Source organism: Kocuria sp., from assembly GCF_030530945.1.
Classification (GTDB): domain Bacteria; phylum Actinomycetota; class Actinomycetes; order Actinomycetales; family Micrococcaceae; genus Kocuria.
In genome coordinates this window covers 1-57,671 of record NZ_JAUMTZ010000002.1, presented here as the reverse complement: position 1 = coordinate 57,671, position 57,671 = coordinate 1, and the positions used below count along the sequence as shown (strand labels likewise).

Genomic DNA, 57,671 nt, shown 5'->3' with positions numbered 1-57,671 from the left:
CCCGCACCCGCGGGCCCGTCGACCGCAAGGAGAACCCATGTCCCAGCGCACCCTCGTCCTCGTCAAGCCGGACGGCGTCCAGCGCGGGCTCACCGGGCAGATCCTGGCCCGGATCGAGGCCAAGGGCTACACCCTGTCCCAGCTCAAGCTCGTGACCCCCACGCGTGAGGTGCTGGAGCAGCACTACGCCGAGCACCAGGGCAAGCCGTTCTTCGAGCCGCTCGTGGAGTTCATGCTCTCCGGCCCCGTGGTGGCCGCCGTGGTCGAGGGGGACCGGGTGATCGAGGGCTTCCGCAGCCTCGCCGGCGCCACCGAGCCCACCACGGCCGCCCCGGGCACCATCCGCGGGGACCTGGGCCGCGACTGGGGCGAGAAGGTGCAGAAGAACCTCGTGCACGGCTCCGACTCCCCGGAGTCCGCCGAGCGCGAGATCGGCATCTGGTTCGCCTGAGCCTCGGCAGCACGAGAACGGGGCGGCACCTCCCAGGAGGTGCCGCCCCGTCCTCGTTCCCCCGGCGGGGGAGGGCTCAGCCGAAGATGACCGTGGCGAAGCGCACGGCGATCACACCGAAGACGACCACCAGCACGCCGACCGCCAGCAGCCACGCCCACGCGGAGGTCCCGGCCTCCGGCGCGGGGTGGGAGCCCATCACGCCCGCGCGGCGCATGCGCGCGGTGGTGTGGGCCAGCAGCAGGGTCTGGACGCACCACACCACCATGCAGTACAGGCACAGGGCGTTGATGTGGAAGGTGGTCTGCCACCACAGCCACAGGGTGAACACGGAGCCCGCGGCGATCCCGAGCCACAGCAGCCACCAGAACCACCGGGCGTAGCGGGCGCCGGCGAGCACGCCCACGGCCACCGCGACCACCACGGCGTAGGCCACCAGGCCGATGAACGGGTTGGGGAAGCCGAAGAGCTCGGCCTGCGGGGTGCGCATCACCGTGCCGCAGGACAGCCACGCGTTGAGGTCGCAGCTGGAGCGGTGGTTCGCGTCCCGGAAGATGGCCAGGCGCTCCGCCACGAGGACGGCGGCCGCGATGAAGCCGACCACGGACAGGACCACCGCGAGGACGGCCCAGGAGCGGTCTGTGCGCGTCACGGGCGCGGGCACCTGGTCCGGGGTGCGCTGGGTGCTGGCGGGGGGTGTGCTGGATGCTGAACTCACGCGCCCGATCGTAGACCACCCCCCTGCCGGTTCTCCGTGACGGCCCCCACCGGTCTGACCCGCCGTCCCCCGCCGCGTCGCCCTGACGACCCCCGTCCGTTCCGCGGGCGCCCCCGCGTGTTCCGGGCTCGTCCCTGCCACGGGCTGTGGGCTGCACCACCCCGGATGTGCCGTGACAGGGAACGACTGTGAGATACTGGCAAGCGGTCGGCCCTCAGCCGCACGTGAGGACACCGGCCCGGCAGGAGCACCGACGACCATCGGCGCGGACCCGCGGCTCTCACAGGATCGAGCGCGTCCGCACCGGTGCAAGTTCGCGGTCCACGGATCCAGCGACTCGGGCATCCGCCGGCTCGCGGACGGCGCGCGTCACATGCCGCGCCCGCGGGTACGACCTCGACTTCCGGCGGCCGCGTGGATTCCACCGGCTCGACCGACCGAGCACACCTCGGGCCCGCGTGCGGGCGGTGTCCCGGGCAGGAGCACAGCTGCACATGGAACCTGAACAGGACAACACCACCCCGGACACCGCATCCTCGGAACCGGGGGCCCCGGAGGAGACGCCCGCGGAGCTCGTCGAGACCGCGGTGACCGAGATCGACGGCACGCGCCAGGCCATCGAGACCGCCGCCGAGGCGAAGGACATGCCGGACCCCGCCGAGACCCGCGCCACTGCCGCGGCCGCCGCCCCGCAGGACACCACCGCCGGGGAGGATGATGCGCCCGGAGCCGACCCGACCTCGCCGGATGCCGCTCCGGCGGAGCAGCCCGCGGCCGGGGATCCCGCCCGGGACGGGGCGGAGACCACCGACGCGGAGGACTCCGAGGAGCCCCCCACGCAGGAGGACTTCGGAGCGTTCGGACCGGGCGCGTCGCTGATGTTCCACGCCCCGGACCCGGAGGAGATCCGCCGCGCCGCGGAGGCGCAGGCCGCCCGGCTGCGCGAGGCCGCACAGGAGCGCGGGGTCCACGAGGACGAGGACGAGGCGGGCGTGTCCAGCAGGCGGCGCCGGCGGCGTCGTCGGGGTGACGAGGACATGGAGCTCGTGGACGACGCCGACGGCTCGGTCACCCGGGTGCGCGCCCCCCGCGGCTCCGAGGGCACCGGCAGCGACGAGGTCACGGGCGTGAAGGGCTCCACCCGCCTGGAGGCCAAGCGCCAGCGCCGGCGGGAGTCCCGCCAGTCCGGGCGCCGCCGCCACGTGATCACCGAGGCCGAGTTCCTGGCCCGCCGCGAGTCCGTGGAGCGCAAGATGCTGGTCCGCCAGAAGGAGGACCGCATCCAGATCGGCGTGCTGGAGGACGGGATCCTCGCGGAGCACTTCGTCTCCCACACCACCCAGGACTCGCTGATCGGCAACGTGTACGTGGGCAAGGTGCAGAACGTGCTGCCCTCCATGGAGGCCGCGTTCGTGGACATCGGGCGCGGGCGCAACGCCGTGCTCTACGCCGGCGAGGTGGACTGGGACGCCGCGGAGCTCGGCAACAAGCCCCGCAAGATCGAGAACGCCCTGCGCTCCGGCGACACCGTGCTCGTGCAGGTCACCAAGGACCCCGTGGGGCACAAGGGCGCCCGGCTCACCAGCCAGGTCTCCCTGCCCGGGCGCTACCTGGTCTACGTCCCCGGCGGGTCCATGACCGGGATCTCCCGCAAGCTCCCGGACGTGGAGCGCCAGCGGCTGAAGAAGATCCTCAAGGACCGCCTGCCCGAGGGCGCCGGCGTGATCGTGCGCACCGCCGCGGAGGGCGCCTCCGAGACCGAGCTCACCAACGACATCAACCGGCTGCGCTCGCAGTGGGAGCAGATCCAGGAGAAGGCGGGCTCCACCAAGACGCTCGCCCCGGAAATGCTCTACGCCGAGCCGGACCTCACCATCAAGACCGTGCGGGACGTCTTCAACGAGGACTTCACCGCCATGGTGGTCCAGGGCGAGCAGGCCTGGGACAACATCGAGGCGTACGTGACGTACGTGGCCCCGGACCTGCTGGACCGGCTGCAGCGCTGGACCGAGGACGAGGACCTCTTCGAGCACATGCGCGTGGAGGAGCAGATCCAGAAGGCCCTGGAGCGCAAGGTGTTCCTGCCCTCCGGCGGCTCCCTGGTGATCGACCGCACCGAGGCCATGACCGTGGTGGACGTGAACACCGGCAAGTTCACGGGCTCGGGCGGGAACCTGGAGGAGACGGTCACCAAGAACAACCTCGAGGCCGCCGAGGAGATCGTGCGCCAGCTGCGGCTGCGCGACATCGGCGGGATCATCGTGGTGGACTTCATCGACATGGTCCTGGAGTCCAACCGGGACCTCGTGCTGCGCCGGCTCGTGGAGTGCCTGGGCCGGGACCGCACCAAGCACCAGGTCGCGGAGGTCACCTCCCTGGGGCTCGTGCAGATGACCCGCAAGCGCATGGGCACCGGGCTGCTCGAGGTCTTCTCGGAGCCGTGCGAGGAGTGCGCGGGCCGCGGCGTGGTGGTCCACGACCACCCGCTCAAGGGACGCACAGCGCCCCAGAGCACGGACCACCGCGGCGGCAACCGCCACGAGCGCAAGCGGTCGCGGAGCAAGCAGAGCACCCCGTCCCAGGACCGCCCCACCTCCAACGGGCGCTCCCAGGGCTCGGAGGACCACCAGGCGCGCAGCGAGGCCACCCGCACGGCGTTCGCGAACATCGCCGCGGCCTCCTCCCACGAGGACGACGACGCCGCGCAGCACGGTTCCGGGGACGGAGCCGGCAGCGGCAGTGGGGACTCCGCACGCCAGGACGGCTCGGAGCAGCACTCCGGCGGCCGTCAGGGCGGCGAGCACACCGGTGACGGCGAGTCCGAGGGCGGCCGCCGCCGCAAGAAGCGCCGCGGCAAGCGCAGCCGTGGCCGGGCGCAGAACGGCGAGGACAACGGCTCGCAGGACGGCAGCGGCTCCGAGAACAGCTCGGGGCGCGAAGCGGGGGAGAGCGACTCCTCCAGCCTGACCATCCACGGCGAGGTCATCGAGCTGCCGCAGGGCCAGAGCGCGGACGCCGCTCCCGAGCAGGCGGCGGACGCGGCCCGTGAGACCGCCGAGGAGTCCCTGACCCTCGACTCGCTCACCGCCGCGTTCTCGGGCGAGGACCGTTCGGGGCGCGCCGAGGAGCAGGGCTCCGAGGGCGGCTCCGGGCAGCGCTCCTCCCGGCAGCGCGGGCGCGGGCGGGGTCGTGGCCGGTCCCAGGGGGACGCCGCGGCGTCGTCGAGCGCCAGGGAAGCGACCGGGGCGGACGCGGAGCAGCCCCGGACCACGGGCGTGGTCGGTGCCCCCGGCGCCGGTACCCGGGCCGAGGAGCCCGCGGCGGCTCCGACCGAGCGTGCCTCCGCGGAGCAGCCTGCGCAGCAGGCTCCCGCACGACGCCGCCGCGGCTCCCGCCGGGCGGTGGCTCCCGCGGCTGCTCCGGGCACCGCGAGCGTGGAGACCCGTGAGTACACCGCCTCCGAGCAGGGTGCGAGCAGGTTCACCGCCGCGGCCGCGGAGGTGGCCGTCGCCCCCTCGGACGGGCAGCCCACGGTGGTGGGTGTAGGCGTGAAGGCCCAGGACATCACCATGACGCCCAAGCAGGGCTGAGTCCCGCGCGGCGCACCGGCACCCGGTACGCCGCGCGGTGGGGCATGCCACAGGAGCGTCCGGACACGTCCGGGCGCTCCTGTGGCATGATCGGGACCACGCACACGGGGTGCCGCGCAGCGGCTGAGAACACACCCGTCGAACCTGATCTAGCTCGCACTAGCGAAGGGAATGTCGTGAGCCCCACGCCTTCTGCCACCGCACCCCGCGTCCTGTCCATCGCCGGGACGGACCCCACCGGCGGCGCCGGCCACGCCGCAGACCTGAAGTCGATCGCCGCGATGGGCGGCTACGGGCTCAGCGTGATCACCGCGGTGGTGGCCCAGAACACCCGGGGCGTCACGGACGTCCACACCCCGCCGGTCGCCGTGCTGCAGGCCCAGCTGGACGCCGTGGCGCAGGACGTGGAACTGGACGCGGTGAAAGTGGGGATGCTCGGGTCCGTGCCCGTGATCGAGACCGTGGGGCGGTGGCTGGCGGCCGGCCGCGCGCCCGTGGTGGTGATCGACCCCGTGATGGTGGCCACCGCCGGTGGACGCCTGCTGGAGCCGGACGCGGAGGACGCGCTGCGCCGGGTCCTGCACCACGCGGACCTGATCACCCCCAACCTCCCGGAGCTCGCGGTGCTGGCTGGTGAGTCCGTGGCCGAGAGCTGGGAGGAGGCGCTGGCCCAGGGCCGCGCCGTGGCCGAGGCCTTCGGCACGCGCGTGCTCGTCAAGGGCGGGCACCTGGCCGGGGACAGCACCCCGGACGCCCTCGTGGTCCCCGGCCACCCCGAGCCGGTGGCGCGGTACGGAGGAGGGCGCGTGGCCACCCGCAACACCCACGGCACGGGCTGCTCGCTCTCCTCGGCGGTGGCCACCGTGGTGGCGCGCACGGGGGACTGGGCCGGGGGAGTCAGCACCGCACGGGCATGGCTGCGCGGTGCCCTGCGCGCGGCGGACTCCCTGCACGTGGGCCACGGCAACGGACCGGTCCACCACATGCACCACGTCCAGGACCTGGTGACGGATCCCGCCTTCATGGCCCGGGCGTGCGCGGAGGACGACGCCGCGGGTCCCGCCTCCGGAGACCTCCGCGCAGGGAACGCCGCCGGGCGCTTCACCGACGAGCTGTGGAGCGGCTGCGCGGGGATCCGCGCGGAGATCGCGGCACTGCCGTTCGTCACGGGACTGGGGGACGGCACCCTGGAGCGCCACGCCTTCGAGTGGTACCTGGACCAGGACCTGCAGTACCTGGAGGCGTACTCCCGGGCCCTCGCCCTGCTCGCCGCCTCCGCCCCGGGGGAGGAGGCCCGCGAGTTCTTCGCCACCGCGGCCGGCGCCGTGGTCACGGGGGAGTCGGTCCTGCACCGGGCCCGGCTCGGGGGGCGGGCCCCCCAGCCGCCGTCCGCCACCACGAGCGCCTACAGCGACTTCCTGCTGGCCCGCACCGGCCAGGACGGCTTCGCGGTGGGTGCCGCGGCGGTGCTGCCGTGCTACTGGCTCTACGCCCACGTGGGTGCGGAGCTCACGCGGCGCGCCCGGGCCGCCGGGCTCGCGGAGCACCCGTACGCGGACTGGCTGCAGACGTACGCGGACCCCGGTTTCCAGGCGGCCACGGACACCGTGCGCGAGGCGGTGGACCGGGCAGCCGCCGCCTCGGACCCGGCCACCCGCGAGGCCATGCGCAGGGCCTTCCTGCGGGCCTGCCGCCTGGAGCTCGCGTTCTTCGCCCAGACCGCCGACGACGCCGCACGGCTCCCCTGACTGGCGCGGCTTCCGGGGATCGGGTAGTCTGGGCTGTCGGTGCCAGCCACCGGTGTGCGTCATTCCCGTGACATGCACCCGGAAGCGGCACGCTCGGGTGAATCTCCTGTTTCGACGCGACAACCACGCGGTCGGTCGTGAACCACCGCGGTGTGATGCCTCGACATTCGCTGTCCTCCAGGAGCCATCCGGCCATTCACGCAGTCCATAGATGTCGAGAGAAGTGAGTTCCCAAGTGGTGTACGCGATTGTCCGCGCAGGCGGCCGCCAGGAGAAGGTTTCCGTCGGAGACCTCGTGACCCTCGACCGTGTCGCCGGCGAGTCAGGCAGCACCATCGAGCTTCCTGCGCTGCTGCTGGTCGACGGGGACAAGGTCACCTCCGACTCCAAGACCCTGGCGAACGTCAAGGTCAGCGCCGAGATCGTCGAGGACCTGCGCGGTCCCAAGATCTCGATCATGAAGTACAAGAACAAGACCGGCTACAAGAAGCGTCAGGGTTTCCGCGCCGAGCTGACCACGGTCAAGATCACCGGCATCGACGCCTGATCACCGGTCCCCCGTACATTTCCAACGAAGGTAGGCACACACCATGGCACACAAGAAGGGTGCGAGCTCCACTCGCAACGGCCGTGACTCCAACGCCCAGTACCTGGGCGTGAAGCGCTTCGGCGGCCAGTCCGTCAACGCCGGCGAGATCATCGTCCGCCAGCGCGGGACCCACTTCCACCCCGGCCTGAACATGGGCCGCGGCAAGGACGACACCCTGTTCGCCCTGGCCGCCGGTGTGGTCGAGTTCGGCACCCGTCGCGGGCGCCGCGTGGTCAACATCCAGACCGCCGAGTAGTCGATTGTCCGGACCCTCGGGTCCACCCGTCGCCGCGGTTCCCGCGGCGACGACCACTGGAGGGTGGGCGCATCACGCGCTCACCCTCTAGTCTTTTGTGCAGCACACCGGTCCACCCGCGCGGGTGACCCAGACGGCGAGGAGCCCCGTGGCCAGTTTTGTTGATCGAGTCATCGTGCACGCCACCGGCGGCAACGGCGGCCACGGCTGCGTGTCCGTCAAGCGCGAGAAGTTCAAGCCCCTGGGCGGCCCGGACGGCGGCAACGGCGGGGACGGCGGGTCCGTGATCCTGCGCGTGGACGGGCAGTCCACCACGCTGCTGGGCTTCCACCACGCACCCCACCAGAAGGCTCCCAACGGCGAGCCCGGCAAGGGGGACATGCGCCACGGCTTCAAGGGCCAGGACCTCGTGCTGTCCGTGCCGGACGGCACCGTGGTCAAGGACCGCGAGGGCAACGTGCTCGCGGACCTGCTGGGGGAGGGCAGCGAGTACGTGCTCGCCGCTGGGGGCCAGGGTGGCCGCGGCAACGCCGCCCTCGCGTCCCCCAAGCGCAAGGCACCGGGCTTCGCCCTGCTGGGGATCCCCGGCGAGGAGCAGGAGGTGGAGCTCGAGCTGAAGTCCATCGCGGACGTCGCCCTGGTGGGTTTCCCCTCCGCCGGCAAATCCAGCCTGATCGCCGCCATGAGCGCGGCCCGCCCGAAGATCGCGGACTACCCGTTCACCACGCTCGTGCCGAACCTCGGGGTGGTCCAGGCGGGGGACACCCGCTTCACGGTCGCGGACGTCCCCGGCCTGATCCCGGGCGCCTCCGAGGGCAAGGGCCTGGGGCTGGAGTTCCTGCGCCACGTGGAGCGCTGCGCGGCGCTGGTGCACGTGATCGACTGCGCCACCCTGGAGCCCGGGCGGGACCCCCTCACGGACCTGGACGCCCTCGAGGCCGAGCTCGCGCACTACGCCGAGGCCATCCGCGACGACGACCCCACCACCGTTCCGCTCACGGACCGGCCCCGGCTCGTGGTGCTCAACAAGGTGGACGTCCCGGACGCCCGCGAGCTCGCGGACTTCGTCCGTGCTGAACTGGAGCGGCGCGGCTACCCCGTGTTCGAGGTCTCCACCGCGTCCCACGAGGGGCTGCGGGAGCTGGGCTTCGCCATGGCGAGCCTGGTCTCCGAGGCCCGGGAGCAGGAGGAGGCCCGCGAGGAGCGGCAGCGCACGGTGCCGGTCCTCCACCCGGAGCCCGCGCGGCGTCGTCGTGGGCGGGACCGCCACGAGTTCGTGATCACGCGCGAGGACCGTGCGGAGGAGCCCCTGTACCACGTTCGCGGTGAGAAGCCCGAGCGCTGGGTGCTGCAGACCGACTTCAACAACGACGAGGCCGTGGGCTACCTCGCGGACCGCTTCGCGAAGCTCGGCATCGAGGACGAGCTGTTCCGGATCGGTGCCAAGCCGGGCAACGCGGTGCTGATCGGCCCGGAGGAGAACGGCGTGGTCTTCGACTGGGAGCCCACCATGGTCAGCGGCGCGGAGCTGCTGGGCGGGCCCCGCGGCTCGGACCTGCGCCTGGAGGAGACCGCGCGCCCCACCCGCCGTGAGAAGCGGGAGCAGTTCTACGACCGCATGGACGCGAAGTCCGAGGCCCGCGCGGAGCTGGAGCAGGAGCGCCGCGCCGGGATCTGGACGGAGTCCGTGGACGAGGCCCGGAACCGCCGCACCGCCGCACCCAAGGGGACGGGCGAGCAATGAGTGGGGCCTCCGGGCACGGGACGACCGGGCGCCACGGGAAGACCGCCGCCGAGACGATCGACGTCTCGGCGGTGGAGCGGCAGGCCTCCAAGTCCGCGATCCAGCTCAGCACGGAGAGCCGCGGGAAGAACCGCCGCTCGGCCATCGGCAGCCGCGAGGAGCTGCCCAGGGCCCGCCGCGTGGTGGTGAAGGTGGGTTCCTCCTCCCTGACCTCCATCGAGAACTCGATCGACGAGGGCGCGCTGCGCTCCATCGTGGACGCGCTCGGGCGGGTCACGGCGCAGGGCGTGGAGGTGGTGTTCGTCTCCTCGGGGGCGATCACCGCCGGGCTGCGGCCGCTGGGGCTCTCCCGGCGGCCCAAGGACCTCGCCACCAAGCAGGCCGCGGCCTCCGTGGGCCAGGGTCTGCTGATCTCCCGCTACACGGAGCACTTCGCGCGCCACGGCGTGACCGTGGGCCAGGTGCTCGTCACCGCGGAAGACCTCATGCGCCGGAAGCAGTACCAGAACGCGCACCGGCAGATCGAGCGGCTGCTGGACCTGGGGATCCTGCCCATCGTCAACGAGAACGACGCCGTGGCCACCCACGAGATCAAGTTCGGTGACAACGACCGCATCGCCGCACTCGTGGCCCACCTGATCAAGGCGGACGCCCTGCTGCTGCTCTCGGACGTGGATGCGCTCTACACCCGGCCCCCCAAGGACGGCGGAGAGCGGATCGCCACCGTCTCGGACCCCGTCACGGACCTCGAGGGTGTGGAGATCGGCACGGTCGGCCGCGTGGGCGTGGGTTCCGGCGGCATGGTGACCAAGGTGCAGGCGGCGCGCATCGCGGCGTCGTCCGGGATCCCGGCGCTGGTGACCTCCGCCGCGAACATCGAGCGGGCCCTGGCCGGCGAGGACGTGGGGACCTGGTTCGCCACCACCGGCGGACGGCGCAACGTGCGGCTGCTGTGGCTCGCGCACCTCGCGGACATCAAGGGCACCCTCACCCTGGACGACGGCGCCGTGGCGGCCGTGCGTGGCCGCCGCTCCCTGCTCGCCGCGGGCGTCACCGCGGTGGCGGGCACGTTCAGTGCGGGAGACCCGGTGTCCATGGTGGATGCTCACGGCGAGGAGGTGGGCCACGGGCTGGTCAACTACGGCTCGGACGAGATCCCCGGCATGCTGGGCAAGCGCACCTACGAGCTGGGCGAGGAGCTCGGCGAGGACTACGCGCGCGAGCTCGTGCACGTGGACAACCTGGTGAACCTGCGCCCGCGCTCCGCCCGCACCAGGCTCTCCACCTAGCACCGCCGAGCGCACCACGCGCGTCACACCGCACCCGAGACACCGACACCGCACCGCAGGAGGAACAGTGGCCGAGAGCACGTCCGTACTGACCGCCCAGGAGACGTTCGGGGACGACCCCGTGACCGGGGTGGGCCTGATGGCCGACGACGCGCGGATCGCCGCGCGTGCCCTGGCCCGGGCCCCGCGTGCCCGGAAGGACCGCGCCCTGCACCTGATGGCTGATCGCATCGAGTCCCTCCGGGACGTCGTGCTGGAGGCCAACGCCCGTGACCTGGAGCGGGGCCGGGAGGCCGGCACCTCCGCCGCGCTGCTGGACCGTCTCCGGCTCGACGCCGCGCGGATCACCGGGCTCGCGGACGCGCTGCGCGAGCTGGCCGCGCTGCCGGACCCCGTGGGCTCCGTGGTGCGCGGGCAGACCCTCGCCAACGGGCTGCGGATGCGCCAGGTGCGCGTGCCCATGGGGGTGGTGGGCGTGATCTACGAGGCCCGCCCGAACGTGACGGTGGACATCGCCGGGATCGCCGTGAAGTCCGGCAACGCCGTGCTGCTGCGCGGCGGCTCCGCGGCCTTCGACACCAACCGGGCGCTCGTGGGGATCCTGCGGGACGCCCTGGCGGACGCCAAGCTGCCCGTGGACTGCGTGCAGACCGTGGACGACTACGGCCGTGAGGGCGCCAACGCGCTGATGGGTGCCCGCGGGAAGGTGGACGTGCTGATCCCGCGCGGCGGCCGCGGCCTCATCCAGTCGGTGGTCACGAACGCCACGGTGCCGGTCATCGAGACCGGCGAGGGCAACGTGCACGTGTTCGTGGACGCCTCCGCGCCCGCGGAGATGGCCGCCCGGCTCAGCGTGAACTCCAAGACGCACCGCACCTCTACGTGCAACTCCGCGGAGACCCTGCTGCTGCACAGCGGTGCCGAGGAGACCTCCCGGGAGGTGCTCGCCGCGCTCGACAAGGCCGGGGTCACGCTGCACGTGGACGACCGCGCGGCCGCGCTGCTGCCCCCGGGGTCGGACCACCTCAAGGCCACGGACGAGGACTGGGCCACCGAGTACCTGGACATGGACATGGCCGTGAAGGTCGTGGACTCGCTGGACGAGGCCATGGAGCACATCCGGCGCTACTCCACCGGGCACACCGAGGCGATCATCACCAACGACCTCGCGAACGCGGAGCGCTTCACCGCGGAGGTGGACTCCGCGGCCGTGATGGTCAACGCCTCCACCCGCTTCACGGACGGCGGCCAGCTGGGCCTGGGTGCGGAGATCGGGATCTCAACGCAGAAGATGCACGCCCGCGGGCCCATGGGCCTGGAGGAGCTGACCACCACCAAGTGGCTCGTCCAGGGTGACGGGCACGTCCGCGCCTGAGACGTACCATGGAACGGACGCCGCCCGCCCACGGCGCGCGTCGTATCAACCGACCGGCCCCGCCGGCCCGAGAAGGGAACCGCATGAGCTCGCTGTACCTGTTGTCCCACGCCACCGTCCTGGCCGCCGAGGAGGGGCACTCCGTCAACGAGGGGCTGCACGCCCTGGCCCCGGTCCTCGGCGCCCTCGCGTTCGTGCTGTTCGTCCTGGCCCTGCTCACGGCGTTCTCCTTCTCGCCCCGGGGCAAGTCCCCGGAGGTGGGCCAGTACCAGGACCCCGCCCAGCTGCCCGCGGACGAGCAGGCCATGCTGGACGGCGTGCACGCCGCCCCGCGCCACTGAACCCGGCCACCGGCGGAGTGGAGTCCACGAGCACCGCGGCGGACGGCGCCGCCACGGAGCTGAACATCCCACCGCGCACCCCCGGCCGCACCCGGCTGGGGGTGATGGGCGGGACCTTCGACCCGATCCACCACGGGCACCTCGTGGCGGCATCGGAGGTCGCCGCCGTGTTCGACCTGGACGAGGTGGTCTTCGTGCCCACGGGCGAGCCGTGGCAGAAGGCGGACCAGGAGGTCTCGGACGCCGAGCACCGGTACCTGATGACCGTGGTGGCCACCGCCTCCAACCCCCGCTTCACGGTGTCCCGCGTGGACGTGGACCGCAAGGGCCCCACGTACACCATCGACACCCTGCGGGACCTGCACACGCAGCGTCCCGAGGCCGAGCTGTTCTTCATCACCGGCGCGGACGCCATGGCGGAGATCCTCACGTGGCGCGGCGCCGAGGAGCTGTGGCGCCTGGCCCGCTTCGTGGGGGTCACCCGGCCCGGCCACGTGCTCTCCGCCCCGGTGGGCTCGGAGAGCGTCTCGCTGCTCAACGTCCCCGCCATGGCCATCTCCTCCACGGACTGCCGTGCGCGCGTGGCCGCGGGCAAGCCCGTGTGGTACCTCGTGCCGGACGGCGTGGTGCAGTACATCAACAAGTACGGCCTCTACCGCGGCAGCGCCTGCGTGGAGCCGCCCGGTCACCTGGCCCCGCCGTCCTGCGCGGGCCGGACGCCCGCAGCAGAGCCGTCCGCGTCCGCGGACACCCCCGAGGACCCCCGCTCGGACCCAAGGAGCACCGCGTGAGCACACCCCCCGAGAACACCCCCGGCCGGGACGCCCCCGGGCCCTGGAGCACCCACCCCGCCACGGGGGAGAACGAGCGGCTCGCACCGCCGGCACCCATGATCGAGCTGGACACGCCCCAGCAGTCGGAGCCCGTCAAGCCCCTCGGGCCGCGCCGGCTCGCGCGGCTGCAGCGGGAGATGGCCGAGCACACGCAGCGGATCCAGGAGTCCGAGAGCCGCTCCGGCAGGGGAGAGGTGGACCAGGCCCTGCTCGCCACCCAGCACCGCCTCGCGGAGCTCGCCGTGCGGGCCGCCGCGGCCAACGAGCAGGACCGCCAGGACGCCGAGCGCGCCGTCGCCGCCCAGCCTGCGCCTTCCGGTCCTGCCGCGGACGACGCCGCCGGGCCCGCCTCCGCCGAGCGGGTCACCGTGACCCTGCCCCCCGCCAAGCACACCGCCGCCGGGGGTCTCGACCTGCCGGTGAGCGGCGCGGACCCGGCGTCCCTGCCGGCCTCGGCGGTCCACTACGGCCCCGTGACCGAGACCAGCATGATCCCCATCCAGGCCCCCCAGCGGACGCAGGACGCGGCGGAGACCGGCCCCGAGCTCCCGGTCGACGCGGCCGCGGACTCCAATGCCGCGGTCGACACGCCAGGCGATTCCGCGACCGAGTTCTCCACCCCCGCCGGGCGGAGCACCCCCACCGAACGGCCCGCGACCCCGTCCGAGCTCCCCGCCGAGCCGGTGCGCGCCGTGGACGCCGAGGGGCTCCGCCTGCTCGAGCCCAAGGCCTACACGCGGGCGGGCGCGCCCACGCGCATCGTGCTCGCGGTGCTGCTCGCCGCGGTCGTGGCACTGGCCGTGGCCCTGATCGTCTTCATCCTCTAGACACCCACCCCGTGAAAGGACAGCCCACCTCCGTGACTGCCACCACCGAATCCATCCAGCTCGTGCGCGCCGCGGCGCTCGCCGCCGACCAGAAGAAGGCCGAGAACGTCGTGGCGTTCGACGTCAGCGACAGCCTGGCCATCACGGACGTCTTCATGGTGACCTCCGCGCCCAACGAGCGCCAGGTCGCCGCCGTGGTGGACGCCGTGGAGGAGGCGCTGATCGAGCGCTTCGACCGCCGCCCCCTGCGCCGCGAGGGCAAGGGCGAGGGCCGCTGGGTGCTGCTCGACTACGGCGACGCCGTGGTCCACGTGCTCCACGACGAGGACCGTGCGTTCTACGCCCTCGAGCGGCTCTGGGGGGACTCGCCCGCGATCGACGTGCAGCTGCCCGCACCCGCCGCAGCGGTGCCCGGTGGACAGTCGGACGACGCAGCCCCGCGCGCCGTCTGAGAGCCGCCCCTTCCGGGATTTGCGCCCGCTCGATCATCCTGACTAGGATGATCGAGTCGTTCCGGGGAACTGGAAGCGCAAAGCCATACAACGGTGGTCCGGGTGCAGATCCGGATGAACGGGACGTGGCGGGCGTGGTAAAGTTTCGGAAGTCGCACGGGGCTATGGCGCAGCTGGTAGCGCACCTGCATGGCATGCAGGGGGTCAGGGGTTCGAGTCCCCTTAGCTCCACAGAACAGAAAGATCCCTCCACCGTCTCACGGTGGGGGGATTTTTCTGTATTCCCTCCGATTCCCTCCCGGGGGTGGAGGCGGTTCTCGGTAGGGTGGGCCCCGACCGTGACACGCGGCTCCACCCCGTCCGCGGGTGATGCGCCGCGTGACCGCCGACAGGAGGGGCCGAATGACCGGGCAATCCCCAGTCGCCGCACGTGGTCCGGGCGGATCCGGGTCGTCCACCCCGCGTGAGACCGCCTCGAACCGGCGGGAGTGGGAGCGGATGCGCAACCACACCCGGGTGGCCACGATGTGGGGGATCCTGTTCCGGGTGTTCGCCGTGGCCCTGGCGCTCGGGGTGCTCGTGCCGTTCGTCGACCGTTTCCTGGGCTCCGCGGTGACCGCCTACCCGGACCTGGACACCGGCGCCGTGGCCTCGATCCTCAGCATCATCTCCGGTGCCATGGTCACCCTGGCCGGTCTGGTGTTCACCGCGCTGACCACGGCCATGAGCCTGGGCATCACGGCCATGTCCGTGCGGATCGTGCCCGTGTTCCAGGGCGACCGTGTCATTCAGTGGGGACTGGGGGCGTTCACGGGCACCTTCGTCTACTCCCTGCTGGTGGCCCTGAGCATCGCGGTGCGCGACGACGCCTACCGACCCTGGGTGGGCACCGTCCTGGCGGTTGCGGCGACCCTCGCCAGCGGCACCATGTTCATCGCGGTGACCGTGCGGATCACCCAGCAGCTGAACCCGGGGATGCTGCTGCGCCGGCTCGCCCACGACGGCTGCAACGCCACGCGCTACGACCCGGCCCGGTTCCACACCCACGCGGACGTGGTGGAGACGCGCGCGGTCCCGGAGGGCCACGAGGTCCGGCGGCGCGGGGAGCGCCGGCCCGGGGGTAGGACGAACGGCGACTGCGTCCTCGCCGTGAACACCCCACGGCTGCTGGACTGCGAGGACGCGTGGGGCATGCGCGTCGAACTGGTGCCGGAGGTGGGTTCCCCCGTGCCTCCCGGCGGTCTGCTGTTCCGCACCAGCGCCCCCACGTCCCCCGAGCAGCACCGGCAGCTCGAGCGCGCCGTGGCGTTCGGGGACATCCTCTCGCCGGACAACGGACCCTTTGGTGCCATCCGCGCGATGGTGGACACGGCGCTGAAGGCACTGTCCCCGGCGGTCAACGACCCCACGCGCGCGGTGCAGGCGCTGGACCAGATCGAGGAGGTCCTGGTGCGGCTGTCCCCGCGGCTCAGCGAGCGGCGTCGTGACGTGGCGCGGCACCCGGAAGCCGTGCTGCTGCGACGCTGGGGGCACACGTGGGAGGACCACGTGGCCGCAGCCACGGATGAGATCCGGCAGTTCGCCACCACCTCCGTGCAGGTCCAGCGCAGGCTCCGCGCCCTGTTCACCACGCTGCTCACGCTCACTCCGCCGCAGCAGCACCCGCCGCTGCGCGAGCGCCTGGACGCGCTCGACCGCGGCATCGACGGCTGGTGGGAGGACCCGCTGGACCGCCGACTGGCGGCGGGCACGGACGCCCAGGGCCTGGGGGACATGGCACCACGCGGGGACACCGGGGGTGGTGAAGTCTGAGGCGTGGAAATGACCGCCGGGCGGCACGCATCGTGGCATTTCCACACCTCAGACGTCATGCCTGCCCGGACGAGCCACGGGGTGAGGCGTGTGCAGGACCCGAGAACCGCTCGTTAGCATGGACTGCGGAGATCCAGGATCTCCGCCCCCACCCCCGACCCCCGGAAGCAGCCGATGAGACGACTGGTCATTGCCCCCCACATGGACGACGAGAGCATGGGGTGCGGAGGACTGCTGGCCAAGTTCCCCGAGGAGTGCACCGTGGCGGTGCTCGCGGACGGGGACGCCACGCGGCGTCGTGAGTTCGCCCGCGCCATGGAGGTGCTGGGCGTGACCGCGGTCCGCGAGCTGCGGCTGCCGGACGGCACAGTGGGGGCGGACATGCCCGGGCTCGTGCGCCTGCTGGACGGGCTGTGCGACGAGCTGGAGCCGGAGGAGCTGTACCTGCCGTTCCCCTCCCTGCACCAGGACCACATCGCGGCGTACGAGGCCGGGATGCGCAGCGCGCGGCTGTCCATGTCCCCGGGGCACTGGGCGGCGCCGTCCGTGTTCGTGTACGACGTGGCCCTCTACCCCACGGACCTGCGCTGGAACACGTTCGAGCCGCTGACCGCCGAGCAGGCCGACCGCAAGGCCCGCGCCTGCCTGTGCTACGAGTCCGAGACCCCGGGGGAGAACCACCCCATCACCGCGATCAAGGACCTGGCCGCGGGTCTGGGACGGGTGCGCGGCGTGGCCTACGCCGAGCAGTACGCCCTCGTGCGGCACGTGCGCCCGTGAGGGTCACGATCCACCAGCCGGACCTGCTGCCGTACTCCGGGTTCTGGTACAAGATGGCGGTCTCGGACGCGTTCATCGTGTCCCGGCACGACCAGTTCCAGAAGCACGGCTACCAGCGCCGGGTGATGATGCGCGGCTCCTGGGCCTCCCACCGGCTGGAGGGCAAGCCGTCCCTGGTGCCCATCACGGACGTGCGGGTGCGCCAGGGGTGGCAGGAGAACCTGAGCAACGTCATCACCGGACGCTACCGCGGGGCCCCGCAGTGGCGCCGCCGCGGCCCGGAGCTCGTGGAGCGGATCCGCGCCTGCTCGGGCACCGCCCTGGACGAGGTCAACCTGCAGCTCGTGGAGATCGTCCGGGACGCCCTGGGCATCACGACGCCGCTGCTGTTCACGGATCCCCCCGCTCACCACGCCACGGACCGGTTGATCGAGCAGGTGAAGGCCGTGGGCGGCGACGAGTACTACGCCGGTTCCGGGGGCCGGGCCTACATGGTGGAGAACCCCGAGGAGTACTTCGCCGCGCACGGGCTGAAGCTCACCTGGTCCGACCACGTGCACGTGACCGGGGACTCCGTGGTGAGCCTGCTCATGGACCTGGAGGACCCCATGGCGGCGATCATGAACCACCGCTGAGAGGTAGTGCGCGCGGAGCTCAGCCGGGGAAGAGATCCTGCCAGGCGGCGTCGTCGTGCGGTTCCAGACCGGCGGCCTGCAGCATGCGGTGCGCCACGAGGTCCCAGGTGAACAGCCGGGCGCGCTCGCGCCCCGCCTCGCCCATGCGCCGTGCGGTTCCCGGGTCCGACATGCGCTCCATCGCGGCCACGAGCTCCGGGGCGTCCCCCGGGGTCACCGTGAGCCCCGCGGGGCCGATCATGTCCCCGGCCCCGCCGCGTGCGGAGCCGATGCTCGGAACCCCCGCGGCGGCGGCCTCCACGTGGACGATGCCCGCCGGCTCGAACGTGGTGGGCACCACGAGGCACGTGGCGCGCCCGTAGAGACTCGCGAGCAGGGCGCGCTGCCGTGGGTCCGAGGTGCGCAGGAAGCCGTGTCCGGTGACGCCCGGCTCTGCCACACGGGGGTGGTTGCCCACGAGGTCCAGCGTGGCCTCAGGGACCCGTTCGCGCAGCTCGCGGAACGCCGCCAGAAGGACGGGACCGTTCTTGTCCTCCCACGCCTTGCCCACGAACAGGAAGCGCGGGACGCTCCAGTCCCTGCCGTCCCCGGGGGCGGGCGGGGGCAGGGGAGCCGGCCGTGCGGCGTCGTCGTCCGGGGGTGCATCCACGGGGGAGGCGCCGGGGAGGTGGTTGGCGCCGAGCCCCACGGGGAAGACCTTCTGCGGGGCGATCCCGAAGTCCCCGACCACGGAGGCCGCGGCCCACGGGGTGGCTGTGCAGCACGCCACGGCCTCGCGGAAGGCCCGCTGCTGGGCGCGCAGGCGCATGCGGTGGGTGGCGGCACCCGTGCGGGCCCACTCCAGCTCGCCGGCGTCGACGGCCTGCCGGACCGTGAGGTCCTCGAACGTGATGACGCGGGGGTGGCGCACCTCGAAGGACGTGCCCATGCGCACCACGGCGTCCAGGTGTCCGGCGCCGGCGAGCTCGCGGCGCATCCGCAGCGAGCCGAGCGCCCGGTACTCGGCCCCGATCCGTGCCGCGGACTTCGCGTGGTCCACGGCCTCGGACACGGCCTGGCCCCGGTGGATCGCGGGCAGCCGGGGGAGCATCCGCGGCGCGGCGAGCACCCGTTGCAGGCCGGCGTCCACGCGGTCACCGGCGCGTGCGCTGAGCCCCACAACCTCGTGCCCCTGGGCGCGCAGCGCCTCCCCAATGCCGCGGGGCGTGCCGGACCAGGACGCGGGGTCGAAGGGGTCGCCGTGGAAGGCGAGCCCCAGGCGGAGCCCGGACGGGCCCGCGCCCGGCGCGAGGCGCGCTCCGGGGAGTGCAGGATCAGTCATGCGTCCAGCCTAGCCAGGGGTGACGCCGCACGGTGGGGACCGTTCCGCACGCCACGGCCCGGGAGTCGAGGCCCGAGAGCGCTCCGACGGAACGTCTGCAGGTCCCGCTCTGCCTGGCCGCCGTCGCGGCGGGCGGGAGGCGGCAGGGCGGCGTCGTGGGGCCGCACGCAAGGGCGGCTGAGGGGAGGCGGATGGCGGGGGTACGATGTCCGCCATGCCAACCCCCGCCGCCCCGCGCCAGCGCACCACGTCCCGCCGACGCGCGGCGGTGGTGCTGGCGGCCGTGGCGCTCGTGGTGGTTCTCGTGGTGGCCGTGGTGCTGCTCGTGGTGAAACCCTTCACCGCGGCGGAGGTCCCCAGCACCGACTGCACCCGCTACGGCCTGTCCGCGGAGGACTCCCGGGCGCACCCCCACACGGTCACCCGGGCCACGCAGCCCACCGACGAGGACCAGACGCAGGCGGGGGCGCTGGGACGGCTGGACCAGTCCTTCACCGACCGGGGTGTCACGAGCCAGTACCACGTGGTGGACGGCGGCGTGGACACTTCGAAGCCCGTGGGGCTGGTGGTGGACCTGCACGGTGACGGCGGGGCCGAGTTCACCGAGCCCGGGGGGCGCACCACGTGCCTGGCCGCGGTGGCCGCCTCCCACAACGCGCTGCTGGTGGTCCCGCTCACGCCCGACTGCCACGGCGACTGCACCTGGTGGCGGGACATGGCACCCAACCTGCGCTGGCTGCGTGCGCTCACCGAAAAAGAATTGCTCAGGAATTTGCCCGTGCAAAAAGATCGGATTACCTGGATGGGGTATTCCGGGGGTGCTGAAATGCTCAGCTACGGCGTGCTCAGCGACGCCCGGGACCTCGTGACCGGCGGTGCCGTGATGGTGGGCGGCGGAGGTGCGCCGAGCTCCCTCGGGACCGCCCCGACCGCCGAGCAGAAGCGGCAGCTGCGGATGTGGTGGTTCACCGGCGCACAGGACGACGGCGCGGGCGAGGACTCGGACTTCGACGCCGTGACCGCGGCCACGGACGGGCAGCACTTCTACGAGGCCCGTGGCTTCACCCGGACCCGGCTCGAACTCCTTCCCGGGCACACGCACTTCGACATGCCCGACGCCTCCATCCTGGACGAGCTGCTGGGTGCGGAGCAGCCCCCGGCGAGCCCCACGCCGTAATGTCCCCGTTTTGTGGGACATGGTGACCAGAATGGCATTCCCGGCGCCCCGTCCGGCTTTACTCCGGGGGTGATCCGGCATTTCCCGGGGGTGACGGAGAGCATTGTTTCCTGCATTGCACCCGAGTTGCACCCTCACGTACCCTGGGGATTCAGACTGGGCCAGCAGGGGGAGTACCGCTGGGAGCCATGGCGCGCCACACGGATGTCGCGCCGCCGGTCGGGTCGGGGGACCCGCACGGCCATATCCACACATCCGCGCTGACGCACCTCGACCGGGGCACGCGTCCGTCTCCTCCTGTCTCACGGGCCCTCAGCAAGGGGGAGCGAACTAGCAGTGGACAGCCACAATCTCAGCGACGGGGCCTCGGCGGCCGCCGTCCCGTGGGGCACGGCCCCTGACCGAGCGGTGTACCCGGTGGAGCAGCCACCGGCACCGCGCACTCTCGTGGACATCGTGCTTGACACAGTGTCCCAGTACCCGGACGCCGTCGCCCTGGAGGACGAGACCGAGTCCGTCCCCTACGGCGAGCTGGAGGACCGGATCGAGACGCACGTCCAGCGCCTCTGGGACCTGGGCATCGGCCGCGGCGACCGCGTGGGTGTGCGCGTGCCCTCCGGCGGCGTGGACCTCTACGTCGCCATCCTGGCCACCCTCTTCGCGGGTGCCGCCTACGTCCCCGTGGACTGGGACGATCCCGACGAGCGCGCCAACACCGTGTGGCAGGAGGCGGGGGTGGCCGCCGTCTTCGGGCAGGGTTTGGAACTGACCCGCAACCCCGCGGTGACCCCGGGGGAGCAGACGGAGACCCCGCGCACCGGGGACGACGCCTGGATCATCTTCACCTCCGGCTCCACCGGCAAGCCCAAGGGAGTGGCCATCACCCACCGCTCCGCGGCCGCCCTCGTGGACGCCGAGGCTCAGATGTACCTGCAGCGCCGCCCGTTGGGCCCCGGCGACCGCGTGATGGCAGGACTGTCAGTGGCCTTCGACGCCTCGTGCGAGGAGATGTGGCTCGCGTGGCGCCACGGGGCCACGCTGGTGCCCGCCCCGCGCAGGATCGTGCGCTCGGGCCCGGACCTGGGCCAGTGGATCGTGGACAAGCAGATCACCGCGGTCTCCACCGTGCCCACCCTCGCCTCCCTGTGGCCCAGTGAGGCCCTGGACCGCGTGCGGCTGCTGATCTTCGGCGGCGAGGCGTGCCCCCTGGAGCTCACCCGGCACCTGGTGCGCCCCGGCCGTGAGGTCTGGAACACCTACGGCCCCACCGAGGCCACAGTGATCGCCACTGGCGCACTGCTCACGGGAGAGGCACCCATCCGCATCGGGCTCGCCGTGCCCGGGTGGGAGCTCGCCGTCGTCGACGCCCAGGGCCAGCCCGTGGCCTGGGGGGAGACCGGTGAGCTGATCATCGGCGGCGTGGGGCTCGGGCGCTACCTGGACCCCGCCAAGGACGCCGAGAAGTACGCGCCCCTGGAGTCCCTGGGCTGGGACCGGGCCTACCGCTCCGGCGACGTGGTGCGCGCGGACCCCGAGGGCATCGTCTTCGCCGGGCGCGCCGACGACCAGGTCAAGGTCTCCGGCCGCCGCATCGAGCTCGGTGAGATCGACAACCAGATGACCGAGGTCCCGGGCGTGCGGCTCGGCGCCTGCGCGGTGCACTCCACCCCGGGCGGCGGCAGCGTGATCGCCGGCTACCTGGTGCCCGAGTCGGAGGGCTCCGTGGACCTCTCCGACGCCCGCCGCTGGCTCGTGGAGCGGCTTCCGGGGCAGATGGTCCCCGCCCTGTGCCTCATGGACGAGCTGCCCATGAAGACCTCCGGCAAGGTGGACCGCAAGGCCCTTCCCTGGCCGCTGCCGAACACCAACGACGACGGCTCCGCGCCCCTGGAGGGTGACCTCGCCTGGCTCGCGGAGCTGTGGGCGGACCAGCTCGGCCCGCTGCCGTTCGCCGCGGACAGCGACTTCTTCGAGATGGGCGGCAGCTCCGTGGCGCTGGCCCGGCTGGTCTCGGCCCTGCGCCAGACCCACCCGGACACCGAGATCGCCAAGATCTACGCGCACCCCACCCTGGAGGGCATGGCCGGCTACCTGGCCACCCTCGGGGAGTCCCACGACGTCAAGCGCGACCCCGAGCCCATGCCCGCCTCCACCGGCTGGCTGCAGGGGCTTTTCCTGCTGGCACTGAACGTGGTCAACGGCTTCCGCTACGTCCTGGGTGCGGTGATCGTGGTGTGGATCCTCGCGGTCGTCGCCGACGCCGGGTGGGTCCCCGTGCCGCCTCTGCTGCCCCTGGTGCTCGGGTGGCTCGTGATGTTCTCCCTGCCCGGGCGGGTGCTCATCGGCGCCGCCACGGTGCGGCTGCTCACCGCCGGTCTGAGACCGGGGCACTACCCGCGCGGCAGCTGGAACCACCTGCGGGTGTGGGCCGCCGAGCGCGTGGTGGTCTACAACAAGTACGACGTGCTGACCGGCACCCCCATGGCCCGCGGGCTGCACCGGTTGTTCGGCAACAGGATCGGCAAGGACGCCCACGTCTACAACACCCCGCCCGTCACCGGCCTGGTGAGCGTGGGGGACCACGCCACCGTGGAGTTCGAGGCGGACCTCTCCGGATACTGGCTGGACGGGGACGTCTTCCACGTGGGTGCCATCGAGATCGGGGACCACGCCCGCGTGGGCACCCGCACCCTGGTGGACCCCGGCATGCGCGTGGGCATCGGCGCCGAGGTGCTGCCCGGCTCCCACGTCAGCCGCAGCATCCCGGACGGGGAGCTGTGGGGCGGGTCCCCGCTGCGCCACCGCGGCACCGCGGGCCTCACCTGGCCCGAGGAGTCCCCGGAGGCAGTGGGCGGCGTGCGGACCTGGGGCCGCGCCACCTCCCACCTCGCCTTCTCCGCCGGGGCGCTGCTGGTGGGGCTGCTGCCCTTCCTGGCCCTGATCCCCGGTGCGCTGCTCGTGCTGACCCGGGTGATCCACATCCAGGAGTACGAGATCGTGTTCCCCATCGTGGCGGTGTGGGTTCCCGTGTTCACCGTGGTCACGGCGGTCGTGTGGCTGCTGCTGGTGGTCGCGGTCGTGCGGCTCGTCTCCGGGCTGATCGTGCCCGGCTACTTCCCGCAGAACGGACCGGTGGGGTGGGCCACGTGGCTCACGGAGACGCTGATGCAGCGCACCCTGATCTCCACCTACCCCATCTACGCCTCGTGCATCACCCCGTGGTTCATGCGCCTGCTGGGCGCGAAGGTGGGGCGCAACGTGGAGATCTCCACCGCGGAGACCATCCCGCACCTGACCACCCTGAAGGACGGCTCGTTCCTGGCCGACCACGCGCTGGTCACCTCCCACCGCGCCGGCTTCGGCTGGCTGCACGTGGGGACCTCCGTGATCGGCGAGCGCACCTTCGTGGGCAACTCCGGCATCGTGGGCCCGGACCGGGACCTGCCCGCCGACGCCCTCGTGGCCGTGCTCAGCTCCGCTCCGCACCACGCCCCGGCCGGTTCGTCCTGGCTGGGCCGCACCGCGGAGCCGATCGCCCGCGCGAAGACCGAGACGGACGCCGAGTCCACGTTCCAGCCCCAGCGGCGCCTGCGGGCCGCGCGCGCGTTCGTGGAGCTCTTCCGGTTCCTGCCGGCCATGGTCTCGGCGTGGCTGGACCTGATCATCGTGTACGTGCTCACGGACATCTACATGGCCCACGGCATGGGGTGGAGCGGCGTGGTTGCCGCGTTCGCCTGGTCCGGTGTGGTGCTCACCGCGGCGAGCACCGTGGCGTGCCTGGTGCCGGTGCTGGTCAAGTGGGCGCTCGTGGGCCGGTTCCGTGCCGGTGAGCGGCCGCTGTTCAGCTCCTTCGTGTGGCGCAACGAGCTCATGGACGTCTTCGCCGAGTCCCTGGCCGTGCCCTCCATGGTCCGGCTGAGCGTGGGCTCGCCCATGTTCAACACCTGGGCCCGCCTCATGGGCGCCCACATCGGGCGCAGCGTGTGGTGCGAGAGCTGGTGGCTGCCCGAGTTCGACCTGGTGCGCCTGGAGGACAACGTCTCCGTGAACCGCGGGACCGTGCTGCAGACCCACCTGTTCCACGACCGCATCATGCGCATGGAGCCCGTGACCATGCAGCGCGGCTCCACCCTGGGCCCCAACAGCTTCGTGCTGCCGGGCGCCACCATCGAGGAGCGCACCACCGTGGCACCGGGGTCCCTGGTGATGCGCCAGGAGACCATCCCCTCGGACGGCAACTGGGGCGGCAACCCCGTCCGCCACCTGGAGCCGGGGGACCAGGTGGTCAGCGCCCAGGTGCTGCCCACCGCGGCCCCGGCCACCGAGCAGGGAGCCCTCGCCGCGGCGTCGGCCCCTGCAGCCCCCGCCCACCACGGCGGGTCCACCGCGGCGGCTGCACCCACGGTGGCACTGCCCACCGGGGCACGCGCCCCCCAGCACGAGGGAGTCACCGAATGACCCAGCAGAGTCTCAACGAGGACGTCGTGGAGGGCGACCTCCCGGTGGGGCAGCGGCCCGTGCCGGGCCGGCGGCCACCGCGCGAGGTGTGGCTCGGGGACCGCGGCGACGAGGGCCGCACCGCCGCCGAGAGCGAGCTGTGGACGGCGGCGACGCCCGTGGTCACCGCACCGCCCCGCTCCACCTCCGCGCCCCGGCAGGGTGCGGCGACCCGCAACGTGACGAGCGCGGACGGGCGGCGCACCAAGCGCCGGATCATGGGCGTGGACGTGGCCCGCGGCTTCGCCCTGGTGGGCATGGTGGCCGTGCACGTGCTGCCGGCCGTGGCCGACGCCGATGGCAACCCGTCCCTGGAGTGGCGGCTGTTCGCGGGGCACTCCGCGGCGCTGTTCGCCACCCTGGCCGGCGTGAGCCTCGCGTTCATGACGGGCGGGCGCAACCCCCGCCGCGGCCGCGACGGCACCCGCGCACGGGTCTCGATCCTGGTGCGCGCGCTCGTGCTGTTCCTGATCGGGCTCACCGTCAACCTGATCGCCCTGCCGGTGGACGACATCCTGATCTACTACGGCCTGATGTTCCTCCTGGCCATCCCCTTCACGCTCCTGGGCGTGCGGTGGCTGCTGGCGTCCGCCGTGGCCTTCGGCGTGATCATGCCGTTCCTCATGCAGTGGTCCCTGTCGGTGCTGCCGGCCCACGTCTACAGCAACCCCAGCTACGCGGAGCTGCTCACCAGCCCGGTCACGGTCCTCGCGCAGCTGTTCCTCACCGGCACCTACCCGGCCCTGACGTGGATGACGTTCATCTGCCTGGGCATGGCGCTCGGTAGGCTCCCGCTGTCCCGCGACCGGGTGCAGGTGCTGCTCGTGATCGTGGGCGCCGTGACCGCCGCGGTGGCCCGCGGGGTGTCCATGCTGATGCTCATGCGCTTCGACCTCGAGGACCGTCTGATCGACGCGACCCCGTGGATGACCTCGGACGACGTCTGGAACATCCAGGTCTACGGCCCGGACCCCCAGATGCCGGACACCACCAACCTGTGGCTGCTGCTCTCCGGGCCGCACACCAACACCCCCTTCGCCCTGTTCGAGAGCGCAGGGCTGGCCATGGTGGCGCTCGGCGCGTTCCTGCTGCTGAGCCGTGTGATCGGCAAGTGGCTCACCTGGCTGGGTGCCATGGGCTCCATGACGCTGACCCTGTACGTCTCCCACCTGGTGTTCCTGGGCCTCGTGTGGACGGACACCACCCCGTGGTTCTGGTTCTTCGTCCAGCTCGTGGTCGCGGCACTGTTCGCGGTGGCGTGGCAGCAGGCGGTGGGCACCGGTCCGCTCGAGCGGCTGGTCACCCGGGTCTCCAAGGGTGCGGCAGCGGCCGTGGTCAGGCCCGAGAAGACGCCCGCGCGGCGTCGGCGGACGGGGACGAGCCCCGAGTAGTCGCCCGCCGCGTCCCGGGATGCCGTCCCGGGGCGCCGCGGGAGACGAGACGGTCACGGACGGCGTGACCGCGGACGGACCTCAGCCCACCGGGCCGGGGTCCGTCTGCCATGCCACGGCCAGGCGGGCGTTCTCCCGGGTGGCGGTGCGCACGTCGCTCACGTGCCACCCGTGCCCGTAGCCGGCGCGCGCGGACGCTCCGATGTGGATTCCCGCCGGGTCCCGGGCGAGCCCCGTCTGCCAGGCCTTCACGAGCGCCTCCACCCGCACCCAGGTGCGGGTCACCTCCGCCGCGCGACGCCGCCCGCGCAGCCGGGCGATCCGCTGCCGGTCCGCGGGGTGCAGCACGTCCAGCAGCACGTCCGCCTCCACGGGGCTCTGCAGCCGCTCCACGTCCACACCCACCGCACGCTGGGCCGTGAGCACGGCCACCACGCCACGGGTGCGGGAGAGGGAGAAGTGCACTGGTTGCACCCCGAACGGGGCGGACGCCGCGAGCTCGGGTCCTGCGTCCGGGGCACCCGTCACGGCACCGGCGCGTCCGTGGATCTCGCGCGGGGCCCCGGTCACGGGGTCGTGCACGAGCGGCACCTCGTGCGCCCGGCAGCCCAGCCGGTGTGCGAGGACGTGGCGCAGGGCCACCCGGGAGACCAGGAACAGCTCCCGCGCCCGGGTCTCCTGCACGCGCCGGAGCCTCTCCTGCTCCGCCTCCCCGAGGCAGTCCGCGGCGGAGAACGCCCACGGCGAGAGCTCGGCGAGGGGCAGCACGTGCAGGGTCAGGTCCGCCGGGGCTCCGGGCACGCGGCGCCGGTGCTGCGCCCACACGGGCTGGCGCACCGCGGTGGTCCCGGCGCTCATCGCGGCTGCCCGTCCGCGCCCCACAGGGCCCGCAGCACGGCGTCCGCGTGCTCGAACAGGGCGTGGTGGCCCCCGGGCACCGTCAGCGTCTGCACGGGCGTCTCCGCCTCGCGCGCCCACCCGGTCATGTCCTCCGCCGACGCCGTGGGGTCCCCGTCCGCGCTCACGAGCAGCAGGGGGGTGCGCAGCCGGGGCGCGGGATCCGTGTGGGCCAGGGACGCGGTCAGGTCCAGGCGCAGCGGGCTCAGCACGAGCTGCCGCAGCTCCGGGTCCGCGAGCAGCTCCTCGGGGGTGCCGCCGAGCCCGAGCACCCAGGCGGCCAGGGCGTCGTCGTCCGCGAGCGCGCGGGCGAGGTGGGGGTCCGGGGCGGGCGGCGCGGCCTTCGCGGACAGCGCCACCCGGCACAGCCTGCCGGGACGCTCGCGCTCCAGCGCGGCGGCGACCTCCGCGGCGAGCAGCGCCCCGAAGGAGTGCCCCAGGACGGCCGTGGGGAGCTCGTCCGCGTCCAGCACCGGCAGCAGCACGGCCAGGGCCTCTCGGGCGAGGCCGGGGACGTCAGCGGGTGAGTCCTCGACCATCCGGGACTCCCGGGCAGGGCGGCGGTGGACGAGCACCTCGGTGCCGGTCTCCTGCAGCGCCCGTCCGGCCAGGGCTCCGGCGCCGGCGTGGGGGAAGAGCACGAGGCGGCGGCGCGGGGAGCCTGCGGTGGACCAGCGCGCCAGGGCCGTGGCGGGAGGTGGTGCCGCGGGCAGAGAGGTGGTGCCGGGGGGTGGGGTCGTGGCCAACGTGCCGGGCCTCCTGGATCCTGGGACGGGGTGCGGGCCGCCGGGGGCGTCACGCGGTGGTCCCACCTCACAGCCCCGCCTCGCGTGACCGCCGTGCGGGGGCGCCGTCGTGGGGGACGGGTGACGGAGCAGCACGGGCGGGGAAGAACGGTGGCGGGGTGGACGTGGCGCGGGGGCCGGTGGTGCCGAGAGCGGTGGTGCGGGGGGTGCTCGTCCGTGCGGCGGGAGGGTCGTAGGCTCGGAGGACCGGGACACGCACCGTCCGCGCGGCGGGCTCGTGTCCACAGTACTCGGGGGTCCGCCCGCGGGGGTCGGTGACCGCCCGGTGCGTCCCCACCCGGCGGACGGACGAGACGGAAAGGACGAGAGATGGCGGCCAGGAAGAAGAGTTCGGCCACGCCGGCCACCCAGGCACTGACGGCGGCGGGCGTCGCGTTCGAGGAACTGCCCTACGAGCACGACCCCCGTGTGCAGTCCTACGGCACGGAGGCCGCCGAGGCACTGGGGCTGGATCCGCAGAGCGTGTTCAAGACCCTCGTGGTGGCGCTGGAGCACGGTGGGTTCGGGGTGTGCGTGGTGCCGGTGGCGGCGCGGGCGGACCTCAAGGCCGCCGCGGCCGCACTGGGTGCGAAGAAGGCGCGCCTCGCGGACCCCGCGGACGTGCAGCGCCTGACCGGCTACGTGCTCGGGGGAGTCAGCCCCCTCGGCCAGCGCACCCACCTGCCCACGGTCGTGGACGCAGGTGCCCGGGGCCTTGAGCGGATCTACGTCTCCGGGGGTCGCCGCGGCTTCGACGTGGGCCTCGCCCCGCAGGACCTCGCGAAGGTCACGGGGGCGGTCTTCGCGGCCGTCGCGCAGCCCGCCTGACACGCACCACGACACACACCCGCGCGAGCCCTCCGCGGCGGGTGACACGTGCTACTTTGACCCCGCATGACTTAGGCGTGCCTAACCTCAGGGGATTCGGAGACGATGCCATGTTCCAAACATTTCTGATCGGCCTGCGCGAGGGGCTCGAAGCCGCGCTGATCGTCGCCATCCTGGTGGGCTACCTCAAGCGGGTGGGCCACCACCGCGCCCTGCGCCCGCTGTGGCTGGGCGTCACCGCGGCGATCGTGGTGGCCCTGGCCTTCGGGGCGGTCCTGACCTTCGGCCCCTCCACCCTCACCTTCGAGGCGCAGGAAACGATCGGCGGGTCGCTGTCGATCATCGCGGTGGGCTTCGTGACCTGGATGATCTTCTGGATGGCCGCCGCCTCCCGGAACATGAAGCACGAGCTCGAGTCCCGCGCGGCCGTGGCCGTGGAGGGCTCCGCGATCGGCATCGTGGCCCTCGGCGCGCTGAGCGTGGGCCGGGAGGGCCTGGAGACCGCCCTGTTCCTGTGGGCCGCCACCCGCGCCAACGGTGGAGCGGGTGGAATGCTGGGTCCCACCCTGGCCGCGGTGCTCGGGATCCTCGTGGCCGTGGGCATCGCGTGGGCCATCACCCGCGGGCTGCTGCGCCTGAACCTCTCCACCTTCTTCCGCTGGACCGGGGGCTTCCTGGTGGTCGTCGCCGCCGGTGTCCTGGCCTACGGCTTCCACGACCTGCAGGAGGCCGGGGTGCTGCCCGGACTGAACTCCCTCGCGTTCGACGTCTCCGCCGCCATCCCGCCCACCAGCTGGTACGGGGTGCTGCTCAAGGGCGTCTTCAACTTCTCCCCGGCCACCACCTGGCTCGAGTTCACCGTGTGGTGGCTCTACGTGCTGGTGGTCATGCCGCTGTTCGTGCTGCGCTCGCGCGCCGGGGGATCCCGGAAGACCCCCGCCCGGGCGGGCACCCCGGTGACCACCGCCGCCTGAACCACCCCGCCACCCGACCCGATCCACCGACCCGACCCACCGCCGTCGCCGTCGACGGCCGAGACCGAGGACCACGATGCCCCGTACAGCCACGACCCTGCCCGCCCTGGTGACAGCCACGGGCCTGCTCTTCACCCTCTCCGCGTGCCAGCCCAACGACCAGTCCGGCGGCAAGGACGACGGCACGATCTCCGTGACCAGCACCGACGACAAGTGCGAGGTCTCGACCACGGAGGCGCCGTCCGGCACCCTGCGCTTCGACGTCAAGAACGACGGCTCCAAGGTCACCGAGTTCTACCTCCTCGGCGAGGACGGGCTGCGGATCGTGGGCGAGGTGGAGAACATCGCCCCGGGCCTGAACCGGCAGCTCACGGTCACCGCACCGGAGGGCAAGTACTTCACCGCGTGCAAGCCCGGCATGGTGGGGGACGGCATCCGCGGGGACTTCACCGTGACCAAGGGGGAGGGCGGCACCCAGGCCGACGCCCAGGACGGCGACCTGAAGAACCAGGCCACCACCCAGTACGCGTCCTACGTCAAAGACCAGGCCGAGCAGCTGCTCAGCGGCACCAAGGAGTTCGCCGAGGCGTACCGCAGCGGTGACGATGAGAAGGCCCGCGAGCTCTACGCACCCGTGCGCATGCACTGGGAGCGCATCGAGCCCGTGGCCGAGTCCTTCGGGGACCTGGACCCCAAGCTGGACCTGCGCGAGGCGGACCTCGAGAAGGGCCAGAAGTGGACCGGCTGGCACCGCATCGAGAAGGACCTGTGGCCCCCCGCCACCGGCTACACCGCCCTGGCGCAGAAGGACCGGGACGCCCTGGCGGACCAGCTCGTCACGGACACCCAGACCCTCCACGACCGCACCCGCGACATCACCTTCACCGCCGACCAGCTCTCCAACGGTGCCAAGGAGCTGCTCGACGAGGTGGCGACCGGCAAGGTCACCGGCGAGGAGGAGACCTGGTCCCACACGGACCTGTGGGACTTCCAGGCCAACGTGGACGGCGCCCGCATCGCGTACGAGGACCTCTCCCCGCTGCTCGAGAAGCGCGACGCCGAGCTGAACTCCACCCTCAAGACCCGGTTCGGGGAGCTGCAGAAGCTGCTCGACACGCACAGGTCCGGTGACGGCTTCGTCACCTACGACAAGCTCAGCAAGGACGACGTCAAGAAGCTCTCCGACGCCGTGAACGCCCTGTCCGAGCCGCTGTCCACCGTCACGGAAAAGGTGGTCGAGTAGTCGATGTCCCCGGATCGCCCCCGGGGCCGCGCCCGGCGTCGTCCCGGGAGCCGCTCCGAGAACCCCGGCACCGCGCAGCCTCCCGGCCCTGCCCAGGAACCCGGCACCAGCAGGGAGGCCGACGCCGCCCGGGCGCCCTGGGCGAGCGCCGGGACCCTGCCCGCGGGAGACCGCCCGGGGGTCACCTCCGGCGCGGAGGACCCCGGACGGGTTTCGGAGGCCCGGGAACGCCGCGGCGTCTCCCGGCGGGCCCTCTTCGGCACCGGGGCCGGTGCGCTCGCGGTGGGCGCCGGTCTGGGTCTGGCCGGGCCCCCGGCTGCAGCCGCGGTCGGAGACGCCCTGGGCGGGGACGAGCCCGACGACGTCGTGGAGTTCCACGGCGAGCACCAGGCCGGGATCGTGACGCCCGCCCAGGACCGGCTGTGCTTCGCGTCCCTCAACGTGCTCACCGAGGACCGCGACGAGCTGGTCGCCCTGCTCACGAGGTGGACGGCCGCGTGCCGGCGGATCACCCGGGGCCTGGACGTCACCGAGACCGGCTTCGACGGCGGCTCCGAGTACGCACCGCCCCAGGACACGGGCGAGGCCCACGACCTCAGCGCGGCCCACCTGACCGTGACCGTGGGATTCGGGCGCTCCCTGTTCCGGGACGCCTCCGGCAAGGACCGCTTCGGTCTCGCGCGCCACCTCCCGAAGGGCCTGGTGGAGCTGCCCCACTTCCCGGGGGACCGGCTGGAGGACGCCCGCACGGGCGGGGACCTGTGCATCCAGGCCTGCGCCGACGACCCCCAGGTGGCCGTCCACGCCGTGCACAACCTGATCCGCATGGGCTTCGGGGTGGTCTCCACCCGCTGGATGCAGCTGGGGTTCGGGCGCACCTCCTCGACCTCCACCGAGCAGACCACGCCCCGGAACCTCTTCGGGTTCAAGGACGGCACGGCCAACCTCAAGGCCGAGGACACCGGCGCGATCCACGACCACGTGTGGGTCACGGACGACTCCTGGCTCCGGGGCGGCACCTACCTGGTGGCCCGGCGGATCCGCATGATCCTGGAGACGTGGGACCGGGAGTCCCTCTCCGGGCAGGAGAAGATCGTGGGGCGCACCAAGGGCACGGGTGCCCCGCTGTCCGGGGGCGAGGAGTTCACCCCCGTGGACCTGACCATGATGGGCTCGGGCAACCAGCCGATCGTCCCCGCGGACTCCCACGTGCGCCTGGCGCACCCGGACAGCAACGGCGGTGTGCAGATGCTGCGCCGCGGCTACAACTACGCGGACGGCACCGACACCCTGGGCAACATGGACGTGGGCCTGTTCTTCATCGCCATGGTCAAGGACCCGGCCACGGGCTTCGTGCCCCTGCAGAACAAGCTCGCCCGCGAGGACGCGCTGAGCGAGTACCTCCGCCACACCGGCTCCGGGCTCTTCGCCGTTCCACCGGGCGTCTCCGAGGACCCGGGGGACTACATCGGCCGCGGACTCTTCGAGGCCTGACCACCCCTCCGCCCCTGTCTCGCGAGGACCGGCTCCCCGCGTGCCCTCCCGGCTCGTCCCGTTCCGGGCACACCTGCACGGCGGACGACGCCGCGGGTCGCTTATGCGTGTCGGACCGCCTTGGCACCGTCTTTCGTATCGAACACATCTTCGAATGCGAAGGGGAGTGGTCCACCATGACCGCGCTGGACGCGAGGGAGATCCACAAGGCCGGGGTCGTGCGGTGCGAGGACCCCTGGGCCGGGGTGCCCGTCATCGGCGGGGGTGTCCCAGAGGTGGGGGAGCCGGCGGTGGGGCCCCCGTCGCACTCCCGCCCAGAGGGGGTGGCCGTGCGCTGCAACGCCGCCCTTGATCCCTGCGCACTGGTCTACCGGGGACGCGAGCTGCGGGTGCTCCAGCCCGTCATCCACTGGTTCGAGCGGTGCAACTGGTGGGACACGGAGGAGCGCGTGCCCCGGGAGAGTGCCACCAGTGTGGTGGACCGCGAGTACTGGCGGGTCCAGGCCGCACCCGCCGAGGCGGGGATCATCCGCACCTTCGACCTCACGCGCGACCAGGCCACGGGCTGGTGGCAGGTGCTTCGTGTCAGCCCCTGACCGTGCCACTCATGCCCGTGTGCGCAGACCTGCCGCGGCGGAGTGCGTGGTTGACAAATCTTCGAACAAAGATTCGAATACGGGTATGCCGTTCCCCCACCTCCACGTGGCCTCCGCGTTCAGTGCCCACTACGGCGTGGCGCGCCCCGAGGAGCTCGCCCGGACCGCCGCCGCGCAGAAGGCGGAGATCCTCGCGTGCACGGACCGGGACGGTCTCTACGGTGCCGTGAAGCACGTCCTGGCATGCCGGGAGCACGGCCTCGGCCCCGTCCTCGGAGTGGACCTCGCCCTGCTGGGCGCGCCACCTGTCGCACCGGCATCCGCGGCGGGCGGTCGTGGGGGCGGCCGTGTGGGCGGAGCGGCCGGTGGCCGCGCCGGGTCCCCGGGCGGCGGCGGGCACGGCACTCGTGGGCCCCGGGTGCCCCGTGTGGCCGGCCGGGTGGTGGTGCTGGCCACGGGCCACAACGCGGGAGCCGGGTACGCGGCGCTGTGCCGGCTGGTCTCGGCCGCGCACCGTGCCCACGACCGCGGGGTGGCCCATCCCATCGGGCTCACCGTGGCCCAGATCGCCCGCCACGTCCACCGGGCGGCGGCCGGCGGGAGCCCCGGGCTCGTGGTGCTGGTGGGGCCGGACTCGGACGTGGGCCGGCTGCTGGTGCGCCGGCACTACCACGCCGCGCGCGCCGCCCTGGGGCGCTGGCGGGCGCTGCTGCCCGACCACTGCCTCGTGGTGGAGACCGTGAACCACCTGGCACCCCAGGGGGCGCCGGTGAGCACCGGGCACGCGGTGCGGATGCACGAGATCGGGCGCGCCGCGCACCTGCCCGTGGTGCTGACCAACGCCGTGCGCTACGCCCACCCGGGTCAGGCCGTGACCGCGGACGTGCTCGACGCCGCCCGCACCCTCATGTCCCTCGACGAGCTCGCCGGAACGGACCGGGGAGTGCTGCAGCCCAACGGGCAGGGATGGCTCAAGGACGAGGACAGGATGACCCGCCTGGCCCGTGAGATCACGAGCGCCTCCGGGGACCCGGACACCGGTGCGGCCAGGCTGCTCGCGGACACCCAGCACCTCGCTGAGCGGTGCGTCCTCGACCTGCGGGATGACCTCGGGGTGGGAACCCCCGTCATCCCCGAGGCCTCGGTGCTCGGGGTGAGCGGGGACCCGGACCGTGAGCTCGCCCGGCGCTGCTACACCGGACTCGCCCGGCTGCACGGCGGGGAGGACTGGGACCGCACGGTGCCCGGGCTCAACCGGGAGTCCCTGCGCGGACGCCTGGAACGGGAGCTGGCCGTGGTCTCCCACCTCGGCTTCGCCGGCTACTTCCTCACCGTGGGAGAGGTCTCGGAGCTGATGAGCACCATGGGGGTGCGCCACGCCGCCCGCGGCTCCGGGGTCTCCTCGCTGGTGGTGCACCTGCTCGGGATCTCCCCGGCGGACCCCCTCGAGTACGACCTCGTGTTCGAGCGCTTCCTCTCCCCGTTGCGCCCCAGCCTGCCGGACATCGACATCGACATGGAGAGCGCCCGCCGCCACGAGGTCTACCACCGGATCTTCGAGCGCTTCGGGGCGCAGCGGGTGAGCCTCATGAGCATGCAGAACGCCTACCGCTCCCGCGGCGCCGTCCGAGACGCCGGACTCGCCCTGGGAATGGGCCCCCGGGACGTGGACCAGGTAGCGGGCCAGCTGTGGCGGGTGCCCGGCGCCACCCTGCGCACGGAGATCACCCGCCGCCCCGAACTCGCACCGCTGGCGCAGCGGCTCAGGGACAACCGGCAGATGGACCTGCTCGTGGACCTCACCGAGCGCCTCGACCGCCTGCCCCGCCACATCTCCATGCACCCGTGCGGCGTCATCCTCTCCGACACCACCCTGCTGCGGCGCACACCCGTCCAGGCCAGCGGCACCGGGCTGCCCATGTCCCAGTACGACAAGCACGACATGGACCCCATGGGCCTCATCAAGCTCGACGTCCTGGGCGTGCGCATGCAGTCCACCCTGGCCCACGCCGTCGCGGAGATCACGCGGCTGCACCCCCACGAACCGCCCCCGGACCTCGACGCCATGCCGCGCGACGACCCCGACACCTTCCGCCTGATCAGCTCCACCCACACCCTCGGCTGCTTCCAGATCGAGTCCCCCGGGCAGCGCGAGCTCATCGGCACCATGGCCCCGGAGGAGTTCAACGACCTCGTCGTGGACATCTCCCTGTTCCGCCCCGGGCCCATGCAGGCCAACATGGTCCGGCCCTACCTCAACGCCCGCCACGGCTGGTCCACCCCCGTCTACCCCCACCCGGACCTGCAGGAGATCCTCGCCGAGACCCGTGGCGTGGCCGTGTACCACGAGCAGATCATGCGCATCATGGACCGCATGACCGGGTGCGGTCTCGGCCGTGCCGACGTCTGGCGGCGCCTTCTCGGGTCGGACGCCGAGGCACCCGTGGAGGATGCGTTCCGGGAGGGGGCACGCGCTCGCGGCTACACCCGGGACGTCGTGGACACCGTGTGGCAGATCCTGCACGCGTTCGGCAGCTTCGGGTTCTGCAAGGCCCACGGGGTGGCCTTCGCCGTGCCCACCTACCAGTCGGCGTGGCTGAAGACCCACCACCCGGAGGCATTCATGGCCGGGGTGTGGGAGCACGATCCCGGCATGTATCCCGCGCGGCTGCTCGTGGGGGAGGCCCGGCGCATGGGGATCCCCGTGCTCGGCCCGGACGTGAACCGCAGCGGGGAGCACCACAGGGTGGAGCCGGTCACCCCCCGCCCCGGGACGGTGACCTCCGGGGACCTGGAGGCCGGGATCCCGCACACCCAGGACGGCGCCTGGGGGATCCGCATGTCCCTCGGCGCGGTCAACGGCATCAGCGCGGCCGAGATCCGGCGGATCCTGGCCGGCCAGCCCTACACCACGCTCGCGGAGCTGCGGGTGCGCGCCCGGCCCTCGCGCCGCAGCCTCCAGCGCCTGGCCGCCGCCGGGGCACTGGACTCCCTGCTGCGCGGCTCCGGTGCCCGTGCCTCCCACGCGGACATGGTCCAGTTCCTCACCGATCGCGCAGACCGGCCCGCCGGCCGAGGACCGGCGGGGGGCTCCGGGCCGGGTGAGGGCCAGCTCGCACTGCCCCTGGGGGACGTGGACCTGACCTCCGTGCCCGCACGGCTGCCCGAGCCCTCCCCGCAGGAACGGGTGCGCGCAGAGGTCGAGACCATGGGCATCGAAGTCAGCGCCCACCTCATGGACTCCCACGCGCAGCTCATGCGCGCCTACGGGGCCACCCGTGCCGAGGACCTGCTGGGGCTGCGCACCGGCAGCGAGGTGGTGGTCGCCGGTGTGCGGGTCTCCACCATGACCCCGCCCATGCGCAGCGGCAGGCGGGTGGTGTTCATCTCCCTGGACGACGGCACGGGCGCCGTGGACTGCACGTTCTTCGACGAGGCCCAGGCCGCTTCCGGCGGGGTCCTCTTCGCCCCCGTGCTGCTGCTCGTCCACGGCCACACCCGCCGCACCGGCCCCCGCGGGATCGGCATCCAGGCCATCCGGGCCTGGGACCTCTCCCGCCCCGAGGAGCTTCCGGACCCCCACACGCTGCTGGGATCCCGGCCCGCGGCCTCCCGGCCACCGCGGCGGCAGGGCAGCCAGCCGCCCTCGTCCCCGGGGTCCCGCCGAGCCGACCCCCGGGGCAGGGACACCCGGGACGCGGACGCTCGGGACTCCGCACCCGCGCCCACCGCCGTCGGGGGAGCCGGGGCGCGATGACACGGGCTGCCTGCGGAAAGGCGAGGAGCATGGCACACCCGGGGCTGTGGAACACTGTGAGCCATGGCGAAGAACACCGGCGGAGGGGAACTGCTGCCCTCCGTGGACCAGGTCACGGAGCGGGCCATCAACGTCGGCTACCGCTTCGACCAGAAGCTGCAGCGGTGGCGGCAGGGCCGTGCCCTGCAACGGGGGGACATCCCCACCATGCTCGCCTTCGACGGCTACGGCAGTCCCCGCTACGTCCGGGCACTGGGGCGGGTGCTGCTCAAGACCCGCTCGCTCGTCGCCGAGACGGACGACGCCGCCGAGTCCATCCGCGGCTGGCGCTCGTTCTCCTCCGTGCCCTACGCCTTCGCCCACGTCAACGTGTGGCTGGGGGACCACGAGTTCCACTTCGTGGCGGACAAGGGCGGTGTGATCGACGTGGACCTCAACGTCTCCATGGCGCCCGGAGTCCACACCATCTACATGCAGGCGGAGGGCTCCGAGGTCACGGAGGCCACCGTCACCGTGGTCTCGGACCAGCAGCACCTGGGTGTCGTGTGCGACGTCGACGACACGGTGATGGTCACCGCCCTGCCCCGACCCCTGCTCGCCGCGTGGAACTCCTTCGTGGCCAACGAGCACGCGCGCACCCCCACCCCGGGGATGTCCACCATGATGGACCGGCTGCACCGCAAGCACCCGCACGCCCCGTTCCTCTACCTCTCCACGGGTGCGTGGAACGTGGCGCCCACGCTGCGCCGCTTCCTCACCCGCAACGCCTACCCCGCCGGTGCGCTGCTGCTGACCGACTGGGGCCCCACCACCGAACGCTGGTTCCGCTCCGGCTCCCAGCACAAGGTCCAGAACCTCCAGCGCCTGGCCCGCAACTTCCCCCACGTGAAGTGGATCCTCATCGGGGACGACGGCCAGCACGACCCGCAGATCTACTCCGGGTTCGCCCAGCGCCACCCGGAGTCCGTGGCCGCCATCGTGATCCGCAACCTCTCACCCGCCGAGGCCGTCCTCGCCTCCGGTGCGCGGGTCAGCGACGGGCACCGGGTCACCTCGGTCCCCGAGGGTTTCGTGTGGATCGAGGCCAACGACGGCGCCTCGATCTCGGACCAGCTGCGGGACGCCGGGCTGCTCTGAGCCACCCCCGCCCTGCGCTCGCCGGGGTGCGCCACCCGTGCCGGTGGCCGCCCTGTCGGCGGACACCCTGCCCAGGGGCGCCCTGCTCACGGGCACACGCCGCTCCGTGGGCGCCGCCTCCACCGCATGCGGCCTCGGCGACGGGCCTCCGCCCGGCGATCCCTCGCTCCGTTGCGGCTTTCCGCTCCGCCCCTCGTCATTCCCTCCCCGGGCGCCCCGCCGGCGCCTCGCGGCGGAACCCCCACCATCGAACGGAGAACATGCCATGACCGGTACCAGGATCGGAGTCACCGGAGCCACCGGACACATTGGAGGAGGTGTCTCACGGGCCCTGGAGCGACGGGGCATCGCCCACCGGCTGCTCGCCCGCGGACCCCGTCGGCTCGACGAGCGGGTCGCGGCCTCCGGCGGGCTGCTGGACGCGGCGGAGTTCGACTTCGCGGACCCCCAGGGTGCTGTGGCCTCACTGACGGGCCTGGACACCGTGCTCCTGGTCTCCGCCGCGGAGACCGCCGAGCGCGAGCAGCAGCAGCTGGCCATGGTCCGGGCGCTGTCCCTGGCCGGGGTGCGCCGGGTGGTCTACACCTCCTTCGCCGCCCCCGGTCCGCGGGCCACCTTCACCTTCGCGCGCACCCACCACGCCACGGAACGGGCCATCGCGGACGCCGGGCTGGAGCACGTGTTCCTGCGGGACAACTTCTACCTGGACGTCTTCCCGCTCTTCGCGGGGGAGGACCGGGTGCTGCGCGGCCCCGCCGGCAGCGGGCGGGTCGCCGCGGTGGCGCGCGCGGACGTCGTCGACGCCGCCGTGGCCGTGCTCGCCGAACCGGCGGCCGCCCTCCGGGACGCCTACACCCTCACCGGGCCGCAGGCGCTCACCCTGGCGGAGGTCGCGGAGACGCTCACCCGGGTCACGGGGCGGCAGCACCGCTACGAGGCGGAGACCCTAGCGCAGGCGCGGGCCTCGCGCGCCGTCCTGGACCCGCAGTCGTGGGAGCTGGAGGCCTGGATCTCCACCTACACGGCGATCGCCTCGGGAGAGCTCGCGGAGGTCACGGACCACGTGCGGGAGCTCACCGGCCACGAACCCCGCTCCCTGGAGGACGTCCTGCGCGGTCGCTGACACCGCGCCGAGAAATATTTTCGTGACGTGCGAGACGGCCGCTTATCCACACGGGGAGCATGAAAACCGCAGGATCGTGCGGCGCGGTGCCGGGCCGTCCTGTGGACAACGCGGGGAAAACATCGTGACACCTGTGGAACAGGCGACCACATCATGTTGGGTGTCCTGGCCTCGCGCGCCACTAGATGTAGTATTGACGCAGTTGTTCAACCACCTGGCGCACCACCCGGATCACGAGCCCAGCGGCCCCGGAAGCGTCGGAGAATCGGGATTTCCCGCAAGGAGAATGGGCCATGTCTGTCACCGTGTATTCCAAGCCGTCGTGCGTGCAGTGCAACGCCACCTACCGTGCCCTCACCAAGAAGGGCATCGACTACACGGTGGTGGACGTCACCGAGGACACCGCCGCGTACGAGCACGTGGTGGGCCTGGGCTACCAGCAGGTTCCCGTGGTGGAGACCACCACCGAGCACTGGTCGGGCTTCCGCCCCGACAAGATCAACTCGCTGGCCCTGCTGCTCTCCGCCTGACCCGCCACGGGCACGGAGCCGAGACCGGCGCCCGCCCCGGACTCCACCCGCCGGACCCGGGGCCCGCAGAAGAAAGCACCCCCCAGGATCGGAAGTGAGTGGGCATGAGTTCCCTCAGCTCGGTTCTCGCTCGCGCGAAGGAGCGGGAGCTGCGGCAGTCGTCCTACGTCCCGGAGGCGGATGCACCCCTGGTGGTGTACTTCTCCTCCGTCACCCGCAACACGGACCGGTTCATCGCGAAGCTGCCGGTGCGCTCGGTCCGGTTGCCCCTTAAGACCACTGAACCCCCGCCTCGGATCACCGAGCCGTACGTGCTGGCAGTGCCCAGCTACGGCCGGCCCGGGGGAGCGGGTTCGGTCCCCCCGCAAGTCGTGAAGTTCCTCAACGACGCATCCTCGCGCGCGCACCTGCTGGGTGTGATCGGCGCCGGCAACACCAACTTCGGCCCCCTGTTCTGCGTGGCCGCGGAGAAGGTGGCCGCCAAGTGCCAGGTGCCCCTGCTGTACAAGTTCGAGCTCATGGGCACGGACGAGGACGTCGAGAAGGTCACCCAAGGATTGGAAGAGTTTTGGCAAGCATGCACGCAACCCCGGGAGTGAGCGTCGAGCCCGGTCACGAGGATCCCACCTGCCCGGAGAAGTACCGGGGACTGGGCTACCACGAGCTCAACGCCCTGCTGAACCTCTACGACGCGGACGGCAGGATCCAGTTCGAGGCGGACCGCCAGGCGGCCCGGCAGTACTTCCTGCAGCACGTGAACAAGAACACCGTGTTCTTCCACGACCTCGAGGAGAAGCTGAAGTACCTGGTGGACCACCAGTACTACGAGGCCGAGGTGCTCGAGAAGTACAGCATGGAGTTCATCAAGGAGCTCTCCAAGCAGGCCTACGGCTCCAAGTTCCGCTTCCAGACGTTCCTGGGCGCGTTCAAGTTCTACACCTCCTACACACTGAAGACCTTCGACGGCCAGCGCTACCTGGAGCGCTTCGAGGACCGTGTGGTCATGGTCTCCCTGTACCTCGCGGACGGCAACGAGGAGCTGGCCCGGCAGCTGGTGGCGGAGATCATCTCCGGTCGTTTCCAGCCCGCCACCCCCACGTTCCTCAACGCCGGGAAGAAGCAGCGCGGCGAGCTCGTGTCCTGCTTCCTGGTGCGCTTCGAGGACAACATGGAGTCCATCGGGCGCAACATCAACTCCGCCCTGCAGCTGTCCAAGCGCGGCGGTGGTGTGGCGTTCGCACTGACCAACCTGCGGGAGTCGGGCGCGCCGATCAAGATGATCGAGAACCAGTCCTCGGGCGTGATCCCGGTGATGAAGCTGCTGGAGGACTCGTTCTCCTACGCCAACCAGCTGGGCGCGCGACAGGGGGCGGGCGCCGTTTACCTGCACGCCCACCACCCCGACATCCTCAACTTCCTGGACACCAAGCGGGAGAACGCGGACGAGAAGATCCGCATCAAGACCCTCTCCCTGGGCGTGGTCATCCCGGACATCACGTTCGAGCTCGCCAAGAAGAACCAGGACATGTACCTGTTCTCCCCGTACGACGTGGAGCGGATCTACGGCATGCCCTTCGCGGACGTGAACGTGAGCGAGAAGTACCACGAGATGGTGGACGACTCCCGGATCACCAAGACCAAGATCAGCGCGCGCGAGTTCTTCCAGACCGTGGCGGAGGTGCAGTTCGAGTCCGGGTACCCGTACATCATGTTCGAGGACACGGTGAACCGGGCCAACCCCATCGACGGCAAGATCATCATGTCCAACCTGTGCTCCGAGATCCTGCAGGTCTCCGAGCCCTCCACGTACAACGAGGACCTCACGTACGCGGAGGTGGGCAAGGACATCTCCTGCAACCTGGGCTCCATGAACATCGCCATGGCCATGGAGTCCGCGGACTTCGGGGCCAGCATCGAGACCGCCATCCGCGGCCTCACGGCGGTCTCGGACATGTCCAACATCGACTCGGTGCCCTCCATCCGGCGCGGCAACCAGATGTCCCACGCGGTGGGTCTGGGGCAGATGAACCTGCACGGCTACCTCGCCAAGGAGCACATCTTCTACGGCTCCGAGGAGGGCGTGGACTTCACGGACATGTACTTCTACGCGGTGACCTACCACGCCATCCGGGCCTCGAACCTGATCGCCAAGGAGCGCGGGGAGTCCTTCGTGGGCTTCGAGAACTCGGACTACGCCAACGGCTCGTTCTTCGACAGGTACACCGAGCGGGCGTGGGAGCCGGCCACGCAGCGCGTCCGTGAGCTCTTCGAGCGGGCCGGGATCGCCCTGCCCACGCAGCAGGACTGGAGCGAGCTGCGCGAGAAGGTCATGGCGGACGGGATGTACAACCAGAACCTGCAGGCCGTGCCGCCCACCGGTTCCATCTCCTACATCAACAACTCCACGTCCTCGATCCACCCGATCGCCTCGCGCATCGAGATCCGCAAGGAGGGCAAGCTGGGCCGCGTGTACTACCCGGCGCCGTTCATGGACAACGAGAACCTGGAGTACTTCCAGGACGCGTACGAGATCGGCTACGAGAAGATCATCGACACGTACGCCGCGGCCACCCAGCACGTGGACCAGGGCCTGTCCCTGACGCTGTTCTTCAAGGACACGGCCACCACCCGCGACATCAACCGCGCGCAGATCTATGCGTGGCGCAAGGGCATCAAGACCATGTACTACTCGCGCATCCGCCAGCTCGCGCTGGAGGGCACCGAGGTGGAGGGCTGCGTCTCCTGCATGCTGTGACGCGTCGACGTCGCCCCTGACCAGGCGCTCCTGGCCAGTGGGCCACGACGACGCCGCCGCGGGCCGTCCCATGGTGGGGCGGCCCGCGCGCATGTGCGCGCCGTGCGCGCTGGCCGAGGGCGGCGCGCCTCGTCACCCCACGGAGTGCACCACCGGGGCGGGCGGGGGAGCTGTACCGCTCGTCGCCGGCGTCCGGGTAGAGGGTCTGGACACGAAAAAACCCCGGAACAGGAGTTCCGGGGTTTTCATCTGGTGCGCGATACTGGGATCGAACCAGTGACCTCTTCCGTGTCAGGGAAGCGCGCTACCGCTGCGCCAATCGCGCTCAATGTTCACCAATTGAACGAGGTGGTTGCACCGAGGTGGAGACGGGATTCGAACCCGCGTTGACGGCTTTGCAGGCCGCTGCCTAACCACTCGGCCACCCCACCGGGGACCAGATCCTTCAAGGACAGGGTCTCAGATCTCGACCGGGAGGTCGATAACTGCGAGCGGACGACGGGAGTCGAACCCGCGACCCTCACCATGGCAAGGTGATGCTCTACCAGCTGAGCTACGTCCGCATTGTCGGTCGATCGGGAACCTGCCGGTTGCCGTTCTTCCGAGCGGAAACTTTATCACAGGTTCTCGCGCTACCCGCCGTGTGCGACTTCCGGGACGTTTCCGTTCTGGAAGGCCGTGCCCTGCGGGGCGTTGCCAACGAGGAAGAACATTACCCACCGGGTGGGGTCCGGGCAAATCACCGCTGACCCCGGGGTGGATTTGCCGTGTCCGGCAGATGTGTTCTAGAGTCTTCAACGTTGCAAGCGCGATTGGCGCAGCGGTAGCGCGCTTCGTTCACACCGAAGAGGTCACTGGTTCGATCCCAGTATCGCGCACGAATAACGGAGAAACCCGGTCCCGAGAGGGACCGGGTTTTTTCGTGCCCGCAGACTCCGGGGGCGGCTTCTGCGTGTCGGGGTCCGTTCCTACCCTGGGTCCATGACGCAACCCCGCCTGGCACAGCAGACTCCCACGGGCCGCATGTACGCGCGCCGGGAGGGCGGTGACCTCGAGGTTCCGTCCATCACCACCGTCATCGGCTGCGAGGCCAACGACCTCGGCGGGTGGTACGCCTACAGCGCGGCCCAGGCGCTGGCCACGGATCCCCAGCTGCCGGACGCCCTGCGGGACTCACGGCGGCGTCGTTCCCTCGTGAACCACGCGGCGAAGGCCGCGGAGCGCCACCGGGACCAGGCCGCCCAGCGCGGGGACCGGGTGCACGACTACTGCGAGCAGCTCGCGCTGCGGGCCATGGGGCATGAGCACGAGGTGGAGCGGGCCCGGGCGGAGCTCGCAGAGCACCACGAGGCGAGGTTCGCGGACAGCGCCGACCAGTGGTGGCAGCTGTACCGCCCCGAGCCGCTCGCGGCGGAGATCACCGTGTGGAACTCCACCGTGGGCTACGCCGGCACCCTGGACCTCGTGGCACGCATCGGGGGCAAGGTGTGCCTGATCGACTACAAGACCCGTGGCACGGACCGGGCGGGCCGGGTCAAGGCGCCGGACCCGAAGGTGGTCACCCAGCTGGTCGCCGGGCTCAAGGCGGAGGAGTCGCTCGTGGACGCCGCCGCGGGGGAGTGGGAGCCGTGGCGCTACGGGGATGCGGAGGTGCTCATGGCCGTGGCCATCGGGGAGACGGAGGCGCTCACCGTCCAGGCCGTCGCCGAGCACCTGCCGCTGCACTGGTACAAGTTCTGCGCCCTGGCGAAGGTGTGGGCGCGCTCCACGCAGCTCGATGCCGCCGGTCGGCAGCTGCTGAGCATCGCCCCGCCCCCGCTCGAGGGCAGTCCCACGGGCCGCCTGGGGGCGGACGTCGGCGCCACGCGGACCGCCACCGGGCCCGCCGTAGACTGAGAGCGGTCATCAGCCCGGCCACCACACCCACACGAGGAGAGCACCGCACGGTGAGTATTCTGCGCATCCGCACCATCGGGGACCCCGTCCTGCGCACCCCCGCCCAGGAGGTCACCCAGTTCGACGAGTCGCTGGCCGCGCTGGTGCGGGACATGCTCGAGACCATGTACGCGGTGGGCGGTGTGGGACTCGCGGCGCCGCAGGTGGGCGTGGGGCTGCGGGTCTTCACGTGGGGTGTCCACGGGGACGAGGGCCACGTGGTGAACCCGCGGCTGAGCACCGGCCAGGAGCCCCAGGAGGGGGGAGAGGGCTGCCTCTCCGTCCCGGGTCTGTCCTACGAGACCCCCCGCATGCGGCACGCGGTGCTCACGGGGGTGGACCTCCACGGCCGGCCAGTGCACCGGGAGGCCGAGGGTCTGCTGGCCCGGTGCTTCCAGCACGAGACGGACCACCTGTCCGGAACCCTCTACGTGGACCGGCTCGTGGGGGACGAGCGCAGGGACGCCATGCGCCAGCTGCGCAGCGCGAGCTTCGAGGAGACCGCCGCCCGCGTGGCCCGCGAACGGGACGCCCACCGCCAGGACGCCGCCGCCTCGTCGGAGGCCGGGATGCACACCCACGCTCGCACCGCCTCGGACGGGGCCCGTGCGGACGGGGCCACCACCCGCTCGCAGGGCTCCGCCTTCACGCGCCCCGCGGACGACGCCGCCGCGTCACCGGGGCGGGACGGCGCGGGCTCCGCGTTCGGCCGTGGAGGTGCCCGATGACGGACGAGGCGCTGAAGATCGTGTACGCGGGCACGCCGGAGACGGCCGTTCCCCCGCTGGAGGCCCTGCACGCGGACCCGCGGCTGGAGGTGGTCGCGGTGCTGACCCGCGAGGACGCCCCCGTGGGACGCAAGCGGGTGCTCACCCCCTCCGCCGTGGGCCGCCGGGCCGAGGAGCTGGGACTGCCCGTGCTCAAGGCCAACCGGGTCACCGAGGAGGTCCGGGAGCGGCTGCGGGACACGGGTGCGCTGATCGGGGCCGTGGTGGCCTACGGTGCGCTGCTGCCGCGACCGGCCCTGGAGGTCTTCGAGCACGGCTGGGTGAACCTGCATTTCTCCCTCCTGCCGCAGTGGCGCGGCGCCGCCCCGGTGCAGCGCGCCCTCATGGCCGGTGACACCGTGGTGGGGGCCACCACGTTCGTGCTGGACGAGGGGATGGACACCGGGCCCGTGGTGGGAACGCTCACGGACGAGGTGCGTTCCGAGGACACCGCCGGCTCCGTGCTGGAGCGCCTGGCGCACGAGGGCTCGCCGCTGCTCGCGGAGTCGCTCCTGGGACTCGCGACCGGGCGGGTGCAGCCCACGCCGCAGCGGGGGGAGGCCAGCGCCGCCCCCAAGCTCACGGGCGCGGAGGCCCGCATCACCTGGCAGCACCCCGCCGTGGCCGTGGCCCACCACGTGCGCGGGGTGACCCCCGAGCCGGGGGCCTGGACGGAGCACGAGGGCCAGCGCCTCAAGGTCGAGCGCGTGGTGCCCGCCCCCGAGGTCACGGGGCTTGCACCGGGAACCGTGGAGATCCGGGACAGGCGGGTGTACACGGGCACCGGGTCCTACGCGGTGGAGCTCACCCGGGTGCAGCCCGGAGGCAAGAAGCCCATGGCGGCCCTGGACTGGGCGCGCGGACAGCAGCACAGGGAGCAGGTGGCATTCGCATGAGCCGGGAGCAGAACGAACGAGGCGCGGGAGCGTCCGGGGGTCGGGGACAGGACCGCGGCTCCGCAGGTCGCGGCGGCCGCGACCGGGACGCCCGGGGCGGCTCGCGCCGCAACGCCCGCGGGCACGAGCGCAACCGCCGGGCCCAGCACGAGCGGTCCTACTCTGCGCAGGCGCCGGCCCAGCGGCGTCGTCACTCGGACCCCGCGCGGCTCACCGCGTTCCGCGCCCTGCGCGCCGTGAGCTCGGAGGACGCCTACGGCAACCTGGTGCTGCCCGCGCTCGTGCGCGAGCACCGCCTGGACCGGCGCGACGCCGCCTTCGCCACCGAGCTCGCGTACGGCACCATGCGCTGGAGCGGCACGTGGGACGCCGTGCTGCAGACGTGCGTGGACCGGCCCCTGGAGCAGCTGGACCCCGCGGTGCTGGACGCCCTGCGCCTCGGGACCCACCAGCTGCTGGCCATGCGCGTCCCGGACCACGCCGCCCTGGACGCCACCGTGGGCCTGGTGCGCGGGGAGGTCGGGCAGGGACCGGCGGGTCTCGTCAACGCGGTGCTGCGCAAGGTCGCCCGGCGCCCGCAGGAGGAGTGGCTGGACGAGCTCGCCCAGCAGCAGCCGGACGAGTGGCGCGCCCTGGGCGTCCGCCACGCGCACCCCGCGTGGGAGGTGCGGGCGCTGCGGCGCGCCCTGCGCGCGAACGGGCGCGAGCCCGGCGAGATCACGGCCCTGCTGGAGGCGGACAACGCCGCGCCCCAGGTGCACCTCGTGGCGCTGCCCGGGCTGGGCTCGCTGGAGCCCGTGCTCGCCGGCGGCGCGCGTCCCGGGGACCTCGTCCCGGACAGCGCCGTGAGCGGCGGGGGAGACGTCCACCGCGTGCCCGGTGCCGCGCAGGGCGTGGTGCGGGTCCAGGACGCCGGGTCCCAGCTGGTCGCCCGGGTCCTCGCCGGGGCACCCGTCACCGGGGACACCGGCCGCTGGGCGGACCTCTGCGCCGGCCCCGGGGGCAAGGCGGCACTGCTCGCCGCGCTGGCCCACGAGCGCGGCGCCACGCTGCTCGCCAACGAGGTCAGCGCGCACCGCAGCGACCTCGTCCGCTCATCCCTCGCCCCGGTGCCCCGCCCCGCGTGGCAGGTGCGCACCGGCGACGGCCGCGACGTCCCGGCCGAGCACCCGGGCGCCTTCGACCGCGTGCTCGTGGACGTCCCCTGCACCGGCCTGGGGGCGCTGCGACGACGCCCCGAGGCGCGCTGGCGGCGCACGCCGTCGGACGTCGCCAACCTCGCCGACCTGCAGCGCTCGCTGCTGGACGCCGCGCTGGACGCCACCCGCCCCGGCGGCGTGGTGCTCTACGCCACCTGCTCACCGCACACCGCCGAGACCCACGACGTGCTGCAGGACGTCCCGGACCGGCGCGGGGACGCCGAGGTCCTGGACACCGCCGCGCTCGCCGAGGGCGCGGCCCTGCCGGGAGCGTTCGACGGCGCCCGGGCAGCCGGCCACGAGGTCCCCGGCGGTGGCACGAGCGTGCAGCTGTGGCCGCACGTCCACGACACCGACGCCATGTACATGGTCGCGCTGCGGCGCCGGGCCTGACCCACCGACAGCCGGCACAGGGACCGCGGGATCCGACCCGCGGTTCCCGGGCTCCGCGTCCCACGGGCCCCACGCCCACCCAGCACACCCCAGGAGGAACCCATGACCCGCTGCGACATCCACCCGTCCATCCTCTCCGCGGACTTCTCCCGCCTGGGGGAGGAGCTGCAGCGCATCCGCACCGCGGACGCCGCGCACGTGGACGTGATGGACAACCACTTCGTCCCGAACCTCACCCTGGGCCTGCCCGTGGTGGAGCGGCTGCAGCGGGTCAGCCCGGTCCCGCTGGACCTGCACCTGATGATCGAGGACCCGGACCGGTGGGCTCCCGCCTACGCCGAGGCAGGGTGCGCGTCCGTGACCTTCCACGCGGAGGCCGCCGCGGCCCCCGTGAAGCTGGCGCGGGAGCTGCGGGCCGCGGGGGCGAAGGCGGGGCTGGCGGTGCGCCCGGCCACCCCGGTCGAGCCGTACCTGGACCTGCTGCCCGAGCTGGACATGCTGCTCGTGATGACCGTGGAACCGGGCTTCGGCGGCCAGTCGTTCCTGGACGTGACCCTGCCCAAGCTGCGCCGCGCGGCGGCCGCTGTGCGGGCGCACGGCGGCACGGTGGCCCTGCAGGTGGACGGCGGGATCAGCGAGGAGACGATCGCGCGGGCCGCCGAGGCGGGCGCGGACACCTTCGTCGCAGGCTCCGCGGTGTACGGCGCCGAGGACCCGGCGGCCGCGATCGCCGCACTGCGCCGGACCGCACGCGAGCACTCCGCCGCCGCCCACGGCGCCTGAGCGGCCCCGGCACCCGCTCCGCTCGGCCGGCCGGCCGGCCTCCCACCCCGGGCATCCGTGCCACCGCGGGGCACCCGTCCCATCCCAGCGGCCCGCACCCGGTGCACGAGGGGAACCGGCCCCCCGGCGCGGAGGGGGTGCCCGGCTGCGTGGCATACTGTGCTCTGCAACGTGTTCCGGGGTCGGTGCAACTCCGAACCGGCGGTGACAGTCCGCGAACCGGGAACACTGCGCTCCGCGCGAGCCGCCGTCAGCGACGGCGCGTCCCCGGGGTGCGGTGGGAACGGCCGAGCCGGTGAAATTCCGGCGCCGACAGTACAGTCTGGATGGTAGGCACACGTGCGCACCGCCGTCCCGCGGCGCATCCCCCACAGGGTGCGTGAGACCGGGTCATCCGGTGGTGCTGTCCGCCGCGCGGCCGTGGCCGCGGGCGTGCTCCTGCTCCCCGGAACCACCGACCGTGGCGGGTGAGAGGAGACACCGTGGAGGTCCTGCGCTGGTTGTTCGACGCGCAGCTGCGCGTGGGGGACGGGTTCATCCTGTGGCGCGAGGTGCTGGGCAACGTCTTCGGCCTGCTCTCCGCGCTGGGCGGCATGCGCCGCAAGGTGTGGGCGTGGCCCGTGGGCATCGTGGGCAACGCGATCCTGCTCACCGTCTTCCTGGGTGCGGTCTTCGAGACCCCCAACCCCGTGAACCTCCTGGGCCAGGCCGGTCGCCAGATCATGTTCATCGCCGTGTCCGTCTACGGCTGGGTGCAGTGGCGGCGCTCCCGCGGCGCCGAGCAGGAGGCGGTGACCCCGCGCTGGGCGGGGCGCCGCCAGCGCGTCCTCCTGGTGCTCGCCATGCTCGTGGGCACCGCCGTGCTCACCCCCGTCTTCCGCGCCCTGGGCTCCTACGAGCCCGTGTGGGCGGACGCCTGGATCTTCACGGGATCGCTGCTGGCCACCCTGGGCATGGCCCGGGGCTGGGTGGAGTTCTGGCTCTTCTGGGTGGCCGTGGACCTGGTGGGCGTCCCGCTGCTGTTCTCCGCCGGGTACTACGCCTCCGGGCTCATGTACGTGTTCTACGGGGCTTTCACCCTCGCGGGCTTCTTCGTGTGGTGGCGGGTGAACACGCGCCAGCGGCGGGCCGCCACCATCGGCACCGGCTTCCCCGACCTCCACCTGTCCGTGGGGGACGCCACCGGGGACGAGCGCCCGTGACCTCCCCGTCCGACGACGCCGCACCCCGTTCCCGCGCCTCCGCGCGCCGTTCTCCCGGTTCCGCACCCCGCGTCGACGCGACCTCCACCACCCCCGGGGTTGGCGCCGGGCCTTTCACCGCCGCCGAGGAGACCGCGATGCGCGGGGCCCTGGAGGCGGCGCGGCTGGGCGTGCGCGGGGCGAACCCCGTGGTGGGCGCGGCCATCCTGAGCTCCGCCGGGGAGGTGCTGCACGTGGGCCACCACCGCGGCGCGGGCACCGACCACGCGGAGGTGGCCGCCCTGCGCCTGGCCCGCGAGGCCGGCACGGACCTGCGGGACACCACCATGGTCGTGACCCTGGAGCCCTGCCACCACACGGGACGCACCGGGCCCTGCTCGGAGGCCGTGGCGGCCGCGGGGATCCCCCGCCTGGTCTACGCCGTGGGGGACAGCACGGACGCGGCCCGCGGGGGCGCTGCCGCGCTCGTGGCCGAGGGCCTGGACGTGCGCGCGGGTCTCCTGGCGGACGAGGCCCTGGCACTGAACGAGCGCTGGTTCCGCGCGCAGGCGCAGCACCGCCCGTTCGTGAGCCTCAAGATCGCCCAGACCCTGGACGGGCGGGTGGCCGCCGCGGACGGGACGAGCCGGTGGATCACGGGGCAGGCGGCCCGCGCCGAGGGCCACGCGCTGCGCGCCCGCGTGGACGCGATCCTCGTGGGGGGCGGCACCCTGCGCGCGGACGACCCCTCCCTCACGGCCCGTGACGCCGCGGGCGCGCCCGTGCCGCGGCAGCCGCTGCGCGCGGTGATGTCCACCCGCCCGGTGCCGGAGGCGGCGGCGGTGCGCCGCGGCGTCGTCGGCGCGTCCGCCGCCGGTGCGGACGGGCGCTTCGTGCACCTGGCCACCCACGACCCCCGCGAGGCCCTGTCCCGGCTGCGGGACCTGGGTGCCGCACACGTGCTGGTGGAGGGCGGGCCCACCGTGGCGGCCGCGTTCCTCGCCGCGGACCTCGTGGACGAGCTGTGGCTCCACCAGGCGCCCGTGCTGCTGGGCGCGGGGGCGGCGTCGGTGGCGGCGCTCGGGGTGGAGACCCTGGCAGCGGCGTCGCGGTGGCGCGGCGATCCCGTGGGTGTTGCCGGGGGCGCTGCCGTGGCCCCCGTGGGCGAGGACATCCGCTGGCACCTGAGGCCGGCGAGCCGTGCCGCCACCGATCAAGACCGCGGCGGCGCGGCGCTGGCGGATCGCGAGGCGTCGCCCGCTCCCACCGGGACGCCGGATCACGTCCGGCAGGCCCGCCCCGCGGCCGCCACCGGTGCGGCCCCGGGCGCCACCACGAACCCGCCGGACGGTGCCACGCCGTCCGCGCCAGACCCCGCGGGCGGCACCGCGACGACGCCGTGCCGGGCCCCGCACACCCCGTCCCCCGAGGAGGAACAGTGTTCACCGGAATAGTCGAGTCCCAGGCCACCGTGCGCCGCGTAGAACGGTTGGCGGACGATGCCGCCCGCCTCCACCTGGGCGCGGGCCGCCTGGTCGCGGACCTGCCGCACGGCGGGTCGCTCGCGGTCAACGGCGTGTGCCTCACGGCGGTTCCCGCGGAGGGGCCCGCCACGGGGGACTTCACCGCGGACGTGATGGGCGAGACGCTGCGCCTGACCACCCTGGGGCGGCTGCGGGACGGCGAGAGCGTGAACGTGGAGCGCTGCACGGCCGCCGGGGACCGCCTGGACGGCCACGTGGTCCAGGGCCACGTGGACGGCGTGGGCACCGTGGTCTCCCGCGTGCGGCACACCGGGTGGGACACCGTGCGCGTGGCGCTGCCCGCCGAGCTGGCCCGCTACGTGGCCGTCAAGGGCTCGATCGCCGTGGACGGCGTGTCCCTCACGGTCACCGCGGTGAACGCCGCGGGGCGGGAGCCGGCGTGGTTCGAGGTGGGGCTGATCCCCGAGACGCTGCGCGCCACCACGCTCGGCACCCGCGGCCCGGGGGACGCCGTGAACCTGGAGGTGGACGTGCTCGCCAAGTACGCCGAGCGCCTGGCCTCCTACGCGCCGTCCGCCGCGGCGGACACGGTACGCCTCGACCCCGTGGCGGACGCCGTGGCCGCGATCGCCTCGGGCGCCGCGGTGGTGGTCGTGGACGACGAGGACCGGGAGAACGAGGGCGACCTGGTCTTCGCCGCCCAGCACGCCACCCAGCCCCTCATGGGATTCACGGTCCGACACAGCTCCGGGGTGGTGTGCGTGTCCATGCCGGGGGAGCACGCGGACCGGCTGGCGCTGCCGCCCATGACCGAGCACAACGAGGACGCCAAGGCCACCGCCTACACCGTCACGTGCGACGCCCGCGTGGGCATCACCACCGGGATCAGCGCCCGCGACCGCGCCCTGACCACCCGGCTGCTGGCCCTGCCGGGCACCTCCGCCACCGACCTCACCCGTCCCGGCCACGTCCTGCCGCTGCGCGCCGTCCCCGGTGGCGTCCGGGAGCGCGCGGGCCACACCGAGGCCGCCGTGGAGCTCGCCCGCCTGGCCGGGTGCGAGCCCGTGGGCGCGATCGCCGAGGTCGTGGACGACGCCGGCCAGCCCCTCCGCGCACCCGCCCTGCGCCGCTTCGCGGACGAGCACGGGCTGGTGATGATCAGCATCGCGGACCTCTGCACGTTCCTGGACGAGCACCACACCGCCCCGGCCGCCGTTCCCGACGCCGCCCCCACCAGCACGTCCGCGGTCCACGGGGACACACGGGGCGAGGGCCGCACCGCATGAGCGCTGCCGAGCACCGCGGCACCGCGGAGCCGCAGGGGCCACTCGAGGCGCTGGAGCACTCCGAGCCGGTCTCCGTGCCCACCGGGTACGGGACGTTCTCCGTCACGGCGTGGCGCGTGCCCGAGCCCTCCGGCGTGCCCGCCACCGAGCACGTGTCGCTGAGCGCCCCGCAGCCGGCGGGGGAGGAGGCCCTGCCACCCCTGGTGCGGCTGCACTCGGAGTGCTTCACCGGGGACGTGCTGGACTCGTGGCGCTGCGACTGCGGTCCGCAGCTGCACCTGGCCATGGAGCGGATCGCCGAGCACGGCGGGACCCTGGTGTACCTGCGCAACCACGAGGGCCGCGGCATCGGGCTGCTCAACAAGCTCCGGGCCTACAGGCTCCAGGACGCCGGCGCGGACACCGTGGACGCCAACACCATGCTGGGGCTGCCCGCCGAGGCCCGGGACTACACCGCGGCGGGCAGGATCCTCACCGCCATGGGCCTGACCACGGTGCGGCTGCTCACCAACAACCCCGACAAGGTCAAGAAGCTCGAGGCCCTCGGGATCACCGTGGCGGACGTGGTCCCCCACGAGGTCCCGGCCCGCGCCGAGAACCTCGGCTACCTGCGCACCAAGCGCGACCGCATGCACCACCACCTGACCCACCTCACCCCAGGAGAGAACTCATGAGCGGACACGGAGCACCCGAGAGCCACGCCACCGACCTCGACGCCTCGCAGCTGCGCGTGGCCGTGGTGGCCGCGAGCTGGCACACCACCATCATGGACGGCCTGCTCGACGGCGCCCTGCGCGCGCTGGACGAGGCCCGCACCGGGGAGGTGCTGCGGGTGCGGGTGCCCGGCAGCTTCGAGCTGCCCGTGGCGGCGAGCAGGCTGGCACCGGAGGTGGACGCGGTGGTCGCGCTCGGCGTCGTGATCCGCGGCGGCACCCCCCACTTCGACTACGTCTGCCACGCCGCCACGAACGGACTCACGGAGGTGTCCGTGCGCACCGGGACACCCGTGGGCTTCGGCGTGCTCACGTGCGACACCGAGGCGCAGGGCCTGGACCGCGCAGGGCTGGAGGGCTCCCACGAGGACAAGGGCTACGAGGCCGCCCACGCCGCGCTCAGCACCGCCCTGACCCTGCGGGGGATCACCTGCTGAACGGGCGCGGGGCGTGCTCCCGCCCCGCGCCCGGTAGTCTGGGACCGTGAAAACCTTCGAAGACCTCTTCACCGAACTCGCCACCAGGGCGGCCCAGCGCCCCGAGGGCTCCAAGACCGTCGCGGAACTGGACTCCGGGATCCACGGCATCGGGAAGAAGGTCGTGGAGGAGGCCGCCGAGGTCTGGATGGCGTGCGAGTACGAGACCGACGCCGAGGCCGCCGAGGAGATCTCCCAGCTGCTCTACCACCTCCAGGTGATGATGATCGCCAAGGGCATGAGCCTCGAGGACGTGTACAAGCACCTCTGAGCACCCCCGCGCCCCCGGCCCGGCCACGGCCGCCCCCGCCCGCGGACCTGCGGGCCGCCCCTACTCACCCAGACCGCACCGCGGAAAGGACCACCATGCTGCGAGTCGCCGTGCCCAACAAGGGCGCACTGTCCGAATCGGCCGTCACCATGCTCACCGAGGCCGGCTACCGGCAGCGGCGCAGCACCCGCGAGCTGGTGCTGGTGGACACCGACAACGAGGTCGAGTTCTTCTACCTGCGCCCCCGGGACATCGCGATCTACGTGGGCGGGGGGACCCTGGACCTCGGGATCACGGGTCGGGACCTGCTGCTGGACTCCGGGGCGCAGGCCACCGAGGAGCTCGGACTGGACTTCGCGCGCTCCACGTTCCGGCTGGCGGGGCCGGCCGGGCAGTTCAGCTCCGTGCACGAGCTGCAGGGCAGGCGGATCGCCACCAGCTACCAGCTGCTGCTCGAGAAGCACCTGCGCGAGCAGGGGGTGGACGCGGAGGTCGTGCGTCTGGACGGCGCGGTGGAGTCGTCCATCCGCCTGGGTGTGGCAGACGCGATCGCGGACGTGGTGGAGACCGGCAGCACGCTGCGCGCGGCGGGGCTGGAGATCTTCGACGGACCCATCATGGAGTCCGAGGCCCTGCTGATCCGGCGGGGTCACGAGGCGGAGCCGGAGGGACTGGGCGTGCTGCGGCGTCGTCTGCGGGGTGTGCTCGTGGCGCGGCAGTACGTGATGGTGGACTACGACGTCAGCGAGGACCTGCTGCCCGCGGCCACCGCCCTGACCCCCGGCATGCAGGGCCCCACGATCTCCCCGCTGGGCCGCGACGGCGCGGTGGCGGTGCGGGCCATGGTGCGCAAGGCGGACACCAACAAGGTCATGGACGCCCTCTACGAGGTGGGTGCCCGGGCCATCCTGGTCTCGCCCATCCAGGCGGCGCGCATCTGAAGTGCGCACCCCGCACGGGTGCGGGGCGGGACGAGAACCGAGACGGACGAGACGGCGGAGGACGGCAGAGATGGCAGTGGCGGTGCGGGTGATCCCGTGTCTGGACGTGGATGCCGGGCGCGTGGTCAAGGGCGTGAACTTCGAGAACCTGCGTGACGCGGGGGATCCCGTGGAGCTGGCGGCTCGCTACGACCTCGCGGGCGCGGACGAGCTGACCTTCCTGGACGTGACGGCCTCCTCCGCCCAGCGGGGCACCGTGTTCGACATGGTGGCCCGCGCGGCGGAGAAGGTCTTCATCCCGCTGACGGTGGGCGGCGGGGTGCGCACCCCGCAGGACGTGGACCGGCTGCTGCGCTGCGGCGCGGACAAGGCCTCGATCAACACCGCCGCGGTGGAGCACCCGGAGGTCGTGGACGAGATCACCCGTCGCTTCGGCAACCAGGTGCTCGTGCTCTCCCTGGACGCGAAGCGCACGGGCAACACCCCCTCCGGCTTCGAGGTCACCACGCGCGGCGGGCGCACCCTGACCGGCCGCGACGCCCTGCAGTGGGCCCGGGAGGCCGAGGAGCGCGGCGTGGGGGAGATCCTGCTCAACTCCATGGACGCGGACGGGACCCGGGAGGGCTTCGACCTGGAGATGATCTCGGCGGTGCGGGAGGTGGTGGGCGTGCCGCTGATCGCCTCGGGCGGTGCGGGCGCGCCCGAGCACTTCCCCCCGGCCGTGGACGCCGGAGCGGATGCCGTGCTGGCGGCCTCCGTGTTCCACTTCGGACCGGACCACGCCATCGCCCAGGTCAAGGACGCCCTGCGCGCCGCCGGGCACGAGGTGCGCTGATGGCTCCCACGAACGACGCCGCCGCCACCCGTGCGGGCGCGTCCGTCCCCGGTGCCGCCGGGCAGCAGCTGGACCCCGGGATCGCCCGGCGCCTCAAGCGGGATCCCGCCGGACTGGTCGCGGCGGTGGTCCAGCAGCACGACACCGGCGAGGTGCTCATGCTCGGCTGGATGGACGACGAGGCCCTGCGCCGCACCCTCACCGATGGACGGGTCACCTTCTGGTCCCGTTCCCGCCAGGAGTACTGGCGCAAGGGAGACACCTCCGGCCACGTCCAGCGGGTGCACTCCGTGCACCTGGACTGCGACGGGGACGCCCTGCTCGTGCGGGTGGACCAGACCGGCGCGGCATGTCACACCGGTTCCCGCACGTGCTTCGACGGGCGGGACCTCAACGCGGAACAGGCGGTCTAGATGCAGCACCTCGGCACCATCACCCCCACCCTCGAGGAGTTCCGGGAGTACGCGGCCACCCGCCGGGTGGTTCCGGTGCGCACCACCGTGCTGGCGGACTCGCTTACCCCCGTGGGCCTCTACCGCGCGCTCGTGACCCGCGACGGCGCCCCCCGCCCGGGCACGTTCCTGCTGGAGTCCGCGGCGGAGGGCGGCGTGTGGTCCCGCTACTCGTTCGTGGGCGCCGGATCCATGGCCACGCTCACCGCGCGGGACGGCCGCGCCCACTGGATCGGTGACCCCCCGGCGGGTGCCCCCACCGACGGCGATCCGCTCGAGGCACTGCGCGCCACCATGGAGCTGCTGCACACCGAGCCCTTCGAGGGCGTGCCGCCCCTGACCAGCGGCATGGTGGGCTTCGTGGGGTGGGAGGCGGTGCGGCGCTGGGAGAAGCTGCCCCACCCGCCCGAGGACGACCTCCACGTCCCCGAGCTCGCCATGAACCTCGTGGCGGACATGGCCGTCCACGACGGCAAGGACGGCACCGTGCTGCTCGTGGCCAACGCCGTCAACCTCAACGGCACCGACGAGAACGTGGACGCCGCCTACCACGACGCCGTGGCGCGGCTGGAGTCGATGCTCGCGCGCCTGGCCACCCCGCTGGGCCGCACCACCGTCTCCGTCACGGACGAGCGGCAGGACCCCGCGGACCTGGAGACCGCGGTGCACCAGTCCTGGGACCGCGAGCTGTTCATGGCCGCGATCGACCGCGGCAAGCAGGCCATCGTGGACGGGGACATCTTCCAGGTGGTGGTCTCCCGCCGCTTCGAGGCCGCCTGCGACGCCGACTCCCTGGACGTGTACCGCACCCTGCGCCGGATCAACCCGAGCCCGTACATGTACCTGTACTCCTTCGAGGACGCCGGGGGCAGGCCCTACTCGATCGTGGGCTCGTCCCCGGAGGCCCTGGTGACCGTGACCGGACGCCAGGCCGTGACCCACCCCATCGCCGGCTCCCGCCCCCGCGGCGCCACCGTGGACGAGGACCTCGCCCTGGAGCGGGACCTGCTCGCCGACGACAAGGAGCGCGCCGAGCACCTCATGCTCGTGGACCTGGCCCGCAACGACCTCTCCCGCGTGGCCGAACCCGGCAGCGTGGACGTCAGCGAGTTCATGGAGATCGAGCGCTTCAGCCACATCATGCACCTGTGCTCCACCGTGGTGGCCCGCATGCGCGAGGACGTCAGCGCCTACGACGTCCTCGCGGCGACGTTCCCGGCGGGCACCCTCTCCGGAGCCCCCAAACCCCGGGCCCTGCAGCTGCTGGACCAGTACGAGCCGCTGCGCCGCGCCGTCTACGGTGGCGTGGTGGGCTACATGGACTTCGCCGGGAACATGGACATGGCGATCGCCATCCGCACCGCCCTGCTGCTCGAGGGCACCGCGTACGTCCAGGCAGGCGGGGGCATCGTGGCGGACTCCGACCCCGAGTCCGAGGCCCAGGAGTCCCTGAACAAGGCCACCGCGCCCCTGCGCGCCGCACTGCTCGCCCAGGCGCTGCGCGAACCCCCGCGCTGAGACCACCACCACCGCACCTGCCGAGGAGCCCCACCGTGCTGCGTCGAACCGCACCCGCCGTCCTGATCACCCTGCTCTGCGCACTCGCGCTGTTCGGCACCACCACCACCGCGTGGATCCACGCCGCGGTCACCACCTCCCTGCAGCCCGTCACGGTGGACGTCAAGGGCTCCGACGCCGCCCCCGCCGTCACCGCCCTCGGTCTCGTCGCCGCCGTCGCCGCCGTGGCCTCGGCCCTCGGCGGGAGGCTGCTGCGCAGCGTCGTGGGCGTGGTCGTAGCACTCGCCGGGGTGGGTGCCGCGGCCGCCGTGCTGGCCGTGACCGGCGGCCCCCGCGCCGCCGCCCAGCCCACCGTGGGCGCCCGGACCGGGGTGATCAACGACGGCGGGGACTACACCATGACCGGCTGGCCCTGGGCCGCGCTCGCCGCCGCCGCCCTGCTCGTGCTCTGCGGGGTGTGGCTCGTGCTGGTGGCCCAGCGCGTGCGGCGCCGCGCCACCCAGCGCTACGACCGCGCCGCCGCCACCGGGACCGGCACTTCCGCGGGGCCCGGGGCCCCGAGCGCCACCGTGGCCCCGGGCGCCCACGACGCCGCG

Annotated in this window: 49 protein-coding genes, 5 tRNA genes and 2 riboswitches; of the genes, 47 read left to right on the top strand and 7 right to left on the bottom strand. The window is 72.9% G+C overall.

Annotation, left to right across the window (positions count from 1 at the left end; genetic code table 11):
• Positions 1-37: 37 nt before the first annotated feature.
• Positions 38-451, top strand: coding sequence for a nucleoside-diphosphate kinase (gene ndk, locus Q4A22_RS02720; RefSeq protein WP_303177035.1), 414 nt, complete (start codon positions 38-40; stop codon positions 449-451).
• Positions 452-527: 76 nt separating this feature from the next.
• On the opposite strand, the gene Q4A22_RS02715 is transcribed toward ndk, so the two are convergent.
• Positions 528-1,169: a vitamin K epoxide reductase family protein gene (locus Q4A22_RS02715; RefSeq protein ID WP_303177034.1), complete on the bottom strand. Its 642-nt coding sequence runs from the start codon at positions 1,167-1,169 to the stop codon at positions 528-530.
• A gap of 494 nt (positions 1,170-1,663) precedes the next feature.
• Here Q4A22_RS02715 and Q4A22_RS02710 point away from each other — a divergent pair, with 494 nt between their 5' ends.
• From Q4A22_RS02710 to Q4A22_RS02640, 15 genes are all read left to right on the top strand, one after another.
• On the top strand, positions 1,664-4,759 hold the full coding sequence (locus tag Q4A22_RS02710; RefSeq protein WP_368410539.1) for an Rne/Rng family ribonuclease: 3,096 nt from the start codon (positions 1,664-1,666) through the stop codon (positions 4,757-4,759).
• Positions 4,760-4,854: 95 nt separating this feature from the next.
• A riboswitch (TPP riboswitch) is annotated at positions 4,855-4,948 on the top strand.
• Positions 4,936-6,507 carry a bifunctional hydroxymethylpyrimidine kinase/phosphomethylpyrimidine kinase gene (locus Q4A22_RS02705; RefSeq protein WP_303177032.1) on the top strand — a complete coding sequence of 524 codons (1,572 nt, stop codon included), beginning with the start codon at positions 4,936-4,938 and terminating at the stop codon, positions 6,505-6,507. (Overlaps the previous riboswitch by 13 nt.)
• Positions 6,508-6,742: 235 nt before the next feature.
• Positions 6,743-7,054, top strand: a complete 312-nt coding sequence (gene rplU / locus Q4A22_RS02700; protein ID WP_303177384.1) for a 50S ribosomal protein L21 — start codon at positions 6,743-6,745, stop codon at positions 7,052-7,054.
• A 43-nt stretch (positions 7,055-7,097) separates the two neighbouring features.
• Complete coding sequence (gene rpmA, locus Q4A22_RS02695; protein ID WP_012398199.1) at positions 7,098-7,352, top strand: 50S ribosomal protein L27; 255 nt, start codon at positions 7,098-7,100, stop codon at positions 7,350-7,352.
• A gap of 148 nt (positions 7,353-7,500) precedes the next feature.
• Positions 7,501-9,096 (top strand): GTPase ObgE, encoded by a 1,596-nt coding sequence (gene obgE / locus Q4A22_RS02690; RefSeq protein WP_303177030.1) that lies wholly within the window; start codon positions 7,501-7,503, stop codon positions 9,094-9,096.
• A complete protein-coding gene (proB, locus tag Q4A22_RS02685) occupies positions 9,093-10,385 on the top strand; it encodes a glutamate 5-kinase (RefSeq protein ID WP_303177028.1) in 1,293 nt (430 codons plus the stop codon). Before obgE ends, proB begins: the two co-directional genes overlap by 4 nt.
• A 67-nt stretch (positions 10,386-10,452) precedes the next feature.
• Positions 10,453-11,760 (top strand): glutamate-5-semialdehyde dehydrogenase, encoded by a 1,308-nt coding sequence (locus tag Q4A22_RS02680; protein WP_303177026.1) that lies wholly within the window; start codon positions 10,453-10,455, stop codon positions 11,758-11,760.
• An 83-nt stretch (positions 11,761-11,843) separates the two neighbouring features.
• Positions 11,844-12,101: a hypothetical protein gene (locus Q4A22_RS02675; protein ID WP_303177025.1), complete on the top strand. Its 258-nt coding sequence runs from the start codon at positions 11,844-11,846 to the stop codon at positions 12,099-12,101.
• A 59-nt stretch (positions 12,102-12,160) separates the two neighbouring features.
• Entirely contained in the window at positions 12,161-12,892 is a 732-nt protein-coding gene (nadD, locus tag Q4A22_RS02670) for a nicotinate-nucleotide adenylyltransferase (RefSeq protein WP_303177383.1), read from the top strand.
• Positions 12,889-13,761 (top strand): hypothetical protein, encoded by an 873-nt coding sequence (locus Q4A22_RS02665; RefSeq protein WP_303177024.1) that lies wholly within the window; start codon positions 12,889-12,891, stop codon positions 13,759-13,761. The genes nadD and Q4A22_RS02665 overlap by 4 nt, the downstream gene beginning before the upstream one ends.
• A 32-nt stretch (positions 13,762-13,793) precedes the next feature.
• Positions 13,794-14,213, top strand: coding sequence for a ribosome silencing factor (gene rsfS / locus Q4A22_RS02660; RefSeq protein ID WP_303177023.1), 420 nt, complete (start codon positions 13,794-13,796; stop codon positions 14,211-14,213).
• Between the two features lie 158 nt (positions 14,214-14,371).
• Positions 14,372-14,444 (top strand) — tRNA-Ala (locus Q4A22_RS02655).
• A 267-nt stretch (positions 14,445-14,711) separates the two neighbouring features.
• The gene (locus Q4A22_RS02650) at positions 14,712-16,025 is read left to right on the top strand and encodes a DUF2254 family protein (protein WP_303177021.1); all 1,314 of its coding nucleotides are present in this window, start codon (positions 14,712-14,714) and stop codon (positions 16,023-16,025) included.
• A 174-nt stretch (positions 16,026-16,199) separates the two neighbouring features.
• Positions 16,200-16,805, top strand: coding sequence for a PIG-L deacetylase family protein (locus Q4A22_RS02645; RefSeq protein WP_303177019.1), 606 nt, complete (start codon positions 16,200-16,202; stop codon positions 16,803-16,805).
• Positions 16,802-17,440 carry a WbqC family protein gene (locus tag Q4A22_RS02640; RefSeq protein WP_303177018.1) on the top strand — a complete coding sequence of 213 codons (639 nt, stop codon included), beginning with the start codon at positions 16,802-16,804 and terminating at the stop codon, positions 17,438-17,440. The genes Q4A22_RS02645 and Q4A22_RS02640 overlap by 4 nt, the downstream gene beginning before the upstream one ends.
• 19 nt (positions 17,441-17,459) lie before the next feature.
• Here the strand turns inward: Q4A22_RS02640 and Q4A22_RS02635 are convergent, their stop codons facing one another.
• Positions 17,460-18,761 carry a glycosyltransferase family 4 protein gene (locus Q4A22_RS02635; RefSeq protein ID WP_303177016.1) on the bottom strand — a complete coding sequence of 434 codons (1,302 nt, stop codon included), beginning with the start codon at positions 18,759-18,761 and terminating at the stop codon, positions 17,460-17,462.
• A gap of 214 nt (positions 18,762-18,975) precedes the next feature.
• Here Q4A22_RS02635 and Q4A22_RS02630 point away from each other — a divergent pair, with 214 nt between their 5' ends.
• The 3 genes from Q4A22_RS02630 to Q4A22_RS02620 all read left to right on the top strand — a co-directional run bounded on the left by Q4A22_RS02630 (position 18,976) and on the right by Q4A22_RS02620 (position 25,826).
• The gene (locus Q4A22_RS02630; RefSeq protein ID WP_303177015.1) at positions 18,976-19,938 is read left to right on the top strand and encodes a hypothetical protein; all 963 of its coding nucleotides are present in this window, start codon (positions 18,976-18,978) and stop codon (positions 19,936-19,938) included.
• A 456-nt stretch (positions 19,939-20,394) separates the two neighbouring features.
• Positions 20,395-24,396, top strand: a complete 4,002-nt coding sequence (locus tag Q4A22_RS02625) for a Pls/PosA family non-ribosomal peptide synthetase (RefSeq protein WP_303177014.1) — start codon at positions 20,395-20,397, stop codon at positions 24,394-24,396.
• A complete protein-coding gene (locus Q4A22_RS02620) occupies positions 24,393-25,826 on the top strand; it encodes a DUF418 domain-containing protein (RefSeq protein WP_303177012.1) in 1,434 nt (477 codons plus the stop codon). The genes Q4A22_RS02625 and Q4A22_RS02620 overlap by 4 nt, the downstream gene beginning before the upstream one ends.
• Before the next feature lie 81 nt (positions 25,827-25,907).
• Here the strand turns inward: Q4A22_RS02620 and Q4A22_RS02615 are convergent, their stop codons facing one another.
• Both Q4A22_RS02615 and Q4A22_RS02610 read right to left on the bottom strand, forming a co-directional pair.
• Complete coding sequence (locus Q4A22_RS02615; protein ID WP_303177010.1) at positions 25,908-26,684, bottom strand: 4'-phosphopantetheinyl transferase superfamily protein; 777 nt, start codon at positions 26,682-26,684, stop codon at positions 25,908-25,910.
• Positions 26,681-27,469 (bottom strand): thioesterase II family protein, encoded by a 789-nt coding sequence (locus tag Q4A22_RS02610; RefSeq protein ID WP_303177008.1) that lies wholly within the window; start codon positions 27,467-27,469, stop codon positions 26,681-26,683. The genes Q4A22_RS02615 and Q4A22_RS02610 overlap by 4 nt, the downstream gene beginning before the upstream one ends.
• A 369-nt stretch (positions 27,470-27,838) precedes the next feature.
• On the opposite strand from Q4A22_RS02610, the gene ybaK reads away from it, so the two are divergent.
• The 11 genes from ybaK to nrdE all read left to right on the top strand — a co-directional run bounded on the left by ybaK (position 27,839) and on the right by nrdE (position 41,945).
• Positions 27,839-28,336, top strand: a complete 498-nt coding sequence (gene ybaK, locus Q4A22_RS02605) for a Cys-tRNA(Pro) deacylase (RefSeq protein ID WP_303177007.1) — start codon at positions 27,839-27,841, stop codon at positions 28,334-28,336.
• A gap of 110 nt (positions 28,337-28,446) precedes the next feature.
• A complete protein-coding gene (efeU, locus tag Q4A22_RS02600; protein WP_303177006.1) occupies positions 28,447-29,310 on the top strand; it encodes an iron uptake transporter permease EfeU in 864 nt (287 codons plus the stop codon).
• A gap of 76 nt (positions 29,311-29,386) precedes the next feature.
• Positions 29,387-30,553, top strand: coding sequence for an iron uptake system protein EfeO (gene efeO, locus Q4A22_RS02595; RefSeq protein WP_303177005.1), 1,167 nt, complete (start codon positions 29,387-29,389; stop codon positions 30,551-30,553).
• 3 nt (positions 30,554-30,556) lie between these two features.
• Positions 30,557-32,047 carry an iron uptake transporter deferrochelatase/peroxidase subunit gene (gene efeB, locus Q4A22_RS02590; protein WP_303177003.1) on the top strand — a complete coding sequence of 497 codons (1,491 nt, stop codon included), beginning with the start codon at positions 30,557-30,559 and terminating at the stop codon, positions 32,045-32,047.
• A gap of 176 nt (positions 32,048-32,223) precedes the next feature.
• Complete coding sequence (locus Q4A22_RS02585; RefSeq protein WP_303177001.1) at positions 32,224-32,643, top strand: DUF6504 family protein; 420 nt, start codon at positions 32,224-32,226, stop codon at positions 32,641-32,643.
• Positions 32,644-32,728: 85 nt separating this feature from the next.
• Positions 32,729-36,400, top strand: a complete 3,672-nt coding sequence (locus Q4A22_RS02580) for a DNA polymerase III subunit alpha (RefSeq protein WP_303177000.1) — start codon at positions 32,729-32,731, stop codon at positions 36,398-36,400.
• Positions 36,401-36,463: 63 nt separating this feature from the next.
• Entirely contained in the window at positions 36,464-37,537 is a 1,074-nt protein-coding gene (locus Q4A22_RS02575) for an App1 family protein (protein ID WP_303176999.1), read from the top strand.
• Between the two features lie 265 nt (positions 37,538-37,802).
• Positions 37,803-38,660, top strand: a complete 858-nt coding sequence (locus tag Q4A22_RS02570) for an NAD(P)H-binding protein (protein WP_303176997.1) — start codon at positions 37,803-37,805, stop codon at positions 38,658-38,660.
• A 293-nt stretch (positions 38,661-38,953) separates the two neighbouring features.
• Positions 38,954-39,190 carry a glutaredoxin-like protein NrdH gene (gene nrdH, locus Q4A22_RS02565; RefSeq protein WP_303176995.1) on the top strand — a complete coding sequence of 79 codons (237 nt, stop codon included), beginning with the start codon at positions 38,954-38,956 and terminating at the stop codon, positions 39,188-39,190.
• 104 nt (positions 39,191-39,294) lie between these two features.
• Positions 39,295-39,789, top strand: a complete 495-nt coding sequence (nrdI, locus tag Q4A22_RS02560) for a class Ib ribonucleoside-diphosphate reductase assembly flavoprotein NrdI (protein WP_303176994.1) — start codon at positions 39,295-39,297, stop codon at positions 39,787-39,789.
• Positions 39,768-41,945: a class 1b ribonucleoside-diphosphate reductase subunit alpha gene (gene nrdE / locus Q4A22_RS02555; RefSeq protein WP_303176993.1), complete on the top strand. Its 2,178-nt coding sequence runs from the start codon at positions 39,768-39,770 to the stop codon at positions 41,943-41,945. The genes nrdI and nrdE overlap by 22 nt, the downstream gene beginning before the upstream one ends.
• A gap of 250 nt (positions 41,946-42,195) precedes the next feature.
• Here nrdE and Q4A22_RS02550 read toward each other — a convergent pair.
• The 3 genes from Q4A22_RS02550 to Q4A22_RS02540 form a co-directional block, all read right to left on the bottom strand.
• Positions 42,196-42,270: transfer RNA gene (locus Q4A22_RS02550), tRNA-Val, on the bottom strand.
• A 35-nt stretch (positions 42,271-42,305) separates the two neighbouring features.
• Positions 42,306-42,376, bottom strand: a tRNA-Cys gene (locus Q4A22_RS02545).
• 59 nt (positions 42,377-42,435) lie between these two features.
• A tRNA-Gly gene (locus Q4A22_RS02540) sits at positions 42,436-42,508 on the bottom strand.
• Positions 42,509-42,751: 243 nt separating this feature from the next.
• On the opposite strand from Q4A22_RS02540, the gene Q4A22_RS02535 reads away from it, so the two are divergent.
• From Q4A22_RS02535 to Q4A22_RS02455, 17 genes are all read left to right on the top strand, one after another.
• Positions 42,752-42,823: transfer RNA gene (locus tag Q4A22_RS02535), tRNA-Val, on the top strand.
• A gap of 103 nt (positions 42,824-42,926) precedes the next feature.
• Positions 42,927-43,841 carry a cytochrome gene (locus Q4A22_RS02530; RefSeq protein ID WP_303176992.1) on the top strand — a complete coding sequence of 305 codons (915 nt, stop codon included), beginning with the start codon at positions 42,927-42,929 and terminating at the stop codon, positions 43,839-43,841.
• 50 nt (positions 43,842-43,891) lie between these two features.
• Entirely contained in the window at positions 43,892-44,608 is a 717-nt protein-coding gene (gene def, locus Q4A22_RS02525) for a peptide deformylase (protein WP_303176991.1), read from the top strand.
• Positions 44,609-44,619: 11 nt separating this feature from the next.
• Positions 44,620-45,543, top strand: a complete 924-nt coding sequence (locus Q4A22_RS02520; RefSeq protein WP_303177380.1) for a methionyl-tRNA formyltransferase — start codon at positions 44,620-44,622, stop codon at positions 45,541-45,543.
• Positions 45,540-47,135, top strand: a complete 1,596-nt coding sequence (locus Q4A22_RS02515; protein ID WP_303176989.1) for an RsmB/NOP family class I SAM-dependent RNA methyltransferase — start codon at positions 45,540-45,542, stop codon at positions 47,133-47,135. The genes Q4A22_RS02520 and Q4A22_RS02515 overlap by 4 nt, the downstream gene beginning before the upstream one ends.
• Before the next feature lie 102 nt (positions 47,136-47,237).
• Entirely contained in the window at positions 47,238-47,918 is a 681-nt protein-coding gene (rpe, locus tag Q4A22_RS02510) for a ribulose-phosphate 3-epimerase (RefSeq protein WP_303176988.1), read from the top strand.
• A gap of 168 nt (positions 47,919-48,086) precedes the next feature.
• Positions 48,087-48,260, top strand: a riboswitch (FMN riboswitch).
• Positions 48,261-48,400: 140 nt separating this feature from the next.
• Complete coding sequence (gene pnuC / locus Q4A22_RS02505) at positions 48,401-49,120, top strand: nicotinamide riboside transporter PnuC (protein WP_303176986.1); 720 nt, start codon at positions 48,401-48,403, stop codon at positions 49,118-49,120.
• The gene (ribD, locus tag Q4A22_RS02500; protein WP_303176985.1) at positions 49,117-50,553 is read left to right on the top strand and encodes a bifunctional diaminohydroxyphosphoribosylaminopyrimidine deaminase/5-amino-6-(5-phosphoribosylamino)uracil reductase RibD; all 1,437 of its coding nucleotides are present in this window, start codon (positions 49,117-49,119) and stop codon (positions 50,551-50,553) included. The genes pnuC and ribD overlap by 4 nt, the downstream gene beginning before the upstream one ends.
• Entirely contained in the window at positions 50,538-51,869 is a 1,332-nt protein-coding gene (gene ribB / locus Q4A22_RS02495) for a 3,4-dihydroxy-2-butanone-4-phosphate synthase (RefSeq protein WP_303176983.1), read from the top strand. The genes ribD and ribB overlap by 16 nt, the downstream gene beginning before the upstream one ends.
• A complete protein-coding gene (ribA, locus tag Q4A22_RS02490) occupies positions 51,866-52,543 on the top strand; it encodes a GTP cyclohydrolase II (protein ID WP_303176982.1) in 678 nt (225 codons plus the stop codon). Before ribB ends, ribA begins: the two co-directional genes overlap by 4 nt.
• Positions 52,540-53,019 (top strand): 6,7-dimethyl-8-ribityllumazine synthase, encoded by a 480-nt coding sequence (gene ribH / locus Q4A22_RS02485; protein WP_303176979.1) that lies wholly within the window; start codon positions 52,540-52,542, stop codon positions 53,017-53,019. Before ribA ends, ribH begins: the two co-directional genes overlap by 4 nt.
• Positions 53,020-53,065: 46 nt before the next feature.
• On the top strand, positions 53,066-53,329 hold the full coding sequence (locus Q4A22_RS02480) for a phosphoribosyl-ATP diphosphatase (protein ID WP_303176978.1): 264 nt from the start codon (positions 53,066-53,068) through the stop codon (positions 53,327-53,329).
• Positions 53,330-53,424: 95 nt separating this feature from the next.
• A complete protein-coding gene (gene hisG, locus Q4A22_RS02475; protein WP_303176976.1) occupies positions 53,425-54,270 on the top strand; it encodes an ATP phosphoribosyltransferase in 846 nt (281 codons plus the stop codon).
• A gap of 70 nt (positions 54,271-54,340) precedes the next feature.
• A complete protein-coding gene (gene hisF, locus Q4A22_RS02470; protein WP_303176974.1) occupies positions 54,341-55,105 on the top strand; it encodes an imidazole glycerol phosphate synthase subunit HisF in 765 nt (254 codons plus the stop codon).
• On the top strand, positions 55,105-55,518 hold the full coding sequence (gene hisI / locus Q4A22_RS02465; RefSeq protein ID WP_303176973.1) for a phosphoribosyl-AMP cyclohydrolase: 414 nt from the start codon (positions 55,105-55,107) through the stop codon (positions 55,516-55,518). The genes hisF and hisI overlap by 1 nt, the downstream gene beginning before the upstream one ends.
• Positions 55,519-57,075 carry an anthranilate synthase component I gene (locus Q4A22_RS02460; RefSeq protein WP_303176971.1) on the top strand — a complete coding sequence of 519 codons (1,557 nt, stop codon included), beginning with the start codon at positions 55,519-55,521 and terminating at the stop codon, positions 57,073-57,075.
• 35 nt (positions 57,076-57,110) lie between these two features.
• The coding region (locus Q4A22_RS02455) for a Trp biosynthesis-associated membrane protein (protein ID WP_303176970.1) at positions 57,111-57,671 on the top strand (561 nt) is incomplete at its 3' end.

What these genes read in the sequence shown, in the direction of transcription:
- ribA (WP_303176982.1), top strand. Translation starts at nt 51,866, where the DNA reads ATGAGCGCTGCCGAGCACCGCGGCACCGCGGAGCCGCAGGGGCCACTC.
- hisI (WP_303176973.1), top strand. Translation starts at nt 55,105, where the DNA reads ATGGCTCCCACGAACGACGCCGCCGCCACCCGTGCGGGCGCGTCCGTC.
- ribH (WP_303176979.1), top strand. Translation starts at nt 52,540, where the DNA reads ATGAGCGGACACGGAGCACCCGAGAGCCACGCCACCGACCTCGACGCC.
- Q4A22_RS02460 (WP_303176971.1), top strand. Translation starts at nt 55,519, where the DNA reads ATGCAGCACCTCGGCACCATCACCCCCACCCTCGAGGAGTTCCGGGAG.
- Q4A22_RS02515 (WP_303176989.1), top strand. Translation starts at nt 45,540, where the DNA reads ATGAGCCGGGAGCAGAACGAACGAGGCGCGGGAGCGTCCGGGGGTCGG.
- ybaK (WP_303177007.1), top strand. Translation starts at nt 27,839, where the DNA reads ATGGCGGCCAGGAAGAAGAGTTCGGCCACGCCGGCCACCCAGGCACTG.
- efeO (WP_303177005.1), top strand. Translation starts at nt 29,387, where the DNA reads ATGCCCCGTACAGCCACGACCCTGCCCGCCCTGGTGACAGCCACGGGC.
- Q4A22_RS02580 (WP_303177000.1), top strand. Translation starts at nt 32,729, where the DNA reads ATGCCGTTCCCCCACCTCCACGTGGCCTCCGCGTTCAGTGCCCACTAC.
- rpe (WP_303176988.1), top strand. Translation starts at nt 47,238, where the DNA reads ATGACCCGCTGCGACATCCACCCGTCCATCCTCTCCGCGGACTTCTCC.
- Q4A22_RS02675 (WP_303177025.1), top strand. Translation starts at nt 11,844, where the DNA reads ATGAGCTCGCTGTACCTGTTGTCCCACGCCACCGTCCTGGCCGCCGAG.
- efeU (WP_303177006.1), top strand. Translation starts at nt 28,447, where the DNA reads ATGTTCCAAACATTTCTGATCGGCCTGCGCGAGGGGCTCGAAGCCGCG.
- ndk (WP_303177035.1), top strand. Translation starts at nt 38, where the DNA reads ATGTCCCAGCGCACCCTCGTCCTCGTCAAGCCGGACGGCGTCCAGCGC.
- Q4A22_RS02585 (WP_303177001.1), top strand. Translation starts at nt 32,224, where the DNA reads ATGACCGCGCTGGACGCGAGGGAGATCCACAAGGCCGGGGTCGTGCGG.
- Q4A22_RS02645 (WP_303177019.1), top strand. Translation starts at nt 16,200, where the DNA reads ATGAGACGACTGGTCATTGCCCCCCACATGGACGACGAGAGCATGGGG.
- nrdH (WP_303176995.1), top strand. Translation starts at nt 38,954, where the DNA reads ATGTCTGTCACCGTGTATTCCAAGCCGTCGTGCGTGCAGTGCAACGCC.
- hisF (WP_303176974.1), top strand. Translation starts at nt 54,341, where the DNA reads ATGGCAGTGGCGGTGCGGGTGATCCCGTGTCTGGACGTGGATGCCGGG.
- Q4A22_RS02615 (WP_303177010.1), bottom strand. Translation starts at nt 26,684, where the DNA reads ATGAGCGCCGGGACCACCGCGGTGCGCCAGCCCGTGTGGGCGCAGCAC.
- nrdI (WP_303176994.1), top strand. Translation starts at nt 39,295, where the DNA reads ATGAGTTCCCTCAGCTCGGTTCTCGCTCGCGCGAAGGAGCGGGAGCTG.
- Q4A22_RS02620 (WP_303177012.1), top strand. Translation starts at nt 24,393, where the DNA reads ATGACCCAGCAGAGTCTCAACGAGGACGTCGTGGAGGGCGACCTCCCG.
- Q4A22_RS02530 (WP_303176992.1), top strand. Translation starts at nt 42,927, where the DNA reads ATGACGCAACCCCGCCTGGCACAGCAGACTCCCACGGGCCGCATGTAC.
- Q4A22_RS02650 (WP_303177021.1), top strand. Translation starts at nt 14,712, where the DNA reads ATGCGCAACCACACCCGGGTGGCCACGATGTGGGGGATCCTGTTCCGG.
- proB (WP_303177028.1), top strand. Translation starts at nt 9,093, where the DNA reads ATGAGTGGGGCCTCCGGGCACGGGACGACCGGGCGCCACGGGAAGACC.
- Q4A22_RS02575 (WP_303176999.1), top strand. Translation starts at nt 36,464, where the DNA reads ATGGCGAAGAACACCGGCGGAGGGGAACTGCTGCCCTCCGTGGACCAG.
- Q4A22_RS02630 (WP_303177015.1), top strand. Translation starts at nt 18,976, where the DNA reads ATGCCAACCCCCGCCGCCCCGCGCCAGCGCACCACGTCCCGCCGACGC.
- Q4A22_RS02635 (WP_303177016.1), bottom strand. Translation starts at nt 18,761, where the DNA reads ATGACTGATCCTGCACTCCCCGGAGCGCGCCTCGCGCCGGGCGCGGGC.
- rpmA (WP_012398199.1), top strand. Translation starts at nt 7,098, where the DNA reads ATGGCACACAAGAAGGGTGCGAGCTCCACTCGCAACGGCCGTGACTCC.
- nrdE (WP_303176993.1), top strand. Translation starts at nt 39,768, where the DNA reads ATGCACGCAACCCCGGGAGTGAGCGTCGAGCCCGGTCACGAGGATCCC.
- Q4A22_RS02570 (WP_303176997.1), top strand. Translation starts at nt 37,803, where the DNA reads ATGACCGGTACCAGGATCGGAGTCACCGGAGCCACCGGACACATTGGA.
- Q4A22_RS02710 (WP_368410539.1), top strand. Translation starts at nt 1,664, where the DNA reads ATGGAACCTGAACAGGACAACACCACCCCGGACACCGCATCCTCGGAA.
- hisG (WP_303176976.1), top strand. Translation starts at nt 53,425, where the DNA reads ATGCTGCGAGTCGCCGTGCCCAACAAGGGCGCACTGTCCGAATCGGCC.
- efeB (WP_303177003.1), top strand. Translation starts at nt 30,557, where the DNA reads ATGTCCCCGGATCGCCCCCGGGGCCGCGCCCGGCGTCGTCCCGGGAGC.